This window comes from Terrisporobacter petrolearius (genome assembly GCF_020748185.1).
In the GTDB taxonomy this organism is placed as follows: Bacteria; Bacillota; Clostridia; order Peptostreptococcales; family Peptostreptococcaceae; genus Terrisporobacter; species Terrisporobacter petrolearius.
Genome location: NZ_JAHZMO010000007.1, coordinates 1 through 57671 on the forward strand (window position 1 = coordinate 1; position 57671 = coordinate 57671).

At 29.6% G+C, this 57671-nt stretch carries 50 protein-coding genes and 1 pseudogene (1 of these 51 running past the window's edge); 5 read left to right on the forward strand and 46 right to left on the reverse strand.

Annotated elements, in window-relative coordinates:
- Nucleotides 1-142, forward strand: a pseudogene (locus tag K0040_RS21970) (IS256 family transposase); the annotation flags it as partial.
- A 189-nt stretch (nucleotides 143-331) separates the two neighbouring features.
- Here K0040_RS21970 and K0040_RS05970 read toward each other — a convergent pair.
- The 16 genes from K0040_RS05970 to xylA all read right to left on the reverse strand — a co-directional run bounded on the left by K0040_RS05970 (nucleotide 332) and on the right by xylA (nucleotide 19762).
- A complete protein-coding gene (locus K0040_RS05970) occupies nucleotides 332-973 on the reverse strand; it encodes a cyclodeaminase/cyclohydrolase family protein (protein WP_228108017.1) in 642 nt (213 codons plus the stop codon).
- A gap of 46 nt (nucleotides 974-1019) precedes the next feature.
- Nucleotides 1020-2285 carry an imidazolonepropionase gene (gene hutI / locus K0040_RS05975; RefSeq protein ID WP_228108018.1) on the reverse strand — a complete coding sequence of 422 codons (1266 nt, stop codon included), beginning with the start codon at nucleotides 2283-2285 and terminating at the stop codon, nucleotides 1020-1022.
- 24 nt (nucleotides 2286-2309) lie between these two features.
- On the reverse strand, nucleotides 2310-3185 hold the full coding sequence (gene ftcD / locus K0040_RS05980; RefSeq protein WP_228108019.1) for a glutamate formimidoyltransferase: 876 nt from the start codon (nucleotides 3183-3185) through the stop codon (nucleotides 2310-2312).
- Nucleotides 3186-3336: 151 nt separating this feature from the next.
- The gene (hutU, locus tag K0040_RS05985) at nucleotides 3337-5379 is read right to left on the reverse strand and encodes a urocanate hydratase (RefSeq protein WP_228108020.1); all 2043 of its coding nucleotides are present in this window, start codon (nucleotides 5377-5379) and stop codon (nucleotides 3337-3339) included.
- Between the two features lie 64 nt (nucleotides 5380-5443).
- Entirely contained in the window at nucleotides 5444-7027 is a 1584-nt protein-coding gene (gene hutH / locus K0040_RS05990) for a histidine ammonia-lyase (RefSeq protein ID WP_228108021.1), read from the reverse strand.
- A gap of 298 nt (nucleotides 7028-7325) precedes the next feature.
- Nucleotides 7326-8336, reverse strand: a complete 1011-nt coding sequence (locus tag K0040_RS05995) for a LacI family DNA-binding transcriptional regulator (protein ID WP_228108022.1) — start codon at nucleotides 8334-8336, stop codon at nucleotides 7326-7328.
- 434 nt (nucleotides 8337-8770) lie between these two features.
- Nucleotides 8771-9523 (reverse strand): hypothetical protein, encoded by a 753-nt coding sequence (locus tag K0040_RS06000; protein ID WP_228108023.1) that lies wholly within the window; start codon nucleotides 9521-9523, stop codon nucleotides 8771-8773.
- A 13-nt stretch (nucleotides 9524-9536) separates the two neighbouring features.
- Nucleotides 9537-9857, reverse strand: coding sequence for a PadR family transcriptional regulator (locus tag K0040_RS06005; RefSeq protein ID WP_074914594.1), 321 nt, complete (start codon nucleotides 9855-9857; stop codon nucleotides 9537-9539).
- Nucleotides 9858-10034: 177 nt separating this feature from the next.
- Nucleotides 10035-10556, reverse strand: coding sequence for a hypothetical protein (locus K0040_RS06010; protein ID WP_228108024.1), 522 nt, complete (start codon nucleotides 10554-10556; stop codon nucleotides 10035-10037).
- Between the two features lie 505 nt (nucleotides 10557-11061).
- Nucleotides 11062-12375 carry a nickel pincer cofactor biosynthesis protein LarC gene (gene larC / locus K0040_RS06015; RefSeq protein WP_228108025.1) on the reverse strand — a complete coding sequence of 438 codons (1314 nt, stop codon included), beginning with the start codon at nucleotides 12373-12375 and terminating at the stop codon, nucleotides 11062-11064.
- Between the two features lie 67 nt (nucleotides 12376-12442).
- Nucleotides 12443-13570, reverse strand: a complete 1128-nt coding sequence (locus tag K0040_RS06020) for an aldo/keto reductase (RefSeq protein ID WP_228108026.1) — start codon at nucleotides 13568-13570, stop codon at nucleotides 12443-12445.
- A 137-nt stretch (nucleotides 13571-13707) separates the two neighbouring features.
- Nucleotides 13708-14094: a MerR family transcriptional regulator gene (locus K0040_RS06025; RefSeq protein ID WP_074914584.1), complete on the reverse strand. Its 387-nt coding sequence runs from the start codon at nucleotides 14092-14094 to the stop codon at nucleotides 13708-13710.
- Nucleotides 14095-14325: 231 nt separating this feature from the next.
- Nucleotides 14326-14877, reverse strand: a complete 552-nt coding sequence (locus tag K0040_RS06030) for a hypothetical protein (RefSeq protein WP_228108027.1) — start codon at nucleotides 14875-14877, stop codon at nucleotides 14326-14328.
- A 187-nt stretch (nucleotides 14878-15064) separates the two neighbouring features.
- A complete protein-coding gene (locus K0040_RS06035; RefSeq protein ID WP_228108028.1) occupies nucleotides 15065-16615 on the reverse strand; it encodes a nitrite/sulfite reductase in 1551 nt (516 codons plus the stop codon).
- Between the two features lie 195 nt (nucleotides 16616-16810).
- On the reverse strand, nucleotides 16811-18280 hold the full coding sequence (gene xylB, locus K0040_RS06040; protein WP_228108029.1) for a xylulokinase: 1470 nt from the start codon (nucleotides 18278-18280) through the stop codon (nucleotides 16811-16813).
- Between the two features lie 141 nt (nucleotides 18281-18421).
- A complete protein-coding gene (xylA, locus tag K0040_RS06045; protein ID WP_228108030.1) occupies nucleotides 18422-19762 on the reverse strand; it encodes a xylose isomerase in 1341 nt (446 codons plus the stop codon).
- A 183-nt stretch (nucleotides 19763-19945) separates the two neighbouring features.
- Between xylA and K0040_RS06050 the strand changes: the two genes are divergently transcribed.
- Nucleotides 19946-21103 (forward strand): ROK family transcriptional regulator, encoded by a 1158-nt coding sequence (locus tag K0040_RS06050; RefSeq protein WP_228108031.1) that lies wholly within the window; start codon nucleotides 19946-19948, stop codon nucleotides 21101-21103.
- A gap of 89 nt (nucleotides 21104-21192) precedes the next feature.
- Here the strand turns inward: K0040_RS06050 and mmsB are convergent, their stop codons facing one another.
- The 13 genes from mmsB to K0040_RS06115 form a co-directional block, all read right to left on the reverse strand.
- Nucleotides 21193-22377 carry a multiple monosaccharide ABC transporter permease gene (gene mmsB / locus K0040_RS06055; RefSeq protein ID WP_228108032.1) on the reverse strand — a complete coding sequence of 395 codons (1185 nt, stop codon included), beginning with the start codon at nucleotides 22375-22377 and terminating at the stop codon, nucleotides 21193-21195.
- Nucleotides 22378-22381: 4 nt separating this feature from the next.
- On the reverse strand, nucleotides 22382-23920 hold the full coding sequence (gene mmsA, locus K0040_RS06060) for a multiple monosaccharide ABC transporter ATP-binding protein (RefSeq protein WP_228108033.1): 1539 nt from the start codon (nucleotides 23918-23920) through the stop codon (nucleotides 22382-22384).
- A 140-nt stretch (nucleotides 23921-24060) separates the two neighbouring features.
- Complete coding sequence (gene chvE / locus K0040_RS06065) at nucleotides 24061-25152, reverse strand: multiple monosaccharide ABC transporter substrate-binding protein (RefSeq protein ID WP_265588817.1); 1092 nt, start codon at nucleotides 25150-25152, stop codon at nucleotides 24061-24063.
- A gap of 112 nt (nucleotides 25153-25264) precedes the next feature.
- Nucleotides 25265-26317, reverse strand: coding sequence for an aldose epimerase family protein (locus tag K0040_RS06070; protein ID WP_228108034.1), 1053 nt, complete (start codon nucleotides 26315-26317; stop codon nucleotides 25265-25267).
- Between the two features lie 285 nt (nucleotides 26318-26602).
- Nucleotides 26603-26947, reverse strand: a complete 345-nt coding sequence (locus tag K0040_RS06075) for an SGNH/GDSL hydrolase family protein (protein ID WP_228108035.1) — start codon at nucleotides 26945-26947, stop codon at nucleotides 26603-26605.
- A complete protein-coding gene (locus tag K0040_RS06080) occupies nucleotides 26948-27913 on the reverse strand; it encodes an SH3 domain-containing protein (protein WP_228108036.1) in 966 nt (321 codons plus the stop codon).
- Between the two features lie 132 nt (nucleotides 27914-28045).
- Nucleotides 28046-28990 carry an L-lactate dehydrogenase gene (locus tag K0040_RS06085; RefSeq protein ID WP_228108037.1) on the reverse strand — a complete coding sequence of 315 codons (945 nt, stop codon included), beginning with the start codon at nucleotides 28988-28990 and terminating at the stop codon, nucleotides 28046-28048.
- 224 nt (nucleotides 28991-29214) lie between these two features.
- Nucleotides 29215-30096, reverse strand: a complete 882-nt coding sequence (locus tag K0040_RS06090; protein WP_228108038.1) for a polysaccharide deacetylase family protein — start codon at nucleotides 30094-30096, stop codon at nucleotides 29215-29217.
- Between the two features lie 287 nt (nucleotides 30097-30383).
- On the reverse strand, nucleotides 30384-31235 hold the full coding sequence (rsiV, locus tag K0040_RS06095; RefSeq protein WP_228108039.1) for an anti-sigma-V factor RsiV: 852 nt from the start codon (nucleotides 31233-31235) through the stop codon (nucleotides 30384-30386).
- 5 nt (nucleotides 31236-31240) lie between these two features.
- Nucleotides 31241-31747 (reverse strand): RNA polymerase sigma factor SigV, encoded by a 507-nt coding sequence (gene sigV, locus K0040_RS06100; protein WP_228108040.1) that lies wholly within the window; start codon nucleotides 31745-31747, stop codon nucleotides 31241-31243.
- Between the two features lie 168 nt (nucleotides 31748-31915).
- On the reverse strand, nucleotides 31916-32284 hold the full coding sequence (locus tag K0040_RS06105) for an HIT family protein (RefSeq protein ID WP_228108041.1): 369 nt from the start codon (nucleotides 32282-32284) through the stop codon (nucleotides 31916-31918).
- A 54-nt stretch (nucleotides 32285-32338) separates the two neighbouring features.
- Entirely contained in the window at nucleotides 32339-33748 is a 1410-nt protein-coding gene (locus tag K0040_RS06110; RefSeq protein WP_228108042.1) for a protein kinase domain-containing protein, read from the reverse strand.
- 182 nt (nucleotides 33749-33930) lie between these two features.
- On the reverse strand, nucleotides 33931-34368 hold the full coding sequence (locus K0040_RS06115; RefSeq protein ID WP_228108043.1) for a PaaI family thioesterase: 438 nt from the start codon (nucleotides 34366-34368) through the stop codon (nucleotides 33931-33933).
- A 169-nt stretch (nucleotides 34369-34537) separates the two neighbouring features.
- Here K0040_RS06115 and K0040_RS06120 point away from each other — a divergent pair, with 169 nt between their 5' ends.
- Complete coding sequence (locus K0040_RS06120; protein WP_272491578.1) at nucleotides 34538-34816, forward strand: M28 family peptidase; 279 nt, start codon at nucleotides 34538-34540, stop codon at nucleotides 34814-34816.
- Nucleotides 34817-35248: 432 nt separating this feature from the next.
- Entirely contained in the window at nucleotides 35249-35647 is a 399-nt protein-coding gene (locus K0040_RS06125; protein WP_228108044.1) for a (deoxy)nucleoside triphosphate pyrophosphohydrolase, read from the forward strand.
- A gap of 316 nt (nucleotides 35648-35963) precedes the next feature.
- Here K0040_RS06125 and K0040_RS06130 read toward each other — a convergent pair whose 3' ends face one another.
- The 3 genes from K0040_RS06130 to K0040_RS06140 form a co-directional block, all read right to left on the reverse strand.
- Nucleotides 35964-36569 carry a GNAT family N-acetyltransferase gene (locus tag K0040_RS06130; RefSeq protein WP_228108045.1) on the reverse strand — a complete coding sequence of 202 codons (606 nt, stop codon included), beginning with the start codon at nucleotides 36567-36569 and terminating at the stop codon, nucleotides 35964-35966.
- Between the two features lie 206 nt (nucleotides 36570-36775).
- On the reverse strand, nucleotides 36776-37042 hold the full coding sequence (locus tag K0040_RS06135) for an LPD28 domain-containing protein (protein ID WP_228108046.1): 267 nt from the start codon (nucleotides 37040-37042) through the stop codon (nucleotides 36776-36778).
- A 27-nt stretch (nucleotides 37043-37069) separates the two neighbouring features.
- The gene (locus K0040_RS06140) at nucleotides 37070-39625 is read right to left on the reverse strand and encodes a DEAD/DEAH box helicase family protein (protein ID WP_228108047.1); all 2556 of its coding nucleotides are present in this window, start codon (nucleotides 39623-39625) and stop codon (nucleotides 37070-37072) included.
- 105 nt (nucleotides 39626-39730) lie between these two features.
- Here K0040_RS06140 and K0040_RS06145 point away from each other — a divergent pair, with 105 nt between their 5' ends.
- Entirely contained in the window at nucleotides 39731-40039 is a 309-nt protein-coding gene (locus K0040_RS06145) for a nucleoside triphosphate pyrophosphohydrolase (RefSeq protein ID WP_228108048.1), read from the forward strand.
- Between the two features lie 111 nt (nucleotides 40040-40150).
- Here the strand turns inward: K0040_RS06145 and K0040_RS06150 are convergent, their stop codons facing one another.
- From K0040_RS06150 to K0040_RS06210, 14 genes are all read right to left on the reverse strand, one after another.
- Nucleotides 40151-41488 carry an NgoFVII family restriction endonuclease gene (locus K0040_RS06150; RefSeq protein ID WP_228108049.1) on the reverse strand — a complete coding sequence of 446 codons (1338 nt, stop codon included), beginning with the start codon at nucleotides 41486-41488 and terminating at the stop codon, nucleotides 40151-40153.
- A gap of 115 nt (nucleotides 41489-41603) precedes the next feature.
- The gene (locus K0040_RS06155) at nucleotides 41604-42866 is read right to left on the reverse strand and encodes a DNA cytosine methyltransferase (protein WP_228108050.1); all 1263 of its coding nucleotides are present in this window, start codon (nucleotides 42864-42866) and stop codon (nucleotides 41604-41606) included.
- 361 nt (nucleotides 42867-43227) lie between these two features.
- Entirely contained in the window at nucleotides 43228-44040 is an 813-nt protein-coding gene (locus K0040_RS06160; protein WP_228108051.1) for a hypothetical protein, read from the reverse strand.
- 52 nt (nucleotides 44041-44092) lie between these two features.
- Entirely contained in the window at nucleotides 44093-46135 is a 2043-nt protein-coding gene (locus K0040_RS06165) for an AIPR family protein (protein ID WP_228108052.1), read from the reverse strand.
- Complete coding sequence (locus K0040_RS06170) at nucleotides 46132-47091, reverse strand: PD-(D/E)XK motif protein (RefSeq protein ID WP_228108053.1); 960 nt, start codon at nucleotides 47089-47091, stop codon at nucleotides 46132-46134. Before K0040_RS06170 ends, K0040_RS06165 begins: the two co-directional genes overlap by 4 nt.
- Nucleotides 47084-49783, reverse strand: a complete 2700-nt coding sequence (locus K0040_RS06175; protein ID WP_228108054.1) for a Z1 domain-containing protein — start codon at nucleotides 49781-49783, stop codon at nucleotides 47084-47086. The genes K0040_RS06170 and K0040_RS06175 overlap by 8 nt, the downstream gene beginning before the upstream one ends.
- On the reverse strand, nucleotides 49767-51191 hold the full coding sequence (locus K0040_RS06180) for an ATP-binding protein (RefSeq protein ID WP_228108055.1): 1425 nt from the start codon (nucleotides 51189-51191) through the stop codon (nucleotides 49767-49769). The genes K0040_RS06175 and K0040_RS06180 overlap by 17 nt, the downstream gene beginning before the upstream one ends.
- Nucleotides 51192-51458: 267 nt before the next feature.
- Nucleotides 51459-51692 carry a hypothetical protein gene (locus K0040_RS06185; protein ID WP_228108056.1) on the reverse strand — a complete coding sequence of 78 codons (234 nt, stop codon included), beginning with the start codon at nucleotides 51690-51692 and terminating at the stop codon, nucleotides 51459-51461.
- Between the two features lie 338 nt (nucleotides 51693-52030).
- On the reverse strand, nucleotides 52031-52897 hold the full coding sequence (locus K0040_RS06190; RefSeq protein WP_228108057.1) for a J domain-containing protein: 867 nt from the start codon (nucleotides 52895-52897) through the stop codon (nucleotides 52031-52033).
- Nucleotides 52898-53079: 182 nt separating this feature from the next.
- A complete protein-coding gene (locus tag K0040_RS20670; RefSeq protein ID WP_265588818.1) occupies nucleotides 53080-53205 on the reverse strand; it encodes a hypothetical protein in 126 nt (41 codons plus the stop codon).
- Nucleotides 53206-53493: 288 nt separating this feature from the next.
- On the reverse strand, nucleotides 53494-54861 hold the full coding sequence (locus K0040_RS06195) for a glycosyltransferase family 2 protein (RefSeq protein WP_228108058.1): 1368 nt from the start codon (nucleotides 54859-54861) through the stop codon (nucleotides 53494-53496).
- A 119-nt stretch (nucleotides 54862-54980) separates the two neighbouring features.
- Complete coding sequence (locus K0040_RS06200) at nucleotides 54981-55559, reverse strand: beta-class carbonic anhydrase (protein WP_228108059.1); 579 nt, start codon at nucleotides 55557-55559, stop codon at nucleotides 54981-54983.
- A gap of 209 nt (nucleotides 55560-55768) precedes the next feature.
- Nucleotides 55769-56071 carry a YjgN family protein gene (locus tag K0040_RS06205; protein WP_228108060.1) on the reverse strand — a complete coding sequence of 101 codons (303 nt, stop codon included), beginning with the start codon at nucleotides 56069-56071 and terminating at the stop codon, nucleotides 55769-55771.
- A gap of 169 nt (nucleotides 56072-56240) precedes the next feature.
- On the reverse strand, nucleotides 56241-57671 hold the 3' portion of the coding sequence (locus K0040_RS06210; RefSeq protein ID WP_228108061.1) for an aldehyde ferredoxin oxidoreductase N-terminal domain-containing protein. The gene runs 144 nt beyond the window's last position; only the last 1431 of its 1575 coding nucleotides appear in the window; its start codon lies beyond the right edge, outside the window; its stop codon occupies nucleotides 56241-56243.

A 57671-nucleotide genomic window follows, 5' to 3' on the forward strand; every position in this document is an offset into this window, starting at 1 on the left:
ACTACTTAAATTACTTTATCTTAGGATAACTGAACTTTATAAAAAGTGGAATAATCGTCCAATTTCAAATTGGGCTCTTGTCAGAAATCAATTAGATATGGATGAGAATTTAAAAGAAAGAGTTAAAAAATATCAGTATTAAAAAATCAGGTAGATTAATTTTATCTACCTGACTTATAAAATAAAAACTACTTACACACTTTTATTGACAAACCCAATTTATCAATAAATAGAAAAATCCAACAATATTTATATTGTTGGATTTTTTATTTATTCCATTAGATTATTAGTTACATCTTATATCCCTAAATTGAAGGATGGGTTTTATATATTATTCTATTGTACCGTGTATCTTATCTAGTATTTTATCTCTTATTTCTTTTCCTTGCTTTAACATTTCTGCACAACTATCAGCATATTTTTTGGCAAGTTCTTTATTTTCTAAGCCCATAAGGTTAACTTTGACATTTAATATGGCGCCCTCAAGCCCTGTACAAAGCATCAATGTTCCCACACCAATGTCAGTAATGGCATTTTGGTTTCCATTGTCTACTAAAAATTCTAACTCCTTCATTGCCTCTAGTGACAATGAAGCTGTCTTATATGGAACTTTTATAGAGTATAATGTTGCATCAGCCATAGCCTGTTGTCTTTCTGTTATTTGTTTAAAAGTATCCTTTGGCATTTTTAAAGCTTTCATAAACTCATTGAAAGACTGAGTATCTTCATCTATAAGTTTACTCATTTCTTCCCTTATTTTTCCCAATTTATTAAACTTAACTTCAAATTCTTCTTTCACTGCCTGATCTAAAGCTTCGTATTTCTTTTTCCCAAAGCTTAGGTGAGCCATCATTCTAGAAAGACCAATACCTATATCAGAAGCAAGAGCAGCCACTGAACCACCACCTGGTGCTGGCGAATTTGAATCTACTTCATTTGTAAAGTTTGTAACTGTCATATCTATTAATTTCATATACATCCCCCTGAAAAATTTCCATGCTCGTGCTTTTGGAAATGTTTTAATAAACTACATGCTTGTTTTTAACCACAAGTCTTCCTTCTTTATAAACCCTATCTATATGGTTTATTCCAAAGTGGTACATTAAATATTCCACATTTGGTGCATCAAATACAGCAATATCAGCTTTTTTACCTACTTCAATAGAACCTATTTCTGTTGCTCTATCTACACAGTGAGCTGCATTTATTGTTACTGCTGTTAATACTTCATTTGGCGTCATTTTTAAATTTAAGCATCCAAGTTGCATTACAAGTTGTAAGTTTTCACTTGGACAACTTCCTGGATTATAATCACTTGATAAGCTTATTGGAACATTTAAATCAATCATTTTTCTACCATTAGCAGAAGGTTTATTTAGATTAAATGATGTTCCTGGAAGAATATTTGCTATAACACCCTTCTCTGCCATGTCTTTTAGACCTTGCTCACTGGCAGCCATTAAATGATCTGCTGATATGCACCCAAGCTTAGCAGCAAGTTCTGCTCCACCTATAGGAACAATTTCATCAGCATGAATCTTTAATTTATAGCCCATTTCCTTTGCTTTGCTAAGTATGTAATCACTTTCTTGTACTGAAAATACTCCTTCTTCACAAAATACATCGCAAAATTCAGCTAAATCCAGTTCTTTAACTTTTGGCATAATTTCTTCCACCAATAATTTAATATATGCTTCACTGTTTGACTTATATTCCACTGGCACTGCATGTGCTCCTAAAAACGTATGTACTAAATCTACAGGGTGGTCTTTGTCTAATTTATGGGCCACTTGAAGTTGCTTAACTTCTGTTTCAAGTTCTAGACCATATCCACTCTTTTCTTCCACAGTAGTTACGCCAAACTCTAACATTCTATCTAAACTTTTTTTTGCTTTTTTATATAATTCATCAAAGGTAGCTTTCTTTGTAGAGTCTACTGTACTTAGAATTCCTCCACCCTCTTGTAAAATTTGAATATAAGGTATACCATTTAGTTTTTTTGAAAATTCATTTTCTCTAGAACCTCCATGAACTAAATGAGTGTGAGAGTCAACAAGACCAGGAGTCACAAGCATTCCACTTGCATCATCTATTATAGTATTTTCTCCTACTAAGGCTTTATAATCTTCACCAGTTCCCACTTTGAAAATTTTACCCTCAACTACTGCAATATAAGCATCTTCCAATATTGTTAGTTCATTCATTTCCTTTCCTGCTTTAGGCAAGAATGAACCTTCCATAGTAACTAATTTTCCTATATTTTTTATAATTAAATCCATTTTCATTTTAATCTACTCCATTTAACTTGATTATAGTACTTTGTCTAAAGAGAAGTTTTCCAGACCTAAATAATAGGCTGCTGTATCTATTAGAGCTTCCATTGGGCAAAGTCCTACTATTTCACTTCCTGTAACATTTACACCATATCTTCTAGCTTCCATTTTTACAGCTTCGAAAGCCCTATATATGGCAGTTTTACTATAATCAGTTAAGTTCATAGTAACTTGAGTTATATTTCTTTCAGGAACTTCTACTGGTCCTGCTTTTATATATCTGTATCCACCACTAGAGTGTCTTATAGTTTTTGCAATCTTACTTGCTATTTCTATATTTGGTGTATCTAGGTTTATATTATATGCTATAAGAGGTTTTCTAGCTCCTATTGCTATGGCACCAGCAGTTGGGTGTTTTTTTGCAGGTCCAAAGTCTGGCTCCCAAGCTGTATCTTTTAATTTTTCATCTAAACCTTCGTACTCTCCTTTTCTAACAACTGCTAAATTTTCTCTTTCAGGTTTTGTTGCAGAAGCTTCATAAAGAAATACTGGTATATTGTAAGATTGTCCTACCATTTCACCTAATTCTTTTGAAAGAGCAACTGCATCCTCCATAGTCATCCCTTTTATAGGAATAAATGGACAAACATCACAAGCTCCAAATCTAGAGTGTTGTCCCTTATGATTGTTCATATCTATAACTTCTGATGCCACACCGATTGCTTCAAAAACTGCTTTTTTTACAGCTTGTGGCTCACCTATTACAGTAACTACTACTCTATTATAGTCTTTGTCTGCTTCATAGTTTAATAGTTTAACCCCTGGAACACCTCTTAATGGGCTTACTATTTTTTCTATTTTTTCTAAGTCTACACCTTCACTAAAATTTGGTACGCATTGTACTATTGCCATATTTTTTTCCCCCTATTTACGATAATTATTTTAGTTAATATTTTGTATATTTATAAACAAAGTCTATACTTCTAGTAATAAACTGCACAGACTTTGTCTTATAAACCTAATTAATTTTAAGTAAGATTTATATCTTCAGTGGATAAAATTATTATTCAAATATTTTATCTCCAACTAAATCCTCGATCATTTCATCATCTGCTATAAATGGAAGTGTTAAATGGTCTTTTCCTTCACACATTTTATTGTATTCTATAACTGTAGTTATAGAGTTTTCATTTCTAGCCCAAGCACGTCTAGCAACACCACTCATAACATCCCAAGGCATAGAAGTTCTTAGTATATCATCAACTCTCTGAGATCCATCAAGAACCATACCAAAACCACCATTTATAGATTTTCCAATTCCTACTCCTCCACCATTGTGAAGAGCTACCAAACTCATTCCTCTAGCACAGTTTCCTGCAAAGCAGTGAGTAGCCATATCAGCCATTATATTACTTCCATCTTTTATGTTGGAAGTTTCTCTAAATGGAGAGTCTGTCCCTGATACATCATGATGATCTCTACCCATCATAACTGGTCCTATTTCTCCACGTCTTACCATATCGTTAAACTTAAGAGCTATATTTGTTCTACCCATAGCGTCTTGATATAATATTCTTGCTTGTGTTCCCACAACAAGATTGTTTTTAACTGCATCTCTTATCCATATCCAGTTATCTCTATCTTGGTATCTCCTTTGTGGATCTATACAACTCATAGCTGCTTCATCAGTTTTAACTAAATCTTCATGCTTACCACTTAAACAAACCCATCTAAATGGACCATATCCAAAATCAAATAATTGAGGACCTAAAATATCTTCAACATAAGATGGGAATATAAATCCGTCTTTTTCGTCTACACCATTTTTAGAAATCTCTTTGCATCCAGCATCATAAACTGCTTTCATAAAACTGTTACCATAATCAAAGAAGTAAACTCCTCTATCATGTAATATCTTAATTAGTTCAAAGTGTTTTCTTAATGTTTCATCTACTAAATGAGCAAATTTTTGCGGGTCATGGGCTAGTAATTCTGTTCTTTGTTCAAAAGTCATTCCAACAGGACAATAACCACCATCATAAACTGCATGACAAGAGGTTTGGTCTGACAATAAATCTATATGAATATTTTCATCTACTGCATATTCAAGCAAATCAACTATATTACCATGAAAAGCTATAGCGCAAGGTTCTTTTGCATCCATTTTTTCCTTAGCAAGTTTAAAAGCATCTTCTGGTGAATTACTTACTTCACTTACCCACCCTTGATCAAATCTAGTTTTTATTCTAGAAATATCAACTTCTGCAACTATTCCAACACCGCCTGCTATTTCTACAGCTTTACCTTGGGCACCACTCATTCCTCCAAGACCTGAAGTAACAAATAATCTTCCCTTCAAATCTTCATCTTGAGGTATACCAAGTTTTAGTCTTCCTGCATTTAATACAGTTGAGTAAGTTCCATGAACTATACCTTGTGGTCCTATATACATCCATCCACCAGCAGTCATTTGACCATAGTTTGCCACACCTATGGCAGTTGCTCTTTTCCAATCATCTAAATTATCGAACATACCTATCATAAGTGAGTTTGTAAGTATAACTCTAGGTGCATCTGGTTTAGATTTGAAAAGTCCCACAGGATGACCAGATTGTATAACTAAAGTTTGATCCTGCGTTAAAACTTCTAAGTATTTTTTTACAAGTTGATATTGCATCCAGTTTTGAAATACTTGACCTGTTTCTCCATAAGTTACAAGTTCATAAGGATAAAGTGCCACATCAAAGTCTAAGTTGTTATCTATCATAACTTGAAAAGCTTTTCCATCTGTACATTTTCCTTTATACTCATCTATTTGCTTTCCATAAATCCTTTCTTCTGGTCTAAATCTATAACCATAGATTCTTCCATAAGTCATTAATTCATCTAAAAACTCTGGCGCTAAATTTTCATGATACTCTTCTGGTATATATCTTAAAGCATTTTTTAAAGCTAATTTTATATCAGCATTGCTTAATTTTGCTTCTCTTCTTGGAGCTCTTCTTATTCCTTTTTCAAATGTGGGTATTTCTTTAGGTATGTCAGTTAATTTGATTGTCATAGCATTTTTTATCTCTTCATTATTAAAATTCAAAGTCTTTTCCATTTCGATTTCCCCTTTAAAAGTTTATTTTTAATCAGAATAAATATATAATTTATTTTTTATAAAACTATATATTTTCTGATAGCTGTCCCTTTGTTTCTATATCTTCAAATAATAATATTTCTTGTTCTAAAGCTTCTTCAACAGCTTCAACTAGCAAATTTTCTTTTATAAGGTCTTCACAAATATTTATATCTTTGTACATTATTCTATCTTTATCTATAAATGGAGTATGCTCTCTCACAATATTGTAAGCAGCCTCTGTACCTACTCCTAATTTTTTCTTACCTCTTAAGTCTATTGCTTGAACACTTGTTAATATTTCCATAGCAATAACTTTTCTCACATTATCCATAATATCTCTAGCTTTTCTAGCTGCTATTGTTCCCATAGAAACATGATCTTCTTGATTTGCAGAAGAAGGAATAGAGTCTACACTTGCTGGATGAGCTAAAACTTTATTTTCTGAAACAAGTGATGCGGCAGAATACTGAACTATCATAAATCCAGAGTTTAAACCACCATGATTAACTAAAAATGCTGGTAAACCATAACTTAAAGCTGGATTTACCATTTTTTCTAATCTTCTTTCTGCTATATTTGCCATTTCTGCCAAAGCAATTCCAAGGAAATCAAAGCTTAAAGCCATTGGTTGCCCATGAAAATTACCTCCAGAAATTATTTTTTGATCTTCTCCTGGGAATATTATTGGATTGTCTGTAACTGAGTTCATTTCTATTTCTAATTTATTTTTTACATATTCTAAGGCATCTTTGCTAGCTCCATGGATTTGTGGCGAACATCTTAGAGAATATGCATCTTGAGTTCTAAGTTGCCCTTGCTTAGTAACCATTTCGCTTCCTTCCACCATAGTTAACACATTTTTTGCAGTATTAAATTGTCCTTTGTGAGGTCTGACTAAATTAACTCTTTCATCCATGGCACAAGTTATACCATTTAATGCTTCCATTGTTAAGCATAAAGATATATCAGCAGTTTTCATTAAATTTAGTGCATCATGAATAGTTATTGCACCAACTGCAGTCATACATTGAGTTCCGTTTATTAATGCTAAACCTTCTTTTGCACCTAAGTATTCAAGAGGTTTTATTCCTGCTTTTTCCATAGCATCTTTGGATTCCATTCTTTTACCTTCATAAATTGCTTCACCAAGGCCTAACATAGTAAGTACCATATGAGACAGTGGAGCCAAATCTCCTGATGAGCCAAGTGACCCTTTTTCTGGAACTATTGGATGAACTCCTTTGTTTATCATAGAAGTTAATACTTCTAAGGTTTCACATCTTGCTCCCGAATATCCCTTAGATAATGCATTTGCTCTAAGTAGCATCATAGCTCTTACGATTTCTTCACTTAAGGGGTTTCCCACACCACACGAATGAGACATTATAAGATTAGTTTGTAATTGTCTGCACTCATCTTTTGATATTGCCACGTCAGAAAACTTACCAAATCCAGTAGTTATTCCATAAGATATTCGGCCTGCATCTACTATGTCGTCAACTATTTGTCTAGAAGTTTTCACTTTTTCTAGAGCCTCTCTACTTATTTCTACAGGAAAATTGTATCTAGCAACATTCACTAAATCATCTAATGTAAGACTATTACCATCGATTATTATTTTTTTCATATAAACCTCCCCAAAACCTGTAATTAAATTTTATTGTTTATACTACATACTAAAAATTGTTAAAAAATATTTATTCTAAATATTCTACATATTCCGAGGAGTATCCTTCCATATGTTACCATAATGTTTTTATTTAAAATATAAATTAAAATATATAGAAAAATATACTTCTCCCATTTAGCTAATCTCCTTCTAGAAATCCACATTTTATTTTGTCAAACATATGATTAAAGGTTGAAATTTACATATAAAAAGGATGTATCAAAAAAATACACCCTTGAGTTTTAATATTTAATTTTTATTTTTTTATAACAGATTCTCTTTCCATAATTTGGTATGGTAATTCTATTTTCTTTTCTTCTACAGATTCACCATTTATTATTTTAATTAAAGCTCTTATTGAAACTGCTCCCATATCGAATAATGGTTGATAAACTGTTGTCAATTTCGGTCTATATATTTTTGCAAGTTTTGTATCGTTAAATCCAGCTACAGAAATATCTTCCGGAACACTGTAACCTGAATCAAAGATTGCATTTATTGCTCCAACAGCTGCTTCATCACCTGTAACAAAAACTGCCGATGGTATTATTTTTTCATCTATAAGCTCTTTCATTGAGTTATATCCGCCCTCATAATCAGTATTTCCATATCTGATTAGTTCATCTCTAACTGATATATCGTTATCTTTTAGAGCAGCTTCATAACCTCTTCTTCTTTCAATTTCTAGTATAGTATCTTCCTTACTAGTCATGATTAATGCTATGTCTTTGTGATTATTTTCAATTAGATACTTAGTCATGTCGTAAGTAGCTTTTTCGTTACTTGTACTTACAGTGTAAATGTCATAATCTCTTGCTGTTTTACTTATGTATACTGCAGGAATACGACTTTCTTTCATAAAGTTTACATGCTCTTCATCTAATATCCAAGATAGCATAACTATACCTTCAACTTGCTTAGTTTTAAGTAGTCTTATACTATCTAGTTCTTGCTCTTTATCTGAATAAGTATTAACTAAAAGTATATCGTAGTCATACATCTTAGCAACCGCTTCTATTCCGTTCAATATTTCATTAACAAAAGAGTCTGATACTTCTGGAACTATGACTCCTATTAATTTACTTTTTTTAGTAACTAAACTCCTAGCAAGAGGATTAGGTACATAACCTGTTTCTTTAATTACTTCTAAAACCCTTTGTTTAACTTCGTCCGTTACTGGTTTCGAATCATTTATAACTCTTGAAACTGTTGATATGGATACACCAGCCAGTTTCGCAACATCTTTTATCGTTACGTTATTATTCATTTCGTGCCTCCTATTATTACTATCAGTACGATTTCTTTGTCTAATCTCTTCATTTTAACATAACTTGCGTATTTTATAAATACATATTATAATTTATTTCTATGCCAAAATGCTAAAAAGCTTTTTGTTATTATTATCAACTTATACTTATTATTTACATTTAATTTATTAATATTTAAAATCTCATTAATTAAAGAGAATAATAAGACAAGAAATTAATAATCTCAAATATATCTACCTTTATTTTTGTACAAGAATGTTAATAGTACTTGCAGCTGGATATCTAAACGGATACGCTACTGAATATAAATATTCTACTATATTTGTTACAATTTCTGCCATAGGTTCAGCACCTTTAGTTGAAAATATGGATATTTTTACAAATAAAAGAATCTTAAGCTATAAACAGCTTAAGATTTTTTATTTTTCAATGTCTAACCATTTGACTTTGTTATTCTTCTTGATTCAAATATACATAAAGCAATACATAGTAAGTATGGAATAATAGGAACTAAAAGATTCTTTCCAAAGCTAATATTTGTAAAACTTTCTATTATTGAAGGAATGTACATTAAAAACGGCATCATTAAATACCATGTATCTATTTTTTTTGATACAACAAAACATGCTATAAATAAAACACCAATCATTATACTTACTATTGATTTATTAATAACTATAGATTGTTCCATGTTTCTTCCTATTAGTCCTATAATAACAAAAGTTACTATATTCATGAAAAACAAAACAAATATTCCTATAGTAAATTTTTTATCCTTAAATGCAAATTTTCTAGCTAGAACCACTAATAAAATAGTCATAACTATATAGTCTAAAGGGGTTAATATTGCTTCCATAATTGACATAGTAACTATGCCATTTTTTATTCCACTTAAAAATATCCATGTTCCAAAACCTAAAATAAGCATTAAGACTGCTTCTATTAATTCTTTTTTACTAAAAGATAGTTCCTCAGCCACAGATTTTGCATATTCTTCAGGTGAATTACCGAAAATATCTTCTATGCTTTTCCCTTCTTGCTCTCCAAGCATTAAATGCTCTTCTGCTTCAGCGATAAACTCTTTAATCTCATTTTCACTTTTTCCTGTACTTATTAAATACATATTTAAATTTAATATGAATTCTTCCCCTTCTTTAGATATTGTGTAATTATAATTTTTGCTCATAAACTACTCCTCCTTACTTTCCTTCCAACAATTTATTTACACTAGTAGATATGCCTTGCCATATTACCATAAAATCATCTAACTGCTCCCTACCTTTATCTGTTAAAGAGTAGTACTTTCTCTTTGGACCACTTTCTGATGATTTAGTAGTTGTTGTAACTAACCCTTCTTTTTTCATTCTTATTAATAATGGATATATACTTCCTTCACTAACCATATTGAATCCATATAACTCTAATTTTTGGGTCATTTCATATCCATATACTTCTTCTTCTGATATAACAGCCAGCAAACATCCTTCTAAAATGCCCTTTAACATTTGTGTTGAATTCATTTTATACCTCCTATGTTGTAGTACAAGATAGTGAGGTAACTTGTATTACAACCTACTATAATTATAATATACTCCAATCTACCTTGTTTTGCAATATAGTTGTAATAATTTTATTATCTTTTTCTTAATACTAAAAAAAGTAGAAGATAATTATTTTATCTTCTACTTTACATTTCTCTAGTTTAATACAGTTTTATTATATTCTATTAAGTAGCTTTCTATTAAATCTTCTAATGCTTCTTTTGTGAAAATCTCTACTGGTTCAACATGTTCTCCATTTACTGCTAAGTTGATGTAAGATGAACACAATTCTGATACTGCATAGCCTAAAGCTTGTGTAAATCTCCTTGCAATAGAATTATTAATACCTATAGATATAATAGTAACGCCTCCAGGTATTAATCTTAATATTTTTCCAAGAAGCATTTTATAAATAAATTTTTCTCTGTTCAATAAAATATTTTCACTTAAAATCTGCTTTGCATCTAAATTATATTTATTAATTTCCCAAGTGTTTAATATTTTTAAGCACATTTCACTCTCTAAATCCATAAGTGTTGAGGAATCTGACATAGATATTGGAGTAGATGCCTTTTTAGCTGCTAATTGTCCGTAGGGTATCAATATATTTTCTTTTATATATTCTTTTTTTGAAGTGAAATCTAGTTCTTTATTTGTATACTTTATTTTAATTTCCACTATTATTTTCCTCCATCTATAGAAAATTAACTTAACTTGAGACAGCTACAATTTATATAGCCAACGAGGCAATTTCGTTGCTAATTCAGGCCACCACAAGGCTCAAATAAGTTCTTTAGACATATTATTCTATAAATGTTTATAAATACCTTTATTTGTATAAGTTGTTTTATATCACTTATTTTCTTCCTCACAAATCTCTTCTTTTGTTAAAATCTTTTTCCTAGATATGATCATATTGCACTCCTGGCAATAATAGCTTATACTTCCTCATCCGTCTAAAACTTCTAGTTTGCTTTTACAATGTGGGCAGTAATATTCTTTCATTATAAATATATCTCCTTATTTTTCATTTATCCTTTCATAACTTATTTTTCTCAATATTATTACTATAATACAAAAATTATTATACCCTATTATATATTAATCTAAATTTGTATTTTCATATATAAAAAAGACTCTGAAAACATCTTTTAATATGTTTCAAAGTCTTTTTTAACAAATATTAATTTAATTCATCGATACATTCTTTTACTATAACTTGGTATACATCTTGATAAGGCTTATTATGTTTTTTGCATAGTTCTATTACACTGTCATACTCTGGATAAATTCTTTTTCCTCTAGATAGGTTACAAATTTTTACTGCTACTTCTCCTAGTGAAGTTTGAACTTTTTTAATTTCTCTTTTTAAAATACTTCTTTCCATTCTTTGTTTTCTAATTCCAATAGTTGTAGTTTCTTCAAAGATAATATCTTCTAATTTAGGTACATCTTCTTCCTTACAAACAACATTTAATTGATAAGCAGGACGATTTTTTTTCATAAATACTGGCATATAATGAACATCTCTAGCTCCTGCTTTATATAAACGTTCCATTACATATCCTAAAGCTTCTCCTGAACAATCATCTATATTACTTTCTAATTTTACAATAAAGTCCTTATATTCACTTTCATCTTCTATAAGCATGGCTCTTAATATACTTGGTCTTTCGTATGTTCTTTTACCTGCTCCTAAACCTATTTTTTTAATAGAAAATTCTTTTGGAAGCTTATCTTCAGTTTTAATAGCTGCCACAATAGCTGCACCTGTAGGTGTTACTAATTCTGCTTCTATATTTGTAAGACGAAGTTTTAGATTATTATTTGCTACAATTTTAGAAACTGCTGGCACTGGAACTGGTATTACCCCATGTTGGCAACGAATAAACCCACATCCTTCGTATAGTACTGGTACAACTACTTCTTCTATTTCTAAATTATCTAAACACACTGCAACAGCTATTATATCTACTATAGAATCCACTGCCCCAACCTCATGAAAATGTACTTCATCTATGCTAACTCCATGAGCTGCTGCTTCTGCTTTTCCTAATATATTAAAAATCTTCACTGCAATTTGTTTTGCATTATTTGTAATATCAGCTTTTTCAATAATAGAAATTACATCTGATAATCCACGATGTTCATGATGGTGATCATTGTGTTCATGAGAATGTTCCTCTTCATGACTATGATGATGATCTTGTTCATGTTCATGGTGATGGTCATGGTCATGACTGTGGTCATTCTCACCATAAAGGTAGTTCATATCATGATCATGGTTTTCATGTTTATCATCTAATATTACGTTAAAGTCGCAAGCGTCTAATCCACTTTTTATTACTCTACTTATTTCTGTTTTAAAACCTTTAACTGGTAAACTTTTCAAAGCTTTATTTAAAACTTCTTCACTAGCCCCCAAATCCAATAAGGCTGCAACTGTCATATCTCCACTAATTCCACTGTAACATTCTAAATACAATTTATTACTCATTGTCTTCCCCCTAGTTTGTTAATCTATATTGCCATTTTATAATTTTTTTAGATTTTTTTCCACTTTTTTATTCATTAAATTTTAATTCATTGGCAATTTCTTTTAAATATGTTGTTATTGGAAGATGTTGTGGGCAAACATTTTCGCATTGTTTGCATTCTATACACTGTGATGCATCTCTATGTTTTTCCTTTAAGTTTTCATAGCACACCAGTGAAAAGTTAAGTTGTAATGATCCAAATCTTTTAAGATTATTATATATTGAAAAACATTCAGGTATTGCAACATTTTTAGGACAATTTTCTGTACAGTAATGACATGATGTACAAGGAATTGCTATACTTGACTTTATTATAGCACCTGCTTTTTCAATAATTTTTTTCTCCCTTTCACTCAATGGTTGAAATTCTTTCATATAACTTATATTATCTTGGAGTTGTTCTTTATTACTCATTCCACTTAATACAACCATTACATTATCAAGGGATGCTGCATATCTTATTGCCCAAGATGCTGTGGAAAGTTGACTATTCTCTTCCTTAAATAGTTTCTCTGCCTCTGGTGAAATATTAGCTAAAGAGCCTCCTTTAATTGGCTCCATAACAATTACAGGCTTATTGTGTTTTTTCGCCACTTCATAACATTTTCTTGATTGAACAATATCGTCTTCCCAATCTATATAGTTAATTTGTAATTGTACATATTCCATTTCTGGATGATTCCTAAGTATTTTATCAAGTACTTCAGCGCTATCATGAAAGGAAAAACCAATGTGTTTAATTTTTCCTTCTGATTTTTTTTCTTTAATAAATTCAAAAGCACCCATTTCTTCTGATAATAAATATGTTTGGTCTCCTATTCCATGTAACCAGTAGTAATCAAAATATTCTACTCCACATTTTATCAACTGCTCATTAAATATTTTAGAGATCTGAGACTTTTCATTTATCATAAACATTGGTAATTTATCTGTAATAGTATAAGCATTCCTTGGATATCTTTTTACTACTGCCTCCCTAAATGCTATTTCACTATTTCCATTATGATAAGGATATGCTGTATCAAAATAAGTAAATCCATTTTTCATATATTCATCTATCATAGAAGTAAATTTGACCATATCAATGCTTCCCTGGTCATCCTTATCAATAAGTGGCAAACGCATAAGACCAAATCCTAGTTTTTTAGTTTTCATTATACTACCTCCAATTGCTTATTTTTTATTATCCGTATTATAAATAGTATTCATTTAAGTTCTATACAATTCAAAATATGCCTTTAAAAATAAACATATGGAAAGAGCCTAGATACTTAGTAGCTAGGCTCTTTAAATTATTGATTTTTTTCTCTTAATTCTTTTTCACTCATTATTAAACCTTTTTCATATAAATCAATTTTGTAATCTAAACGTTCTAAGGTTTTGTTCATTTCTTCTATTTTTTCAGCTAAAGCTCTACGTTGGTCTATTAGTAATGCTTTTCTCTCATCAACAGTTGAATCCCCTTGCTGAAACATAGTAACATAATCTATTAAAACTTCTATTGGAAGTCCTGCTCCTCTCATACATTTTATAAACTCAACCCAGTTGCAATCTTCCTGAGTATAATCTCTTATACCACTTTTATTTCTATTTACTGTTGGTATTAGCCCCACTCTTTCGTAATATCTTAGTGTATCTGCTGATAATCCATATTTTTTACTTACTTCTGTAATTGTCATAAGCATGTTCCTTTCATATTCTTATAATTTACATATTTTATAATTTTTTTCATAACTTTAATTATTTATTTTATCACTTTATAAAATTTCACTATTTTAATTTTATGATAACCCTTGGAGTAGACTCCAAGTCAAGGTAAATTTATATAAAAATTAAAACCCGGCTAAATAGATTATTTATATTATCTACTTAGTCGGGCTTTTATAAAAAAAATATATGATAATGTATATCTACTTTTTACCAGATTCACCTATTAAAAATCCAATTGAACTACACATCAAATCTCTAATTTGAGATATAGTTTGCATATTTTCTAAATTATTAGTTAGCATTAAAATACTTAAAACAGATATACATATTATAGATATTCCCAGTGCTATAGTTATTTGAACTAGATTAATATCTTTATAACTGTAATATGGTTCTAATTCACATTGTGTATTTTCTTTTCCTAAATCTTCATCTAAATTATCTAGTTCTTGTTCTAGCTTGTTTAGTTCACCTTTTATCTCTTCAATTTTTATTTTTTTCTCTTTTTTATTAAACTTAATATTAGAGCTTAAGAGAAATCCAAATACGGAGGCTAAAGTTGATCGAAATGCTACTTCCAAGGAATTTTTAATTCCATTACCTCCATCACTGAAAAAGGCAATTAATACTACCACTAAAAATAATACTATTCCCACCATAATTAGTGATTTAAAGGATATATTTAGTTCATCCCAATCATGTTTAAATTCTTTAATCAGGAGATTTTTTCTATTGCAATTTTTATTTGCCACAATATATCACCTTATTTTTTAGTAGCCTATTTATATATACTACAAAATAATAGATAATGTGACTAAATTTGTCGTATATGTTTTTATTTATCCATCTTGTCGATTACCTTGACTTAGTAATCCTTTGAATTTCTAAGTCAAGGATTTTATGAAAAAAGAGTGTAAATTACTTTACACTCTCTTAGTACTATGCTAAATATTTATTTATTATTTTATCTAGATCTTCTCTATTATTTTTTATAAATTCTTCATATGTTGTTTTTGAATTATCTATTTCCAAAGCTAAATCATATAAAAACTTAGGAATATCTTCTCTTATTATATCTCCAACTTTTTTACCTAAAACTGCTCCATCTTTTCCATGTCTTCCATCCATATGAAGTTCAAATGCTTCTTTTGAGACATCATTAACTCTTTTTTTCTTACCAGCAAAACCAAGAGTTCCTATTTGGTGTGTTCCACATGAATTGTTACATCCAGAAATACGAATTGATGGTAATATATCTTTTTCTAAACCTTTTGATTTAAAATACTCTAATATTTCATTTAGTAAGTATTGACTATGACCAATACCCATTTGGCATGTTGGTACACCTATACATGCTGTACTTTGAGCTAATAGAGTTTCTCCTCCTAAGTTTTGAGTACCTTCTATTAATTCTTTTGCTTCAATTCCATTTAAGTTTCTTATATATATACCTTCACTCATTGATAATCTTATTTCAACGTCTTCTACATTTTCTATATTGTGGATTATGTATTTTAAAGTATCTAATTTTAAGATTCCTCCAATTGGATGGAAATAAACTGTATATAGTCCTTCTTGTTTTTGTTCTATTAATCTAGGATGAACTAAATTAGTTTTTATACCCTTTTTGTTGTATTCTTTTTTATTTACAATTAAATCTAGATTTTCTTTTTCCATAACTTGAGCTAAATGTTTTTTATAACACTCTATTAATGCTTCTTCACCCATTCTTGCTTGTATATATCTAGTACGAGCTTTATTTTTATTTGAGTAATCCCCTTGCTCAATAAATAAATTAGTAATAGCTTCTACATGATATAAAACATCTTCTGGTCTTATTAACTCTCCAAATTCAGCTGATTTAAGAGGATTTTTTCCAAGTCCACCTGTTAAATAAACTTTGAAAAATTCTTTGTCATCCTTTTTAGTAGCTATAAATCCTAAATCTGCTATTTGAGCATTACCTCTATCACTTTCACTACTTGAAAAAGATACTTTTAACTTTCTAGGTAATTTGTAAGTAGTTATTTTTTTCATAAAATGCTCGTTTACTGCTTTAGCATATTGGCTTACATCAAAAGCTTCTTCTTTATCAACTCCACTTAGGGGTGAAATAGAAACATTTCTTGGGAAGTTTCCTCCTCCACCTCTTGTATATATGTTGTTTTGAAGTGCTTCTTCCATTATATCGCAAACTTCGTCCATACTTAAGCCATGTAATTGAACAGCTTGACGTGTAGTAGTATGTACACTATCTAAGTTTCTTTCACTGGCAAATTTATAAATTAATTTTAGTTGCTCAACGTTTAATATTCCAGATGGTATTCTAAGTCTTATCATGAACTCTTCTCCACCACGATGTGCATATACACCCATTCCACCTGAAGTACCCTTAAATTCTAGGGCAGATATTTCTTTTCTTTCAAATCTGTGACCCATTGATCTAAAATCAGCTATTTCAGCTAATAACTCTTTGTTTAAATTATTCATTGCGTTCACTCCCTTTTATAGTCCAGTTTACTTCAATTAGTAAATTATACCATAGCATACCCCCTATTTTCACATTAAAAAGGATATTTATACATCGTAAGTTCTTATGACTATTATAGGTTTTACCTATCATTAATTTTGTGTGAAAACAAAAAAATAATGATGATAATTAAAAATTATCATCATCCTTATTTTTTATATTAATTCATCGTATAGATTTTTAACTGTTGGATAGATTTTTTTAAACTTATTATATCTATCTTCATATTTTTCCACTAATTCTTTTTCTGGTTCTATAGTCTCTGTTACTTTTACTAATTTATTAACTGCATCTTCAATACTTTCAAACTCATTACAAGCTACAGCTGCAAGTATGGCCCCACCTAACGCTGGACCTTCTTCACTTTCTATCATATCCACTTTTAAATTAAGTACGTTTGAAATAATCTTCTTCCATAATGGACTCTTTGCTCCACCACCACAGATTTTTGTTCTTTCTATATTTATACCTAGTGATTTTGCCACTTCTAATGAATCCCTAAGAGCAAAGGCAACACCTTCCAAAACTGCTTGAGTCATATCACTTCTAGAAGTATCCATACTCATTCCTATAAATGTTCCTCTAGCATTTGGATTATTGTGAGGAGATCTTTCACCCATTAAATATGGTAAGAAGTAAACATTGTTTTCTCCCAGTTTAGTAATATATTCTTGTTCTTTAGCATAATCTTTTGTATTTAAAACTTCTTCACTCCACCATTTATTACAAGAGGCTGCACTTAACATACATCCCATCAAATGATAATTGCCATCAGCATGATCAAAAGAATGTAGAGCATTATTTGAATCTACCCCAAAGTTTTTAGAAGATATAAATATAGTTCCTGATGTCCCAAGAGATATATTACATCTACCATCTCCCACAGTACCTGTACCTATGGCTGCTGCTGCATTGTCCCCAGCTCCTGCCACAATTTTTACTGTATTTGGTATTTCTAGCTCTTTAGCTATTTCATCAGTTACATTTCCCACAACTTCATAGCTTTCATAAACTTTTGCTAACTGCTCTTCTTTTATTCTACAAATGTCTATCATTTCTTTTGACCAACATCTATTTTTTACATCAAATATTAACATTCCTGAAGCATCTGACACATCTGTGCAATGAACACCACTTAATTTGTAAGCTATGTAATCCTTAGGTAACATTATCTTTTTAATTTTTGCAAAGTTTTGTGGTTCTTTATTTTTTACCCATAATATTTTAGGTGCAGTAAATCCTGTGAAAGATATGTTTGCTGTATATTTTGACAAAGTTTCTTTACCTATTACTTCATTTAAATAGTCACATTCTTCTTTTGTTCTTCCATCGTTCCAAAGAAGAGCTGGTCTTATTACATCATCATTTTCATCTAAAATAACAAGCCCATGCATTTGGCCACCAAAGCTGATTGCACCTACCTGGTTTTTATCTATATCTTTTATTAATTCTTTTAAGCCTGCTATAGTTTGTGCATACCAATCTTCTGGATTTTGTTCAGACCATCCTGGCCTTGGAAAATATAGCGGATATTCTTTTGATACAATATTGCATATTTTGCCACTACCATCCATTAAAAGTAATTTTACTGCTGAAGTTCCCAAATCTATACCTATATAATACATAAGCATCCCCCTGCACATTATTTTCTAAAGTTTTACATTCTAAATTTATATTACTTAATTTTCCCTAATTTCCTAATAAATAAAAAAGGTTGTAGTAAAGAAAGCAGAAGCCATATTTATTACAACCTTTAAAATACTTTACTATTTAGTTTCCATTATATATTGATTTAGTCTACTTTCCAATAATTCTTGTCTTCCTGAAACATTTGGAGTTACTCCATTTTCTAGAGCATAAGCTTCCAATTCTTTAAATCCAACTTTTCCATCTATTATATCTTTTCCTAAACCTTCTTTATAAGAAGCATATCTTCTTTCTTTGAAATCTTCAAACACTCTATCTTCTATTAGTCTAGCTGCAACTTTTAACCCTCTAGCAAAAGCATCCATACCTGCTATATAAGAATAGAATAAATCAGATTCTTCAAAAGAAGCTCTACGAACTTTAGAGTCAAAGTTTAATCCACCTTTGTCAAATCCTCCGTCTAATAATATTTCATACATAGCTAATGTAGTATCATATATGTTTGTTGGGAATTGGTCTGTATCCCATCCTAACATTAAGTCTCCTTGGTTAGCATCAACACTTCCTAATACTCCATTTATTCTACATTGATTTAATTCATGTTGGAATGTGTGACCTGCAAGTGTAGCATGGTTAGCTTCTATATTTAATTTAAAGTCATTTTGTAAGTTATATTTTCTTAAGAATGCTAAAACTGTTGCAGCATCAAAATCATATTGATGTTTAGTTGGCTCTTTTGGCTTTGGTTCTATTAATAATTGTCCTTCGAATCCTATTTCTTTCTTATAATCTACTGCCATTTGTAAAAGTCTTGCTAAGTTATCAAGTTCTAATCCAGTATCAGTGTTTAGAAGTGTTTCATATCCTTCTCTTCCACCCCAGAATACATAGTTAACTCCTCCTAATTCCTTTGTTACATCCATAGCTTTTTTGATTTGAGCTGCTGCATAAGCAAATACTGTTGCATTGCAAGAAGTTCCAGCTCCATGAACAAATTTATCATCGCCAAATGCGTTTGTAGTTCCCCATAAACATTTGATTCCTGTTCTTTTCATTTCTTCTTTTATTACTTCAACTATTTCATCAAGGTTAGCATTAGTTTCTGCTAAAGTTTTTCCTCTTGGAGCTACGTCCACATCGTGGAAGCAGAAGAATGGTATCTGCATTTTTTCCATAAATTCAAAGGATGCATGCACTCTTTCTTTTGCTTTTTCCATAGCATCTTCTCTTTGATCCCAAGGTCTGTGCATAGTTGCTCCACCAAATGGGTCATTTCCCATATATGTTAATGTATGCCAATAACTCATAGCAAATCTACAGTGTTCTTTCATTGTTTTACCCATCACCACTTCGTCTGGATTATAGTATTTGAAAGCTAAAGGATTTTTGCTTGTTGCCCCTTCATAATTTACTTTTTCAATTCCTTTGAAATATGTTTTTGTTTCCACTATTGTACTCATAATTAACATTCCTCCATTTGTTTATTGATTGAACTAATTAAATAATATTTTAAAATATAATACTTTTTTATGAGATATTTAAACCTTTTTTCCCCTTTACTTGCTATTTTCTAATTAATCCTATATATCTTCTTTATGTGCTAAAATAATATTAAACATTATATTTAGTAAAAGGAGATTAACATGCCTGCTGCAAGTCAAGAATTAATTAGAAATATTAATAACAATCTTATACTTGAATCTATTTTAAACTATGGTCCCATATCTCGTGCAGATCTTTCTAAGAAGCTGAATTTGACTAAAGCCACTATTTCTGCAATTGTACAAGATTTGATTGACCATTCTTTAGTAGTTGAAATTGGAAGTAAAGATACTCACGTAGGTCGTAAGCCTATACTTTTATGCTTCAATCAAAAATGTGCTTATGCTATTTCCATAGATTTAAACGCAGAGTATATTGCTGTGTACCTTTCAGATTTAAAAGGTGAGAAAATTTACTCTTCTCATTATAAAAATAATTTGGATTCTGAAACACTTTTAGAAAAACTTAAAGCCATAATAAAACATATTATAACTTTAGTTCCTGATTCAAAATACGGTGTTGTTGGAATCACTGTTGGTATTCATGGTATTACCTTTAATAATGAAATTATATTTACACCTTATTACAATTTGACTGGGCTAGATATAGCTTCTGATCTAAACAATACTTTTAATATTCCTGTGTATATAGAAAATGAAGCTAATCTATCTGTTATAGGTGAAAAAGCTTTCTTCAATGATTATTCCAATATAGTAAATATAAGTATACATACGGGAGTTGGTCTTGGTATAATTATAGATAATAAACTTTATACAGGTTATAATGGTTTTGCTGGTGAGTTTGGTCATTCTATTGTGGTCCCAAACGGAAAACCTTGTCCATGTGGTAATAATGGTTGCTTAGAGCAATATGTATCTGAAACATCTCTTCTTCGACATTACTCTCAACTAAAAGATTCAGAGATAAAAGATATTGATGTTCTAATTTCAGATTATTTATATGGAGACATAGAAGCTAATCAAGTTATTAAATCTTTTATTGATTATATGTCTATAGCTGTAAATAATATTTTAAATACTTTCAACCCTCATATTATTATCATAAACAGTGCCGTAACTACTTATCTTCCTAACATAATAGAAAAGATAAAAAATAGTATGAACAGCCGTATGTCTAAGTATATAAACATAGTTCCAACAACACTTCAAAATAATTCTATTTTATTAGGTGGCGTTTACATTATTAGTAAAAACTTCCTTAAAATTAATAACTTAGCTCTAAGTAGCAAATATGATTAACTTCATATTTGCTTTTTTATTTAAGCAACGTAGTTATCTGCCGCGGAGCAAAGATAACTCGTTGGCACTATGAGCATAGCCAATTTTGTCTACTTAGATTCTTTTCTTTTCTTAGATATAACATCAAATGCTACTGCTGCAAGTAAAACTAAACCTTTTACTGCTTTTTGCATATTTGCATCTATACCCATTATTGACATACCATTATTTAATACACCCATAAATATGGCACCTATTACTGCTCCTCCAACTGTTCCTGTTCCACCATAAGCTGATGCTCCACCTATAAAACAAGCTCCTATTGCATCTAATTCATAGTTCATACCTGCTGTAGGTGCAGAAGAGTTGAAACGAGCAACACACATTAAAGCCGCCACTGCACTTAAAAATGCCATATTTACATAAGATTTAAATAATACTTTATTTGTATCTATACCACTTAATTTTGCAGCTTTTTCATTTCCACCAACTGCATATAAGTATCTACCATTAACAGTTCTTGATGTATAATATGAGTAAATAAGTACTACTGCTGCTAATAATACTAGTATAGTTGGTATACCTTTATGATTTGCTAACTTGTATCCTGCAAATACTATTAATGCACAAATTACTACTAATTTAGTTAAAAGTTGTGCCATACTTCCTGTATTATAACCTTTTTTACTTCTATTTTTCCTACTTACAAGTTCAGTACATACTAAGACAACACAAACTACTATAGCTACTATCATACACATAATGTTGATCTGACCACCAAAAGGATCTGGTATATAACTATTAAATAAATTTAAATATTTTTCTGGGAATGGTGAAATAGTTAATCCACCTAATATCATTAAGGCTACACCTCTCCAAAGTAACATACCTGATAGTGTTACTATGAAAGCCGGTATTCTAACATATGCAATCCAAAATCCTTGCCATATACCTATCAATATACCTACTGCTAAACATATAGCAATGGCTAAATATACATTCATACCTTTAGTTACTATTAATGTTCCTGCCAATGCTCCAACTAAGGCTACTATAGAACCAACAGATAAGTCTATGTTACCACCTGTTAATATACACATTAACATCCCAACAGCAAGTATAACAACATAACCATTTTGAGATATTAAGTTTGTAACGTTTCTTGGTGCTAGAAGTGTTCCACCAGTTTTAAATTGGAAAAACAACGTAACTATAACCAAAGCTATCAGCATGGTATTTTTTTTCATAAAAACTTTCAGTTTGTCCATACTATTAAATTCTTTTGCTTTTTCCATAACTCTACGCTCCTTGACTTGATTTCAAAATACATGACATTATAATTTCTTGGTCTGCTTCTTCTTTGTTAAGCTCTCCCACAATTTTACCTTCATTCATAACATAAATACGGTCACTCATTCCTAGTATCTCTGGTAATTCAGACGAAATCATAATTACTGACTTTCCTGCTGCAGCTAATTTATTTATTATACAGTAAATTTCGTATTTTGCTCCTACATCTATACCACGAGTTGGTTCATCAAGTATTAGAATATCTGGCTCTGCAAACATCCACTTACTTAATAATACTTTTTGTTGATTTCCTCCACTAAGATTACCTACGTTTTGTTCTATAGAGGTGCACTTTGTTTTTAGCTTTTGTTTATATTCTTCAGCTACTTTAACCTCTTCATCTTTATTTATAACATTGTGATTACTAATTTTATCCATTCTTGCCATAGTTGTATTAACTCTAATAGGATTTGATAATATTAGTCCATTTCCCTTTCTATCTTCTGACACATATGCTAATTGGTTATAAATAGCATCTTTTACAGTATTTAATTTAACTTCTTTTCCATTAATAAAAATTTGTCCACTAATATTTGTGCCATAACTTTTTCCAAAAACACTCATTGCAAGTTCTGTTCTGCCAGCTCCCATAAGCCCTGATATTCCTACAACCTCACCTTTACGTACACTTATAGAAACATTATCTACTACTTTACGCCCCGAGAATTGTTCATGGTATACGTTCCAGTCTTTCACCTGAAAACAAACATCTCCAATTGGAATATTTTCTCTTACTGGGAATCTATTAGTTAAATCTCTACCGACCATTCCTTTAATTATTCTTTCTTCGCTAAAATCATCTGCTTTTTTATCCAAAGTTTCTATAGTGGATCCATCACGAATAATTGTTATTTTGTCGGCAACATAAGATATTTCATTCAATTTATGTGAGATTATTATGGAAGTCATTCCTTTTTTCTTAAATTCCAATAATAAATCTAGTAATTTTTGTGATTCTTGTTCATTTAATGATGCTGTCGGTTCATCTAATATAAGAAGTTTAACACTCTTTGATAAAGCTTTTGCTATTTCAACTAACTGTTGCTTTCCTACACCTATATCTTTTATTAAAGTTTGTGAAGATTCTTGAAGTCCTACAACTTCCAATAATCCTTCTGCATCGGAATAAGTTTTATTCCAATCTATTGCCATTTTTTTGCCTTGTTCATTCCCTAAAAATATGTTTTCTCCTATACTCATATAGGGTACTAACGCTAGTTCTTGATGTATAATTACTATACCTTTTTTCTCACTATCTTTTATTTCTTTAAAATTACAAACTTCACCTTTGTAAACTATATCTCCCGTATAACTACCATAAGGGTACACACCACTTAGTACATTCATTAGAGTAGATTTACCAGCTCCATTTTCTCCAACTAAAGCATGAATTTCTCCTTCCTCAACTTGAAGGTTTACATTATCTAAAGCTTTAACTCCAGGAAATTCCTTGGTAATATTCCTCATTTCTAATATTATTTCAGCCAATTACCTCTCCCCTTTAACTTAGAAGGGTAAATATAATCTCTTATATCTACCCTATTTTATTTGTCCTATAGTAATAAATTAAAAATTATCTGCTTTATGAATAATTTTTAATCCTAGCTTTATCTACAGCAAAGCCAATTCTATTTTAATTGATCTTCAGTGTAGTATCCTGAGTCTATTAATAACTCTTTATAGTTTTCTTTATCTGCGAATACTGGCTCACATAAGTAAGTTGGTACTACACCTTTTCCATTGTCATATGATTTTTCATCATTTACGTCTACTTTTTCACCTGACATTATTTGTCCAACCATTTTAACAACTTGAGTTGCTAATTTACGAGTATCTTTGAATACTGACATTGATTGAGTTCCCTTTAATATATTTTTAACAGAAGTTATATCACAGTCTTGTCCTGTTAATACAGGGAAGTTATCTTTTGTATATCCAGCAGCTTTTAAAGCATTTGTTATACCATTTGCAACAGAGTCATTAGAAGATAATACAACGTCTACTTTTTTATTTCCTGTGTAGTTAGCTGTTAATATGTTATCCATTCTCTTTTGAGCTTCTTCAGTTGACCAGTTTGGAGTAGCAACTTCTTCTAATTTTGTTTGTTTAGATTGAACAACTAATTTTCCCTCATCTATGTATTTTTGTAATACCTCCATAGCTCCACCAAAGAAGAAGCGGCAGTTGTTATCATCAGAAGAACCAGTGAATAATTCTAAGTTAAAAGGTCCTTTTTCTTTATCTAATTTTAAAGTATCAACTATATACTGACCTTGTATTTGGCCAACTTTGTGGTTATCAAAGGTAGCATAGTAAGATACTGCATCTGTATCCATTATTAAACGATCATATGCTATAACAGGTATTTCTTCATTTTTAGCTTCTTGTAAAACTGTACTTAAAGAACCACCATCTATAGATGCTATAACTAAAAGTTTGCATCCACCAGTTATCATATTTTCAATTTGTGAAACTTGAGTAGCTATATCATTATTTGCATACTGTAAATCTACCTCATATCCTGCTTCTTCTAATTCTTTTTTCATGTTTTCACCATCTTGGTTCCAACGTTGTAAATCTTTTGTAGGCATAGCGACACCTATTTTTCCACCTTCTTTTTTGTCTCCAGATCCTGAACCAGAACTAGAACATGCAGTTAGTGATAATACTAGCATCACACTCATTGATAATGCTAATATTTTCCCAAAAATTTTTTTCATCAGTGCTTTCCCCCTAAATTTTTTAATATTTTATAATAATAGGTTATTTAATTTGATTAATAACTAATTTAAAATATCTTTTCCTTATTAAAACAACCTATTTTATACTTATTTATTTGTTTATAAATTTATAAATAGTGGTACTTTTATACTTATCTCCTGCTTTCAAAATAGGAGATTTGAAATTTTCATTATTAATTGAATCTGGGAAATATTGAGTTTCTAAACAAATGCCGCATCTGTCTTCATATACTGTATTGTCTTTTCCTGTAGGCCCTCCAGAAATAAAGTTTCCTGCATAAAACTGTACCCCTTCACTATCTGAATATACTTCCATAGCAATATTTGTAGTTTCATCATAAAGTTCTGCTATTTTTTCTATTCCGTCTTCTTTCTTATCTATTACAAAGTTATGGTCATATCCACCACAAAATAGTAGTTGATTATAATTTTCATTAATGTGAGAATTTATTTTTTTAGGAATTGTGAAATCCATCGGTGTCCCTATTACTGATTTAATTTCACCTGTTGGTATGGCTTTACTATCTTTTACTGGTGTAAAGTATTTAGATTTTATCCATAGTTGTTGATTAGTTGCATCTTTGCTCTTATGTCCTGACAAATTGAAATAACTGTGATTAGTTAAATTCACAACAGTATCTTTATCACTTACTACTTCATAAGATAATTTCAATTCATTGTCTTCAGTTAAAGTATATCTAACCTTTACCACTAAGTTCCCCGGAAAACCTTGAGCTCTATCCGAGTTAAAATGAGTAAATTCAACATAATTTTCTTTTTCATTCATATAATAATTCCACACAACATTGTGAAATCCTTTACCGCCGCTATGTAAATTATTGTTATTATCATTTTGTTCTAAGTTATACTCTATATCATTTAAAATAAAGCATGCATTATTTATACGATTACAATTAGGTCCAATAGTCGAACCAAAAAATTTTGGATTTGAAATATAATTTTTTAAATCATCGTATCCAAGAACCATGTCTATTTTTTCATTGTTCTTGGAAATAGTAAGGCTTGTTAATGTAGCTCCATAATTAGTAACTACGGCTTCCATACTATTACTATTTTTCAATCGAAATGTGAAAACGCTATCCCCAACATTAGTTGAGCCAAATTGCATTTTTTCTATACTCATATCATTCTCCCTTAAAATAGTTATTTTATAGATCTTACTATAAAATATTACCCATTCTTATGATTTAGTTTATTGACTAAACTAAGTATTTATATTTATATTGTAAAAACATTCTGACAGTTTGTCAAATATTTACTTAATATATCACGAAAATTTTTTGATGAATTTTGTGAAAATAAGTGACTATCTTATTTGCATAGTATTAATTATTTTTTTAATTTCATCATAATGAAAAAAGATGCTTTAGTCATAATTTCTACGAAAGCATCTCTCTTAATTTCTTATTTAATTTTTCTCTGCGCTTTTTATAGCACTAAAAATATTATTGTAGAATTTTACTTCTTTAGAACTATCTATATGCAATCCATCAGAAGTACTAATAAGATATCCTTTACTATCAACAAAACCTTTTGTAGCATTTATCAGCTTAACATTTGATTTTGTTGAGCAAAAGTCTTTAAGTTGTTTATTATACTCATTAATAGCTTTGTTGTGACTTGTTGGGCTATTTTCTGTAAAGTTTTTACCCACAGGAAATACTTTTTGTACATATATAGTTTTGTCTGGATATTTTGCAACAAGTTGATTTATAAGGGCTTTTGTATCTACTATATTTGTGGAAACAGTCACTCAATTTACTCCTATTAATAAAGATACACTATCAGTACTATTTTTATCAGGCATTTCATCTACTTTGTCTAACCAATAGGATGGCCTACTTCCTCCTTGGGCATGAACATAAACCATTTCATTTCTACCTTTTATAGTTTTTTCCATTCTTGCAGTAAATGAATCTCCAACAAATAAAAAGTCATTTAAATTCTTTCTATTAGTTGAATTAGAATTACTTAACTTTACATAGTTACTACTAACATAAGCATCTGAATCTTTATATCTAATTTTGTACCATCCATTTGATTGTTTTTTTATTATTTGGACTCTAGATCCTTTATTTAAGCTTCCCAATTTAGTAGATGATGTAGAAGCACTTTTTCTCACATTTACAGATGTGGCGTTAATAGTTCCTCTACTAATAACTTTAATACTTGGGGTAAGTTTTATGTAACTTCCTTTTACATAAGCATAAGAGTTTTTATATTTTATTTTGTACCAATTTGTTGAAGTGGCTCTTACAATATTCACCTTTGTATCTTTTGGTAAATATCCTAAAACTTTTGAACTTGTTGAGCAACTTTCTCTTACTGTCAATTTTTTAGCATTATAAACTGTTCCTGTATTTAATACATTATCTACAGTTTTTGTATTACTAAGTTTTATAAAACTTTTACCCACATATGCATAAGAGTTTTTGTATTTGATTTTGTACCAGCCATTATTAGTTTTCTCTACTATTTCCACCTTATCACCAGTACGAAGGCTACCTAAGTATTTTCCACTAGCTGAATTTTTACTTCTTACACTAACTCCATCTATGGTTGCTTTTCCTCTATCAATTACTTTTACAGTAGATTTTTGTAGGGATACTTTTGTGTTGCTTATTTCTTTTGCATCAATTATTGTTCCACATAAAAAACTACTTATCATAGTCCCAGCTAAAAAAGTAACTATGTGCCTTTTGTATTTTTTATTTATCATTTTCATCCTCCGTCTCACTAATCTATAGGTATATATTACCTTTATTTCAAATAAATGCAACCTGTTTCATGAAAATTAAATTGCCCCAGTAAAAAACCTTCAATGAATGAATTTCAGTGAAGGCTTTTTTACCTATTTTATTTTAGACATATTTTCCTTTACTACACTACAAGAATGTTTGAACTGTTTTAACTCTTCTTCTGTTAAATTAAGTTCATATTTATCTTCCACTCCATTTTTTCCTATAACTACTGGAATACTTATGTATAATCCTTCTTCACCGTGCTGACCTTCTAGTAATGTTGATGCTGTTGTTACAAATTTTTCATCATGATAAATTCCTTTTATAAATCTAGCTGCTGTGGATGCTATGCCAAACTCTGTACACTTCTTACCTTCATAAGTAAACCATCCACCTTTTATTGTTTTGTATGTTATATCTTTTTTATCTAAACTTCCAAAAGTTTCTGGTCTTTCTTTTTCCAATTCACTTAGTGGTTTTCCACCAAAATTTACAGCTGACCAAGGAATCATCTGAGAGTCTCCATGCTCACCTAAAGAGTATCCTACAATAGACTTATGGTCTACTCCTGTACACTGAGCCATCACATTTCTAAATCTAGAGCTATCAAGACCTGTTCCTGTTCCAAAAACTTGATTGTGAGGAAGGCCTGTAACCTTTTGTATATGATAAGCTATTATATCACAAGGATTTGTAATATTTATTATTATGCCATTAAATCCAGCATTCATCACTTTATTAATATATGAATCAACCATATCTACACTTTGTTGAAGTTCATCTAATCTATCTCGAGACTCTGAAATTTTTCCCACACTATTTACTATTATGTCGCAGTCTGCTAAATCTTCATATTCCCCTGCAATTACATTTATTCTATGTGGTAGATATGTTGTAGCATCTAGTAAATCATGTTTTTCACTAATAGCTTTTTGTTTATTACTATCCACTAAGACAAGTTCATCTACTAGTCCTTGAGTTACTAGTGAAAAAGCCACATGAGCTCCAACATGACCAACACCAATTATACCAACTTTTCTTAATTTTATTTCCATTTGTATTATCCCCCTTTGTAGAATGTGAATTTTTACAATAACTAAAATATTTAAGTTAATAGTAGCACAATTGTATACAGTATGGTTTTTTCTTCCTACTCAAAGTTATAAATTTTTTATTTCTATTAATTCATACATACTTTGTTACGTAATTACTATATACAATAAAAAATCCTGTAGATCGATTTGTTTAAATCTATCTACAGGATCCTTCAAATACATTTTTATGATAAAGTTCTGAACTCGTATCCATTATCTTTGAAGTATTTTATTATATCTGGTAAAGCTTTAGCTGTTTCTTCTTTTCCATAAGTGTCATGCATTAATAAAACTACCATTTCTTTTCCTTTTGAAGTTTTAATAGCATAATCAAGTAGCTCTTGAGAATTTTTTCTTTTTCCTTCAGCATCTGCATTTAAAGATGACCAGTCAATAGATATCATATTATTTTCGTCCAAATATTTATCTAAAGGTTCCATACCCTTCCAAGACATATATCCCCCTGGGCATCTTATTACTCTTGTTGAGAAGTACTTACCTAATATATCTTGTAATAGCTTATCATTTTTATCAAAATCTTCTTTAAATGCTTCCATATCTAAAGTTCTACCTGGGTATAACTTTTTAACATCATGAGTATATGAATGGTTTCCTATAGCGTGACCTTCATCAAATTCTCTTTTTACAAGATCTTTGGCTTCTTGTCCACCATTTTCTATGTTTTGTCCAGTTAAGAAGAATGTTGCTTTTACATCTTCATTCTTTAAAGTATCTAATACTTTTGGTGTGTTAGTTTTAGATGTGCCATCATCAAAAGTTAAAAATACTATTTTTTTACCATCATTAGTATAATCATACTTACTTAATTTTTCTGATACTTTCTTTGCATCGTAAGAGTATTTTTCACCTTCATGACTAACTCCAACTACATATTTTTTCTTTTCTTCTTCTTCTTTTCTTTTTTCTTCTGCTATTCTTGCTTCTTCTGCTTTAATTTGTCTTTGATTATCCACATATGCCAATGTTCTATTTAATACTCCGAATACAGTTAATCCTGCTACTAAGACTACCAATGCCTTTTTTTTGTTTATTCTTCTATTCCTCATAACTCTCAACTCCTACCTCTATTAATCCCAAGCCATACTTTATCGCTTTTAGTGTTTTTACGTAACAATTTGTCGACATACTAAGTATATACCCCTTAGGTATTACTATTCAATAAGTTTTTTGTTACAAATTTGATATAAAAAATTTTATTTTTTTCTAAAACTTTTTAAAATGCCAGGTGTAGGAGTTATCCACAATTTATTAAGTTTTCTTAATAAATGTGTCCATAAAAAAAGGGCATTTCTGCCCTTTTAGGTTTTTGACTTTTGTAAATTTTCATATAAATCTATTTCATAAGTTTCTTAGTAACATCTTTAGGTATAGTAAATTCTACTAAACCAGATGATCCTGGGGCAACTTCGTATTTGTCAAAACATATAACTATTTCATTTTGATCATTTATATAAAAACCTTGATCTTTATTTATTTTTGTAAAGTAGTCTATTTCTCCATCAATCCAATATACATCTTCTGGATTCTTTTTAGTTCTTTCTCTCATTTGACTTATAATATTTTTACTTATAACATCTACATAGTCACTTCCTTTAAACATTCCTTCCAATGTCAAAACTGTTTGATTTTTCTTGTCTATATTATAAAATTTTCTAGTTGTGTTAGATGAACCTTGTGCGTAGTAATTATAAATTACTAATGATAAAACATCATCATTTTCATTTATTACTTCGTACCAAGATTCTCCATATTTTCTGCCTTCTACCCCTAGTTCTTCTAAATCTTTTACTTCATTTAAATACTCATCATATAATTTTTTGCCTTCAGCTTCGAATTCTTTGTTAAGCTTATATTCTAATTCCTTATCTTTTAATCCTTCTATCTTAGGTACATCAATAGACACATCATATCCATTTTTATTTATTCTATAATTCTTGAAATTTATAATTTTTATTACATTTCCTATTACAGGTATATTCTCTAGAGTATTTGCAAAGGCCGGACTTAAATTAACAGCTCCAATTATTACACATATTGATGCAGCCACAGTAGACCACATAGCAATCTTACCTCTTTTATTTTTATTTGTATTTAATGCATTATTTACTACATCATTCAGTTTGTCTGGTATTTCTATGTCATTATAGTTTTTCTTCAAAACTTCTATCTTTTTATCTTTTTTCAAAACTTTCACTCCTTCTCTTCAACGAGATCTATTTTCAATTTTGATAACCCTTTATAAAGTCTTGTTTTTATGGTGTTTTCATTTTCATTTAGTATCTCAGCTATATCTCCTATTTTCATATCTTCAAAATATCTTAGCACGATGACAAGCCTGTACTTTTCAGGTAATCTCTCCAAGGCCTCTTGTAAGTCTATATCTTCATATGTATCATACCCTATTGCATCTTCGTCTTGTATCTCATAACTTATTGCCATATATTTTTTATTTTTTCTAATATAATCTATTGCACAGTTCGATACTATTTGATAAATCCAAGGTTTAATGCTATCTATGTTTTTGAGAGTGTTTATATTAACCAATGATTTGCAGACAGCATCATGCACTATATCCAGTGCATCATCTTCATTTTTTACATATGTGTGAGCAAATCTATACAAAGATTCTTTGTTTTCAACTATATATTTCCTTACTTGTTTTTCTTTTTTTCTTTCTACTAAGCTTAGTAATTTCATTTCATTTGTTCACCTCTCATATATTAGACGTTTTATATAATTTAAAAAGTTTTGTAATATATATACTTTATTATAAATTTTTTTATATTACCATATTTATATTTTTTAAATATAAAAAAGGATTACTTCAATAATGAAGTGATCCTTTTTATTTTGTTCAATCTTTTATTATTTACTATATTTCATATATTTAGGTATAGCACCTCTTACTCCACCTGTTGGGTCTACCACATCTCCAGTAAATCTAGGCATTAAATGTATATGAACATGAAAAACTGTTTGACCACCAGCTTCATTTACATTGACTCCCACATTATATCCATCGGGACTATATTTTTCATCTAGCAATTCTTTGCCTTTATCTACTAAGTCAAAGATAGCTTCTCTTTCTTGCTTTGTTATATCAAAAAAATTTGCAACGTGGCGCTTTGGTATTACTAACATATGACCTGGTGTTGCTGGAAATTTATCGAAAATAGCATAAGCAAGGTCATTTTCCAGTACATAATCTTCTATTTCACAAAATATACAACTCAATTTAATTCCTCCTTACTTTTTCTATTTAATATTTCCAGTAAATATTTTATCAATTTATTCTACTCCACTATTTATTTCTGAGTCTGATTCATTACCGCCACTTTCCCCACCGTTACCTTCTTCTGGGTTAGGGTCAGGTTTTGGTTTTTCTTCTCCTCCAGTATTTGAGTTACCTTCTTCTGGTTTAGAAGATTCCCCATTATTTTCCTCAGATGGTGGTACTACTGTATTATTACCACTACCACTACTATTACCACCATTATTGTTTCCAGTATTATTATTATTATGATTATTGTTGTTCTTGCTACTGCTATTATGATTATTGTTGTAATTGTTATTTACATTGTTACTATTATTAGTATTTTCATCTGAATAATAATCATTTTGGTATGTATCTTCATCATTAGATTGAATGTCTGCTGCATCAGTTGCTACATCAACTTCTTCAACTTCTGTATTTTCTTCTGGCTCTACAGGTTCCTCTTTAACTGGCTCTTCTTTTACTACCTCTGTAGTTGGTTTAATTTTAACACTTTCTTTTTTGTTCTTGTTAAGTAATTCTATGCCTTTTACACCTGTTACTAAAAGTAGAAACACAGCTGCACAAGCACATACTCTCTTAATTAGTCTTCTTTTCTTTAATTTAGAATCATACTCTTGCACACTCTCTTCTTGTACATTTTCTTCTTCTACATCTGAATCAATTTCGTCTAATGTTTTTTCAACATCCATTGGTAGGCTTTCTAGATAAGAACTTACATCTAATATAAGCTCATTTAAGTTTTCATACATATAGTCTGCTTTATCTGTGGTTGCACTATATATAATACTAAATATTTCTTCATCTTTAATTTTTTTCTTTAACCTTCTTGAACTAAAATCAACATCCTTAGTTATTAACGTGTATAAAATAATACCTATAGAATAAATATCTTCTTCTTTTCCAGCATCAAAGTCATCTTCATCAATAAGTTCTCCTGACTCATCGTATTTTTGCTCTAAATATGATAGCACATCAACTTTTACAAGACCTTGTGAATCTATGAAAATGTTCTCTGTGTCTAGATTTTCATGACTTAATGATTTATGATGAAACTCCTTTAATCCTTCTGCTATTTGCTTTATTATATTTAGACTTTCTCTATAAGTCAGCTTGCTAAATACTACTTTATTCCATATGCTTCTACTTTTGAAATACTCTGTTTCTATATAGTAATAAATATAATTTCTTTCTACAAAACTAAATATGCCATTTATTCCTATTAGGTTTTCATGTTTTAAATCTTTTAACATATTTATTTTTTCTGTTATATCTTTTATGTATCTTTTATGATTGCTTTCTTTTCTTAGAACTTTTATACGTACTTTTTGCTGTGTTTCATTATTTATGGCCACATATACTTCAGCCAATTCGTCTTTTTCTACAAGCTGGATATCCGTATATTTACTCCTAAAATCTTCCATTCACTATTCCTCCATAATATATTCCTTTTCCCTAACAATAATTAAGTTAATTATACAGAATTTGTAAGTAATTATCTATATTTGTATCTGATTTTTTTATATTATTGTCACTTTTTGGAATAATAAAAGAGTGTATTATTTTTTAATACACTCTTTTCATTTCTAATTAATACTTATTTGTACTATAAATCTAATTTTTTTTCTATATTGTAATAAGAATTAGTAACTTTGGCAATTAGCCTTTCACTGTCATCCCATATATCCACCTCATAAACTAGAACCTTCTTGCCAAATTTAATCTCCTTGGCAATAGCTATTAGCTTTTTTGATTCTATGGCAGGGTTTAAATAAGTAATATTACTGGAAGTAGTTACCACGTAGTTACCTCTAGACCATGCTGCAGTTCCTCCCACCGTATCTGCCAAAGTAAAAATACATCCTCCATGAACAGAATTTCCAGGATTTAAGTGACTTTTATTTATATCAATTTCTCCTTTAGCATAACCTTTTGAGATTGCTGTTATTTTTATACCTATATCTTTTGCAAAACCAGTTAAGCTATTTCTGTGTTCCATCATTTTTTTGTAATTTACTTTATCTATAATATCTAGTTTTTCCAATTTATTTTGCCCCCTTAATTTGCTGTTTTCAATAAGTTTTATAAATATTTTACCACAATATTATAATATCTCTATTATGAAAAAATATAAATAGAAGCCTTATTTTATTAAGTGACTACATCACTCATTTTTTATAATAGATTAAGATTAAAATTTTTACTTTTCAACAATGTATAATAATACAAATGGAAACATAAACCCTACTTTAGGAGATTACAAATCAAATTCACAAAATATAATTGCAACTAGAAAACCTAAAAAAGTTAAAAACCCTGAAATAGTTTATGTTACAGCTCATTATGATAGTGTACCTTATGCTCCAGACCCTAACGATAATGCATCTGGCACATCTATGTTATTAGAATTGGCTAAAATATTAAAATCTTATCCTATAGATAAAGAAATAAGATTTATTGCTTGTGGCGCTGAATCTTGTGATATATTGTAAGAAAAGACACTCCTAATATAGAAAAAAGTGCTATAAGAAGCTCTAATCCAGTGGTGAAAAATATGATTTAAATAATTTAACTTATTTTTTGAAAAATACTTTACAATTTTAATAATATATCTTACTATTTAATTATGAATGATATTTATATTATGAAAATATAAAAAAGTCAGAAGGCTTACACCTTCTGACTTTCTATTTTTAACCCTTAGAAAAAAGTAGCTTTGTTTTATCATAAGAATTACAACTGACATAATATTCTACTTTCCCCAAGTATGAATTATGTTATTAAAAGATGGCATTGCCATCTTTTTTCGTTCAGTATATTAATCATTTCTGACAATTAGTTTTCCCATGATTTTCAAAACAATAAACTACAAAAATACTTTAAATTTGCATCATTTATGGTATCTTATTGTATGAGGTGATATTTTGAAAAAGACAATTAAAGTGGTTGCTGCCATAATAGAAAACGAAAATAATGAAATATTATGCGCTCTTAGATCTCCAGAAATGACTCTTCCCAACCAATGGGAGTTTCCTGGTGGAAAAGTTGAAAAAGGAGAATCTTTATTTGAAGCTATAGAAAGAGAAATAAAGGAAGAGTTAAGCTGTACAGTAGAAGCTGTTGATGAGTTTGACGAGAATACTCATGAATATGAAAAAGTTATAGTAAATCTTATAGGAATTAAGTGTAAATTAGTAAAAGGTACTCCTGTGGCTAGAGAACATTCTAAGCTGGTTTATCTTAAAAAAGAAAATCTAAATTCCTTAGTATGGGCTCCTGCTGATGTGCCTATTGTGGAAAATCTTATAAAGTCAAAGCATTAAAATAATTTAACTTACTTTCAATAAGACGCTTTACAATTATATTAAAGTGTACTACTATTTAATTATAAATAATAATTATATTATGAAAATATAAAAAAGTCAGAAGGCTTACACCTTCTGACTTTTTTGTTTTTTAACCCTTAGAAAAAGGTAGCTTTGTTTTATCATAAGAATTACAACTTACATAGTATTCTACTTTCCCCAAGTATGAATTATGTTATTAAAAGATGGCATTGCCATCTTTTTTGTTTTACATTTTTACATATTAGCTCTATTGACACCACCATATTATTTAATCTAGTATCTGGTGTTGGATTTACTCCTTATTATTAGGCTTTCTTATCATGCAATATTGTGTTAACTTTTCATATTGCTGCTTCTTTACTACTTCAAAACCAAAATGTTTGTATATATGAACATTCTGAGGATTTTGTGTTTCCAATGTGACCACTATATTTTCTTTGTCTGCCTCTTCAAAAACACTTGTTATTATTTTTTTAGCTAGTCCTTTATTTCTATGTTTTTCATCCACAACTATTAGGTCTATATGTATAAATTCACCTTTTACAAATTCATCTATCCATGCGGATGAATTGTTGTATATGGCTTTTCCAAATCTTATAAATTCCTTCATTGATATGTGCTTGGTCATTGATATAAGCTTTGTTGAGTATTTTATTAAGTTATATAGTTGGGTTGATTTTTTTATATTGTGCTTATTGTAGAATATGTATCCTATGGCCTGGGCATCTTTTGATGGTGATACTATGGTTCCTGTTGGGTACATATTTGTGTAGCAATAAAAAAATTCTTCCAGTGCTTTTAATCTTGTTTTGTCATTTGGCAGTATGTAAGTGTATAGTGTGTCATCATAAAATTCTTTTGCTAGTGTTTTTGATATCTGTCTTCTAGATATGCTCAAATCCTTTTCTGTATATAAAATAATTCCAACTCCTTATTGTGTTTTTAATTTCAATTGTATGGTAAAATACATTTTTTCTTGTTATTTGTATTGTAAAATATGATTTTAGGGTGGTATCTTTTTTGATACACCCTTGTATATTTTATTTTGAAGCATCTTATCAACCACTATATCATATGGGAACTTATTTGAAAATTATTATGATGTTATTTAAAACTGTAATTCTCTTCTATATAAATACAGTCGTTGATATGTATATCTTCTTTTGTTATAAAATCACCACAATGATTTGCCCACACGAATTTTTCTAATGTGCAAAACCATTGGTCTCCTTCGTCACTGTGTCTTATGGAGTATTTATTGTACCCTTCTGGTATTGTGGATTTGTCAACTCTTAGGCTAGTAAATAGTCCTTCTATTCCACATATGGTAATGGGTTCAAATGCTATTTCTTTAAAATTAACTGGTTGCATATTAAATTCTCCTCATTTATGCCCATATTATTTATTGTTAAATCTGTTTTTGTAATACTCTTTAGTTCTAAAGTCTATGGCATCTTTCACATTCTTCACAAACTCATCCTTACTTAAATATTCTCTCAGCCCCTCATTTAAGCAAATCTTATCTCCTTTTATAGTGAAGAATTCACTACTACTCTTACACAAGAAGTGGACTGGATTTTTCCTAGCAAGATATACATATTCCTTTTTCCCCCAAGTCTTAAACTTAGCAGTAGACTTATCTTTCAACATATCTACCTTGTTTGATCCCTTATTATAAAAGCTGTCAAAACTTCTGTACAAGTCATCATCATCTATTTCCAACTTCATTTCACCATTATTGTAAAATGCTAAAATAACAGGAATTTTATAAGTTTTGCTCATACTAGTATTTTCTATAAATCTAATAAATTCATGGGCAAAGGTATCTATTAAACAGCTTTTATCCTCATTGTTATCATTTAAAAACTTAGTATAATCCTTAAATATATTTATCTTTGATTTCTTCTTCATATTGTTGTATAAGTCATCATCCATATAAGTAAACATCTCTACTCTGGAAGGTATATGACCTAAGTCTTCTTTTATTTTAAAATACTCAGCTACAATAAAATCTTCCAACTTTTCATTGGCTTTGTTCATTTTTTCAAAAATATCAACTAATCTAAAATCAAAATCTATAAAACAATCTTCTGGATAATCCTCTTCATTTGGTATAAATCCAGTAGTTTTAGTTATCTTCTTACTTACTCCAGTAAGTAAATATGGTACTAAATTTGCTTTTTTATAATTTCCTATAAAGTCTAAAACATTTAGATATTTTTTGTTTTTATCTTTTCTAAGACCTCTACCTAGTTGCTGCAAAAATACCGTTGGTGATTCTGTAGGTCTTAGAAACATGACCATATCGATACTTTTAACATCCAAACCTTCGTTGAACATATCTACAGAGAAGATAACTTTTATTTCTTCATTTCTCAATTTACTAAGAGCTACGTTTCTCTCCTCGTTGTATTCGCCTTCACTGCCACTATAAACAGCACAAGCACTTATTCCCTGTTCATTAAAATATTTTGCCATAAATTCAGCATGAGTCTTACTTGTGCAAAATCCTAAGGCGCTGGAAGACTTGTATTTTTTATAATGATTTAAAATTAACTCTGCCCTTTTATTTATGCTTAAAGCGTTTTCTAATTGCTTTTCATTGTATTTTCCATTTTTAAACTCCACTTCATCATAATCTACACTTTCATCATAAATTCCATAATATCTGAAAGGCACTAGCCAGCCTTTATCTATGGCTGTTTTTAATGTGGCCTCATAAACAGTGTTGTAGTCACATACACTAAATACATCATTATTGTCTAGTCTGTCTGGTGTGGCTGTTAATCCTAGCATAAATTTAGGCGTGAAGTAGTTTATTATATTTTGGTAGTTCTTAGATACAGCATGATGAAACTCATCTACTACAATATAGTCGAAATAATTTCTAGAGAAATACTCATCATTTAGATAATTTTCTTTTCCCAAACTTTGTACAGATGCAAATACTATATCTTTGTCCCTATCTTTTGTGGAATTCATAAAAAATCCCATATTATATCCGTCTTCATTATAATTTGTTTTAGTTGTAGTTACCCCTTCTGCAACTTTAGTAACTACATCATATTTATTTTTAACTGTAGTTACCATGTCAAAATTCGAGGTAACCACATCTTCATTCTTACAAAATTTATCTATTCTAACATTTTTAAAACTTTCATAAGCTTGTTTTAGTATTTCTTCTCTATGAGCTATAAATAAAACTCTTTTAAACTCCCTACTATCAAAGGCTGCCAGATAAGTTTTTCCTATTCCTGTTGCAGCCACTACTAGTGCTTTGTCGTTGCCTTCTTCTCTAGTTTTCTTCAGTTCATAAAGTGCTTCTATTTGAGCTCCCCTTGGCTCAAACAAACTAGTAATGTTGCTGTCTTCATCATAGGAGTAGTTTATTTTCTCTTTCTTATCTTCTATTTGAGCAAATACCTTTGGTCTTTTCCAAGTTTTTGAGTATCTTTCTAATTCTTCATCATTTACTATTATAGATTCATTTAAAAATAGATCTTCAAACATCATCTTAAAATAGTTGTAATCCTCTTCACTGTTTTTCTTGTCTATCCTATAATTCCACTCAATGCCACTAGTTAGAGCTGATTTAGATAAATTAGATGATCCAATAAAAATTTCTCCATCTTCATTGTTTTCAAATATGTATGCCTTTGGGTGAAAACTCCTCTTCGTGTCATTGTAAAATCTTAAATCCACCTTATCCCCTAAAATATCTTTTAATAAATACAGTGCAGAAGGTTGAGTTATATTTAAATAGTTCCCTGCAAGAATTCTGATGGGAATATTTTTATCTTTAATTGCTTCCAAATCCTTTTGTATAAGTTTCACACCAGATTCCATAAGAAAGGATACTATTATATCTATGGAAGTGGCCGTGTGAAAGCTTTGTTGTATTCTTTTATATAAATGGTCGTCGTGACCTGTTACACAGTTGAAATTTAACCTCATTACTTGTCCCCTTTATTTTTTCTTATATGATATAGTTTATCATATTTTGACATTCTCTCTATGTGGTTTTATAATTTTACTTATGATTATATTTGGAGGTTTGATATGAAAATTTACGATAAATTAGTTAGAGATAGGATTCCTGAGATTATTGAAAATAGTGGTAATCACTGTGAGGTTGAGGTTGTAAGTGATGAGGTTGCTTTGGAGTATTTGTATAAGAAACTTCAGGAGGAAGTTGATGAGCTTTTAGAGGATAAGAATCTTGAGGAGATTGCTGATGTTGTTGAGGTTCTTTTTGCTATTGGTCGGAAGTATGGGTATAGCGAGGATGATATTTTGAATAGGATATCTGAGAAGAGGGTTAAGTCTGGTGGGTTTGAGGATAATATCGTTTTGAAGAAAACTTGGTAGATTATAATTTCTGTTCTTTGGAGACTGTAGGTAAATTTGTCTAAAACAAACTTACCTACAGTTTCCAAACTTCTTCTATTTTTAGCTAATTTTAATATAAAATTCTATATATTATTTATCTAATAATTCTAGTTCTTGAACTAACTCTGGTCTAAAATATGGGAGCTGTCTTCCATTAAGTCCTACATCATTCATTTTAGCTCTATTATCTAATTTAAATCTCTCATACGCTCCTGTTTCAGCAACAGTTATTTTAAAATGTTTATCATCTAGTTTAATTATTCTTAAACTATCAATACCTAGACTATCTAAATACTCCATAGTTACAACTTCTCTATTTTCAAGCCCCAATACATCTTTAAGTATCCATTCTCCAAGTGCCCCTTGCGGATTAGTTTGTAAACTTTTACCATTTTCTTGCTTTACTCTACCTCGTAGCACTCTTCCATCTGGCAAAATCAAATCAAAATCATTTAAATCCTTATCTTTAACATCATTATCATTTAAAGCATTAATTCCAAAGAATCTAGGAAAAATATGATGTACCCATATACTAATTCTAACTTCAATTTCATATTCTGGTCGTGGTGTATTACTTCCTTTATTCTTAGATTTTCCATGTCTTATATTCACGCCTGAACAATCTGAAACAAAAGGTCCTTCTTTTTTATCTTGGTAAAGTGGTAAAATTATTTCTTCATGAGACACCTCATAAGCATCTCCTTCGTCAGCAACTTTAAAGTTTTCATTAGATAAGTTTATCATCCTAATAAGCTCAAATGGATCATCAAACTGCTCTATAGGAATTTGTTCTATTATCTCTCCATTGGAGGCATCAAACTCTTCAAGTAAAACACTTTTACTTGTATAAAACTTATAATTGTGTAATTTATCTTTAAAAGTATAAGTTTTTCCATCACTTATAAGTTCAAGGCTCTCTATATCTATCAACTCATAAGGTGTTTCAATTATATTCATCACATCATTATCACGTGTCACATAATGATATACATCTCTGTCTGTTTTGTATAATCTTTTATCAAGCATTATACGTTCATTTCTTAATTCTGAAACCTTACGAATAACTTCATATGATTTCCCATTTTTTATAAGAGGTGCTAAAACCTCTGGTGCCAACTTATTAAATTCGGCCACCTTTTGATATGTTTTATCTTTAGTATGAATCCATGTTTTAAGGCCGATTCCTACTCTATAATTTTTCCATGCACCAAGTGCATCGAAAGCACTATCTTTTCTAGTTAAATCTTCTACGTCAAATACCCTAGCAAAAAGTTGCTCGTGATTTCTATAATATAAATATGGTTTACGTGCATTTGCTCCTTCTTGATTATCTTTAAATAAACCACTAAGTGCTCCAAATATTTTTAAAAACTCTATGTATTCTTTTTTTTCTTTTTCAGAAAACTTATTCCAAATAATATTGGCCATTATACTTCCCCCTATGTATTTATTATATATATTATCATAAACATTATATATTGACAGTTTATAACTACAATTAAAATAAAGGACAAAAGAATAAACTTTTGTCCCTAAACTATTACTATTTAGATTGTAGTGAATAAAACTTTTTAACTACATGTTTCTTTACTATTTTCAAATACTCTTCATCTGATATTATAGATAATTCATTATTTTCAACAAATTTATTAACTTCACTTTCTTCCTCAAAATAAGATTGAACAAAACTTTCACCTTCATATCTACTCTTCATATCTACATATATAAGTGCATGCTTATCTGATTCTGTAGCAACACATTCCTTATATTCAGCTTTCACCATATCTGTATCTATAGTTGCACATACTTCATCTTTTAATGTAGCTTTATCTAATGCATTTGCTATATTTTCAGCTATACGTTTTATAACAGGAACTACAACACTATTACCTGCTTGCTTATACAATTGACCATTTGAAATTTCTGGCAACTTAAAATCTTTTGGAAATCCTTGAACATTAAAAGTTTCCCTTGGAGTTAATTTTCTTATTCCATAATCAGATAAAATAAGAGGTACATTATGACCTCCAGTTCCCATATTAGCTGTTAAAGTAGGAACTACCCCACTTTTATTTTCTCTTACGTATTGTCTTCTCCATTGATACACTGAATTTTGAGATGTAATAGTCTCTTCAAGTTTATCGTAGAAATTTTGTATACCATCTTTGTAGTAATATCTATCTTCTACTTTTGCATTAAAATCTATTACAGTATCTAATCCATTAGTTAATTCTATCTCTTTAGGAAATTCAAAGTTATCAAAAGCAGTTTTATCAAGGAACCCAACTATATATATACGTTCTCTATTTTGAGGTATATTCCCATGATCTTTTCCATTCATAACTTTCCATTTTATAAAGTAATTATTTAAAGTTAAAGCTTCTCTAATTACTTTAAATGTATTTCCTTCTCCATGTGTAACCATATTTTTAACATTCTCTATAAATATAACTTTAGGATTGTGATGAGTTATAATTCTTAATAATTCAAAGAATAAATCTCCTCTCTCATCATCAAATCCCTTCCTATATCCTGCTATTGAAAAAGCTTGGCACGGAAATCCACCTACTATTATGTCCGTACTTGGTACTTCCTCAGCCTTAACTTCATGTATGTCTCTTCTATCTAATTTAACATTAGGAAAATTAATTGATATTGTTTCCTGTGCATTTTTATCAAATTCATTAATGTAAACAGAACTAAACTTGTTAGCTTGTTCAAATCCTAAGTCTATACCACCAACTCCACCAAAGAAACTTGCTACAGTATAATTTGTGGTATTTATAACTTCTTTATTGTAAGTCATAAATTGTATATCCTCCCTTATTGCTATGCGTTTTTATGCCTTTAATTAAAGTTTGTCCGAATATAAAATTCTATATCATTTTTTATTATACCACACTAAAACAAACATTGCTGCATTTTTAACAAAGTTATTTTTTTAACAACTATTCTATATTTAACTTTTCCAAATAACATGTTTTCCTTTATTAGAATGTTAATCCTTACATTTTTCTTTACTACATATATTATACAAATCAATTTTTTCCTCTTTTATTAACCATATTAAAAGTTTATTTACTATCTCACCCTAGTTATTTGTAAAGTTAGTAGGTTACTATACCTAATACATATAATAAAGAAGCTATCAAATTGATAGCTTCTTTTTATATCTCTATATTTAAATTTTTTATTAATGTAGTACTTATTTTAGATCCATCTATTTTATCATTGTCTATCCATAAAACTAGTTTATTTCTATTTTCCATAAAATATATATGCTCATCTGAAATTTTTCTTTCAAATATAGCAATCTTAGTTATATTATATTCTTTATATTTACCTAATGCAAATTCTTCATAATAGTCTAATTGACTGTATGCTTGTCTAACCTGTTTAATCTCATCACTATAGTTGTTATCTAAGCTCTTAGCTTCTATTATTACCGCATTTTTATCTTTTACAGCTAGACAATCTATATTGCCTTCCTTTATTTCAAAACCATGGCGTTCTAATATATTTGATAATTTCTTTACAATAATATTATGTCTTATATACCTGTCTTTAAGTTTATTTATATCTAACTTATTACAGTTTAACTTATAACTATTTTTAGTAAATGATCTATTAGCTATATTACTTGAATCCGTATCATTTAATGTTATCTTAGATCTATATATTTCTTGTTCTTCTTTTATATATTCTTGATTATCTTTTACAAATTTTATATATTTCTTTAAAGCTGAGCTATACATACTATGTCCTCTTTTATTTAACTCGTCTAACTGTTTTCCCTTTATATTATTCTTATCAAAGCACATATTTAGTAAGTCATCTACATCTTCTCTTGTTGTATATTTATATATATCTATTTGTAATGTATTAATTATTGTTGATATTCCAGTAATATAATTTTGTATACTCTTACGTTTTAATCCATTTTCTTTCATCCAATTTTCAAATCTTAGTTTCTGATCCACATCTATCCCCTTAAACTTATTTTTATAAATTAAATTTATATGTTTTTAATTATTATACTGTAACCTTTACCCCATCTTCTTCTGCTCTTAAATATAAATCATATAAAATTTTACTTTGCTTTTCAGATGGAACAGCTAATTTCCCTATACTCATTTTCTTTAATATATCTAGTTTAGTCATAGATAGGTTATAATCTTTCATATTATCTTTATAATAAGAATATAATTCTTTCCATATTTCAATATCTATTTCACATACTTTCATCTGTGTCTGAATACCATCATCTATCTTTTTTATTTTTTGTTCTTCTTTTTTATTATATTTTTCAGCTTCTTTATCTATTAAAAGTTTGGGATCTATTATAACTCCTAAGTTTAATTCTTTTATACTATCCCAACATAGCTTTTGTTTTGCCCATTGTGCTATATTTGCATATCCTGTTGGCGGATTTGTTATTTCCTTGTATATAGCTTCTATTATTACATTAATTGAATCAACGAGTTCAGTTGGTAATGATTGATTTTCCCATATTACATTAAAGTTTAAAAACTTATTTTTCTTTTCTATTATGTAAGACAAATATGATATTGAATATGCTACAGTTTGAGCTCTGAATCCACCATCGTACCAAGTTGCTTTTGACACAAGCTTTTCAACCTCTTTGAATAAGATAATTCTTGATACTGCATCTATAAAGTAACTTTCTGTTATACATAAGTTATCTTTTTCTAAATTATTAGTTATTTGATCAGCAAAATGAGAAAAACTATACTGAGCTCCTTTACAAACAATATGAGGATTTTGCAACCATGCATTTTCACTTTTTGATAAGAATGTCTTATCTATCAATTGTTTCTTAGGGTATTCCATCTGATACTGTTTCTTTTTTGCTTTAGTTAAATATGCTTGTTCATTTAAGTATTCTCCTCTTACTCTTTCATAGAACCAACGAGTCCTTTTCTGCGATCCATCACATACAGGCGCCCATATACGCTTCGAATAATCCTTCATTTCTTTATGGAATGGACTATTCGAAAAGAAGTCTGATTTATTTACTTTATTCTGAGTATTTGCATATTCTGAAACCTTAGATACAAAATCATTTTGTTTGTCCTTATCTTTAACAACTGATAACTTCATAGGTACAGATACATTCGATACATCTAATTTAGAATTTTTACTTGCTGCATAAATAGCTGATGTAGTTTGTCCACCATTAACTATCTGGAAATCATTAATTAAAACTATTTCACCTTCGCTATTCCTTTCTATAGAACTAGCTGTTGCTGTAATTCCATTATTATACGCAAAAAACATGTCTGATTTATATTCTATAGTATTTTTTATCCCTTTATTTACAGCGCCTTTAAACTGTAAAAAGGTTCTAACATTTTGTTCAAATAGCTTTTGACCATGCTCATCATAAATATCAACTAGATCTTGTCCACCTATAACTGTTAAATAAGCTTCATACTCGTCTGATTTTGTGGGAATCTCTAAACAAGGTAAATTTACATTGATTTTAAAACCACTGTTACTATATTGCGATAAATATATTTTATATATATAATCAATATCAACTATTCTATATTCTGCTTTAATATCATCTATAGATTCAGAACTTATATCCTCGAATCTACTAGATATTTTTCCATCTGTTAATATTATAAATCTTACTTTATCAATCTTATTGTCATACTTATATTTAAATATATTGTATGCCATAGAATGGGCCTCTGATGTTTCTTCTAAGTCTTCATATAACCCTGTTATACTTTTTTTATAAAAAGTTTTTATCCTGTTATACTTTTTATTAATATCACTTTTCGTTAATGTCTGTATCTCATCTTCTTGGAAGAAATTATGAACTAGTATAGATAATATTTTTCTCTCTTCATCATAATCATAGCCATAAGCTTCCATACCTGTTTTCCTATACTCTGCAAAAGTATAGTTGTTAGTTAGATCACCTATATTAACTAGCTCTTCACATATATTTTCAAAAAATGCCTGAGATTTCATTAGTCCCCTAGATTCTGCTTCTATAAAAATAGACTGCATAAAATCTTTATGAAATTCATTTAGCTCAATCATATAGCTCCTCCAGCCTCAAATATACTATCGAAGTCAACTTGGAATTCCTTACATTCAGAAAGATCAATCCCATATTTTACAGAAATAATCTTATTAGAAATATTATTTTTTTCTATTTTCGGAAATTTCGCTGATACTTCGTATATACTTTCTTTATTAATTAAAAATTTATATAATCTATTTTTATTTGACACACCTTCTATATAACCATATTCAAATAGCTTTATTTTAAATTGATCTAAAATCCAGTCATCACTTATTTGATTTTCTATACTTTCAATAATATCTAATATAGAAAGACCTCTCTCACTAATAGTTAACCCATATGTAGCTAAATATAAAGGATTTTTAGGACTTTGTAGTTGCTGTAGTGATGAAATATAAATAATTTCTCCCTTTGTTGTTTTATATGACTTAACTTCTATTGTGGCTGATTCTATTGAAAAGTCTTGCTTATCAAAATCAGGTCCAACCCATGATATTATTGCATCTTTTATTCCTATTTCACTAGCTACCTTATTTTTCAAGAATATAAGTTCTGAAAATAAACCCATTTGTCGTTCTAAAGTCAACCCACTATAGTTATTACTCTTAAGAAGCTGCTGCCATCTTCTTAATCTATTCTCTACAGCTTCTATTATCTCTTGGTTATTATCATATTTATTTGCTGTATTTATTAAATCCTGACAAAGAGTAAGGAATATTTCATATTCAGTATTATCATTTAATATTAAATATAGCCTACTATTATTAGCGTCTATACTCACTTTTTTTATACTTATTCCCTTAAGACTTATATCTATTTTATCATCCTGTAAAATTTTTGTACTATCTATAAAAAATCCATATTTACCTTCTATATCTCTTATCCAAAAAAAATCATAGTTTAGATTTTTATCAATACGCCTCTGGGAATTTATATTCATATTTATCCAAGGATTGAATGCTTTAGTCATCGTAATCCTCTCCTTTTAATAACTTTTCTATATAAACAGTATTAATTTTTAATGATACTGTTTTACCTGTACTTGTTATTCCTCCTGGAAAACTTATTCCAAACGCTGCAAGTTCTACAGTTTCTTCACTACCTTCTATATTTGCATCTAATATATGTAGCATTAATAGAGGTCTTTTTAACCTATTTCTCACAGCCTTACGATCTTTTCTTTCAATTCCTTTACATTCAACATCTGATAATGAAATGGATTCTGATGTTCCTGATGATACCTGTCTGTGTCCAACTTCATAGCATCTCCCATTATCTTTAACTTGTACTTTTCTTTTCTGTTTATATACTACTTTATCATTTATATAAATTTTAGCTTTTTCTTTTTCTTTAGTAGAATATAATGCTATATCCCATTTTTCATCTACTTCATCTATATATTTCTTTATGAAGTTTATCGGCATCCTTGACTTTATTCCAAATATATCATCGTTAGATGACTCATATATTTGGAATTTATCGATAAATTCTTTAACCATATTTTTATCTATATTTTTCCATAGATAAGAGTTTTTCAATTCACTTTCATTAGATCTTATGTCACTAGCAATTGATACTAATTCTTTTATAAGCTCTATATTATCTATATTTATATCTATATTAGATATTATTTTCTCTGTTTCTTTTAGGTGTCCATCTAGCTTCATGTTATAGCATATTTCTTTTGTATTTCGTTGTTTATTTCTTGCAGTAACCTGTAGTCCACTATCTGGATGTTGTTGAACTGCCAATCCAAAATCCTCTGGTGTTTTTTTGCGTTTTGCCATAATATCAAAAGTTTCAAATAGATCTTCTGTAGCTTCAATTATATATTTAAAATTATCCCTCATATTCTCTGTCATATATATCTTACATAAATCTTCATATCCAGGTCTATATCCAAACCAACGCCCCATTTGCATTAATGTGTCATAAAAAATAGTATTTCTTAAAAAGTAACTCACACTCAGACCTTCTATAGTATACCCTCTTGCTAAACTAGTTCCGCCTATAACTATTGCATTAGTTGGTTGGTCATCTCTATATTCTAATTCTACAGTTCTCTCTTGATGAACCTCTCTAATAACAACCGTATTAACTAACTCACTAATACTTTTTATTACATCTTTCCATTCAACTTTTATCTCTTTAGAGTTTGTTTCAAATTTATATTTTAAATCTTTATAGTGCTTATCAAAAGTATTCTTTATGTCTCTTATATTTTCACTCTGTTTTTCTGGATTACTAAGCAGTCCATATGCTAGTATATCTTTTCTTAAGTACGATAGATAATCTTCGACATGTGATCCTATATCTTGATGAACAGCAGTAAATCTACTTGCATGAATTAGCATACTATTATGTTTATTACCCTGGTTTCTTAAATTTCTTATTCCTATATTTATTAAAAATAATCTTATAGCATCCTTAAGTGTATCTGGTAATTTATTTAACTTCAGAGTTTTCTTATGATTAAGTTTAATATTGTACGGTTCAGGTATTGTAACTATATGCTTAAAGTCTGTATCTAAAAATATTTTCTTTGCTCCAAAATAGTTATCTGGGGCTTTTAATGCATATATAAAATCTTTAGGAAATAGATCTTTACCTCTTTCATCTTCTATCTTATGATCTATAAATATATTGGCATATGGTGTGGCTGTATATGCTACATACGCACTTTTTTCAAATAAACTTAATAATTCTCTAATTCTTTTATTTATAACTGTAGGATCTTCTTCTGGCTTTTTTGTATTTATAGATGCATAGTCTGACTCATCATCAATTAATAACATTGCATGTTTTGATACTCCATTGTTATATATTTTAGACAGCCATTCAACTACATTTTTTAATGTTGAAGTATTTTTCTTAATTACTAATACTATAGGACTTTTACTATTATCAAAGTTAGTTCCTTGTGCATTTTTATCTGCATCTCTTTTGTTAAAATCCCCTGTTTTAGTAGTCAAACTCCTTGGAATTTTACTTCTTTCAGTTCCTGAAAATTTACCTACACCAACAAGTTCTCCACTATCTATACCTATAAATGCTTCATTAAGTCTTTCTTGCGTTTGATCCCTTAGATTGTTTATCCCCCCTGCTATTACTACAATAAATTTATATCCTGCATCAGCTGCTTTACATATTAAAGCAGCGTAATTTCCAGTTTTGCCAGATTGTACATGACCTACAACCATCCCATGTCTAGAAAATTGTTCTCTCTTAGGATCTTCTAAATTATCCATTATTTTATCAGTATCTACATCTATAGCCTTTATAACATTTGGAGGAAGATCTTTTCTCATGTACTTTTTATATCTATTCCAATAGTAATCTTCCATTAACTTTTCTCTTTCAGTCCACCATCTACTATCTCTATTTTGTTGCTCTTTGCTTTGAATTAGTATTCCTGAGCTCATCGTGACGTTAAATTCTAATTCTAGCTCTCTTTTCATCATTTTCCAATCACTATCTTCTAACTTTGATATATTTTCAATAGAAAAAAACAACTCTAGTTGATACGGTTCAAGAGTATTAACTAGTATCTTAATATTACTAATTTCATTCTCAATTTTATCATGTTCCAATGAACCTTCAATTTTTTCTAATTTAGTTCTTATATGCTCTTTGATAACATCATAACTATTCATTTTTTGCATAAAATAATTCCCCTTTATTTTTAAACAATTCTGTTTTCAGTAATTCTTCTATATATGATTCATCTATACCAGACTCTCTTAACCTACATATTATTGTGATTAACTCTTCATCCTCTATATCAACTCCTTGATTAACCTTATGAGGATTTTCCTGCAATTGAGCTTGTATTGCATCTAAAGGCAAATATGATTGTATTCCTTTCAAATATACATCTAATACTTCCTTTTGCTTATTGTCTAGCTGTGATATTAGATTTTGTAAAATAGGATGTTCTTTATTTAATCCAAACCATATATTATTTCCATTTGGTACTAGATTCCAAAATCTAATTGTTGTCTTATCTATTATTTTTTTACCTCTACCTGTATATGGTCTTGACCCTTTCTCTGTAATTTGCTTAATTATTCTTTTCAAGTCACCTTTAATTTCATGACATGGATTAGCTGTAGATTTTTTTATATCTATTCCCCACAGTAAATCCTGATCATTAGATATATCCACCTTTATTCTTACTAACTTATGAGCATCTTTTATACGATGTAATCCCCACCAAGTTCCATAAATCAAAAGCCTATTTTCTCTATATAAATAAAATCCTTGAGATTTTGTATAACCTTCTTCTGTTGCATACCTTTCATACTCTTGTTGAGAAACTTTTGAATGATGTGGCAATATAAACGGTTGCACACTTATCGTTTTATCATACATTTTTATTTTTTCTATAGATAATTCCTGGGTTGCTGAATGATTAATATTAAAAGGGTTAAATGGTACTAGTTCACTATTATTTACAATGATCTTTAATTTTTTCCCTCTTAATGATCCTTCTAAATACCTATGAAATACTAGTGATAAGTGTTTTCTAAGTCTATCTATTATCTCCGAAAAACTATCTTGCTCATATCTATCAATATCTTCCCATATAACAAGAGTTCCATTTTCATAAGTGTTCAATTTATCTAATAATTTAATATCTTTAATTTCATCTAAACTAGGTTTTATTAATAACCATTGATTTTTATCTTCTAAGTAATTTAAATCCCACCTAGCTACTGCTAGTTGACCATATTTTTTAGATATCACAGTTAACTTTTTGCACTGTGAAAAGGATGCTGTTTTTAATCCAAGTCCAAATCTTCCTAAATCATTTTTTTCTCTTTCTTTACTTGGATCTTTACTTGCTAATCTCATAGCTTCCACTAACTCTTTATCAGACATTCCTATCCCATTATCCAACATACTAAACATTAAATTAGGTTTAGCCACTGTGTAAATCTCAATATTAGTTGCTTTTGCAGTTATACTATTGTCAACAATATCAGCGACTGCTATTTCAAAATTATAACCTATATCCCTTAATGATTTTATAAAATTACCTACATAAGGGTTAACTATTTCTTCTTCCACTATACTTCTCCTTAACTAAATTTATTTTATCTATTCAAATATATTATAAAATTCATCTTACTTCTCATTTTAAGTATAATATATTATAAAACAAGATAACTATTTATTTACTTAATTATACCTATCTTTATTGTTATATACTTTTTTATTTATTGAGATTATTAAGTATAATCGTATTGATACAAATAATTTTAAACTACTACACACTCCATAAACAACTCCTTCAGCTCATCCTTAACCTTATTAAACTCAAACAGCACCCTTCTACTATGTCTCATCCTTACCTAGATCAGGTCTGTCCTTAATCTTCGCCTTCAGCACCTTCGCCAAATCTCTATCATCAATAATATCCATCACATTAATTAGAAACTTATCATTTCTAAAAATCTCATACTTGATTATATAATTATAAACATAAAGATTCTCAACAATCAGATCATAATATCTATTTCTGTCCTCATCACAAGTTGTATTGTCCTTCACATACTGAGCACCCAACACACACTTGTAAATATAGTTCTCCCAGTCAAACTTCTTAACAACAATATTTTGGAAATCCTTCATATTTCATACATTAAATTTGCAATAAACAATATATCATAAATTCCACAGATTATTTGTCATTTGATGTCGATATTTTCAGGAAATATACTTCTTTTTTAACCACCAAATTTATCAATTTATTCACGTAAAAAAGGCCGTAACAAAAATGTAACGGCCTTAAAAATACCCATCTAAAAAAATATATAATATTATCTATACCAAAATCCATCAATATCCCCATATATAGCTTCACATCTATTCTAAACACTTTGCCAAACTAACACCTCAGTCTTAAACTATAATTGCCATAACTCCTTCAAATCATTAATTATCTGCATAGCTCTAACACTTTCATCACTATTATCATTTTTATCAGGATGAAAATTTCTAGCCAAAGTCTTATATATTTTTTTCAATATTTTCTTATCATCTTCACCGTAATGGGAGTTTTCCCTAGAACTGTATTCGTAGTTACTACCCTGTTTTTCTTGGTAGCTACTTTTGTTAGAATTGTCTTTGTAGTTACTATGATTTTTTCTTTGGTAACTACCTGTGAAGTAATCTTGCTCTTCATAGATCTGCTTTATTTTCTTTAGGTTTTCTGCATTTCTCAAATTTAGAAATACATCGTAGCAATAATCAAAATTGCCTACTCCGTATTTATCTTCAAACTCTGCCTTAGCTTGTCTATACCTTTGCAAAATTTCCTCCACCTCCACAGAACACTTATACTCCTCAGTATCCTTGTATTCCTGGTTTATTTTTTCTTGTAGAGGGTTTAATTTGCAACATACCAAGCTATAAATTTCCTCACTTGTCATGTTTAGTTCTTGGGATAGCTCATTTAATCTATCCTCCACAAAATCGTAGTACCCATAATCTACGAAATCGTAATACCCAATAGTGCAAATGCTATATTGCCTTTTTTTCACCTTGTTGTTTTCTCTGTAGCTGCTGTGCAACGTGACTTTGTATGCTGTTTTCACAGATCGTTGAAATTTTTCATCGGAATGAGTGTAGGAGTAAAATTCCTGGTTATTGATTTTACAAGCGTTCACTACTAATCCCTTGCTCTTCCCTTTGCTGAAAGTTTTTCTCTCACGCTCTTGAACAACACAATACAATTCATCACATCCTTTGGGTTTATTTTTGTTGGGCAACATATTCGGTGCTCCTCTAGTTGGAAAAACAACTAATCAGCCTTTTCCATGATTAACTGCGCTTTGGAATAATTATCCAAATTTAAATCATATTTTTAAGTTAATTATAATCTACTTTTCCAAAAAGTCTAGTAATATTTCATAGTTTTTTTAAATTAATCACATACTTACCTAGAAAATCTTTTTTAGCTAAAATCTTTATCTATTTCTTTATCTATTTCTTTATCTATTTCTTTATCTATCTCTTTATCTATCTCTATCTCTATCTCTAGCGTTTCATTTTTGTTACATAGCGTTACATGGTGTTTCAAAAATGTTACATAGCGTTACATGGTGTTTCATTAGCGTTACATAGTGTTTCAAAAATGTTACATAGCGTTACATAGTGTTTCAAAAATATAAATCGAGTTTTTCCCAGGGAATATCTCATGCATATTTTTTAAAACAAATGAAAAATTTACATTATTAATATAGTATTTTAAGTTTTTATGATTAATTAATATATTTTTTTCTACTATCTTTCTACATTTTTTATGTTTTTTAAACTTAAAAAGGCCATCACAAAATGTGACGACCTTAAAAATATTCTAAACTCTATCCTACTTCCACACTCTTTTTGCACCTATTAGCTCCTGAACATAACCATATAAAGAAACAGGTGACATTACTATTTGGTAGCAAAGTATAAATATAAAAAATCCTAGAGTGTTTTTTCTTACTTTAAGATTTAAGTTTTTAAATACAACGTGAGCTTGGTAATAATATAAAATATAAAAACTTACCAGTGTTAGAGGAAATACCAATAACATCATCGGTCCTACTATATAGTATTTTTGGAAGAATACTGCTAATATTACTCCTGGTATCCAGAAGAATGTATAGCTAAGATCCATATATGGTATAAACAAATCTATGCCTGTCAAAAATTTATAATATATAGAAGGTTGTTGCCATGGTTTTACTTCTCTCAACCCCTCTATCATACCCCTTGCCCAACGAGAACGTTGCTTTGCAAAGTGAGATAGTTTTGTAGGAACGTCTGTAAATGCCACTGCATGAGGTTCAAAATAAACCCTATAACCTTGCTTTAATATTTTCCAAGTTAACACAATATCTTCTCCAATTGCATCAGACCAGCCACCTACATTTTGCACTACAGATGTTTTGTATAATGAAAATGCCCCTTGGGCAACTAGTGTACCTTGGTACAAACCTTGCATCCTTTTAATAGATGCAATACTTAAAAAATAATCCCATTCTTGTATCTTTGCTAATAAATTTTCTCTACTATTTCTCACTAACATGGAACCTGCAACGGCGCAAACATCATCTGGTGCTGAGTTAGCTCTAGAAATCAAGTAATTTACTGCCTTATTATGAATAAGAGTATCTGCATCTAGTGTGATCACATACTTAGTTTTTACATATTTTAGTCCATGATTTAGGGCGTTGAACTTTCCTGGAGTATTTTCATGTAGGAGTAAAATATCCATGTTCATCTCTTTCTTTGCTCTTTCCACTTGGGCACATGTGTTATCATTGGAATTGTTGTTTATTACTATGGTATGAATTTTCCCCTTGTATTCTTGCTCTTTTATATATTTCAATGTGTTAAAAATACCCGCCTCTTCATTGTAGGCAGCCACCAAAATAGTTACCTCATCTTCAGGATAAGTTACTTTAAACTTAGGCTGTTTATCTAAAAGCAAGCTGGATACTAAAAATGCATTCATAAATCCTGGAATATAGGCTATTCCTGCTATAATAAATACTGCTAAAAAAACTGAGGACGTTACCTCAGATAAGTCCAAAATCCATTGTTTAGACACATAATAGGAGAAAATCACCCATAATATACTTATGACTAAACTTATAATGAATTTATATTTAATTGGTACATATAATCTTGTTTTAGTTGATTCTTCATGTTTTTCAACTATATTAGACAGCTTAATATCATTTTCCATAATCCGTCAAATTCCCCCCTTATGTCTAAATTAACTATACAATAATAGCATATAATTTTTAATATTCATAATGTAGCTTTTACCAGTAAGTAAAAAAGGCTCCTAAGAGCCTTTTTTGATTATTTATTGTTGTATCCATCTACTACCACATCTATTTTACCTGTCTCAGGAGAAATTACTAATCCATGTATAATAATGTCATTTGGTACTAGAGGATGATTTTTTATAAGACTAACACTATCTTCCATAGACTGTTCAACTGATTCAAACCCGTGCAGCCATCCCTTTACATTTATTCCTGCATTTGAAAGGGTGTCTATAGTTTCACTAGGTATACCTCTATCTAATACTTTATTTAATAAATCATCTGTATCTAAATTACACATACCACATCCATGGTGGCCTACTACCAATACTTCTTCCACATCAAATTCGTATATAGCTACTACTATACTTCTCATAATACTTCCAAATGGATGCATTATTGCTGCTCCAGCATTTTTCACTATTTTTGCATCTCCATTTCTAAGATTCATGGACTTTGGCAACAAATCTGTCAATCTAGTGTCCATACATGATAGTATTACAACTTTTTTATCAGGTCTACTGGATGTTTCATATTGTTTATATTCTTCGTCTTTCACAAATTTTTCATTGTATTTCAATATTTCATCTAACTTTCCACGGCTTGCTATCATAATATTATCCTCCTATGGAATACATCTTGCCTATACATTTTACTGTGAACTCTGGAGCTCTTTTTAAATGACAAGATTCACATTCATAATTATATAATTTCGTAATATTATATCTTATTTTTTGCTGTATTTCTACAATTAAATAAATAATACAATTTCCTTATAATTAAAAAGGGCATTACAACTGTAATACCCTTAAATCATTCATATTAATCTTCAAAAACAGTATTTTCTGTTTTCCATTGTAACATTTTTATATAAAGCCAGAATCCATATATTCCTAAAGTAATAATAGTCAGTATTAACCATTTTATGTAGTGTAAAAATAAACTTCCTCCGCTACCTATAAATCTAAGTCTTCTTCCTTCAATTACTGTATGTTTAGCTTCCCATCTATATTTTATACACATAGCCCAAGGTGTAGCTATTCCAAGTGTAAAGAATGTTATAGCCCATGCTAATATATTAACTCCTATAAGTCCTAGAAGTCCACCTTCAAATCTTGATCTCATATTGTCTCTCCTATCATTAGTTTTTTACTTGTAGCTAATATATTTTATCATAAGAACCAATTAAGTAAATAATTATTTTTAGCAGAAAAAAACATATTGATTATTTCTATCAATATGTTTTTTAAAGAGATACAATTTATAAATTTTATTAGGTAAAATTATTATTATGTTATCTAGCAAAATATCTGTACAACACTTTAGTAAATGGAGGTATATTTTTCTGTATCCTATTTGTTGAGTTTCCTCTTTCATACTCCATCTCTATTTTCATACAATTTCTTGCATAATTAATTAGTTCGACAGGGGTAATATCAATTCCTGTTCTATAGGTAAATAATTTCGCCATAAGTTCAAAAGCTTCCTCACTATTTACAGTTGCAAAGGATGAGAATATGCAAAACCCTAGATTTTCAAGGACGAATATTTGAGCATATAATAAGTCCATATCTGAAATATTATTTAATTCATCACTAAATTTATTTATAGATACCTTAAAATCCTCTTCATCGTCAATAGCTTTTCTGTCTAAGAAGGAAACTAAATTTTTCTTTTCTGAAAATAACTTGCTTATTCCATACGTACGAGAAGCTACTACTCGTCCTATAACTGTGCCCTTGTCAATTTCATCTAGAAGATGTAGTATTTCCTCTTTGCCCCAAGGTAGTCCTGTTGCTTCAAAATACATTTTGCTTGCAGTTACAAACTCTGTACCGACTATTCCTAATTCATAAGCTTTATTTCTTAATGTTTTTGTATATTCATAGTCATCTATTCCATAGGATGATTTTAGAGCTTCATGGACTTCACTCTCATCTGGTGAAGAATACACTTGGCCATCATTCATAGAGTGTCTATTTAAACATCCAATTACACACATAGGTGCACAACAAAAATTAACTTTTTTATTAGTTTTGCAAGTATTCTCTTTCTTAGTTTTTTTCTTATTTACTTCTCTTTCCTTCATACTAGCAAGTACTTTTTCTTTATCTTTTAGCAATCTTATTAATGTTACAGAACCATAGGCTGGTAATGCTCCACCACAAATTTCATTATTTATTATTAGCTTTGCAAAATCTTTGCCTGTACTTAGGAACTTTTCTTCCTCACTACATTCTCTATGAAGAGACCTTTTCCCTGTTACTACTATTCCACGAAGTCCTTTGCTTCCAAAAACATCCCCAAATCCACTTCTTGGACAATGGTACTCTGGCTCTCCATCTGGATAGGTGCACACAAAAGTACTAAGAGACATTTGCATATCAGCAGTTTTACCCACTGCAATAATTCCAGCATTTGCACCAAACTTTTCTTTTAACTTTTTCATCATAAAAGAAGTTTTTGTATTTTCTAACTCTGGCATATTTAGTATTTCTACACATTTATCACTTATATGTAAAATAGCATTTCTATCCTTCGACTCACCTTTTACTACCAATGCAGCTATAGATAAAGACCCCATCTTTTGTGGCAAATTCCCCGTAGTATTACTAAGTTGAATACCCTCATTTTTATCTTTTTTAGTCATTACCATCAACCTACATGAGCTTGCCACCTTACATCCTGTAAATAAGCCTGGAACAAAGGCTATAGCATTTTCCGG

Bases quoted from the DNA above. Each gene is read 5' to 3' on its own strand.
- K0040_RS05970 (WP_228108017.1), bottom strand. From the start codon at position 973: ATGAAATTAATAGATATGACAGTTACAAACTTTACAAATGAAGTAGAT.
- hutI (WP_228108018.1), bottom strand. From the start codon at position 2,285: ATGAAAATGGATTTAATTATAAAAAATATAGGAAAATTAGTTACTATG.
- ftcD (WP_228108019.1), bottom strand. From the start codon at position 3,185: ATGGCAATAGTACAATGCGTACCAAATTTTAGTGAAGGTGTAGACTTA.
- hutU (WP_228108020.1), bottom strand. From the start codon at position 5,379: ATGGAAAAGACTTTGAATTTTAATAATGAAGAGATAAAAAATGCTATG.
- hutH (WP_228108021.1), bottom strand. From the start codon at position 7,027: ATGAAAAAAATAATAATCGATGGTAATAGTCTTACATTAGATGATTTA.
- K0040_RS05995 (WP_228108022.1), bottom strand. From the start codon at position 8,336: ATGAATAATAACGTAACGATAAAAGATGTTGCGAAACTGGCTGGTGTA.
- K0040_RS06000 (WP_228108023.1), bottom strand. From the start codon at position 9,523: ATGAGCAAAAATTATAATTACACAATATCTAAAGAAGGGGAAGAATTC.
- K0040_RS06005 (WP_074914594.1), bottom strand. From the start codon at position 9,857: ATGAATTCAACACAAATGTTAAAGGGCATTTTAGAAGGATGTTTGCTG.
- larC (WP_228108025.1), bottom strand. From the start codon at position 12,375: ATGAGTAATAAATTGTATTTAGAATGTTACAGTGGAATTAGTGGAGAT.
- K0040_RS06020 (WP_228108026.1), bottom strand. From the start codon at position 13,570: ATGAAAACTAAAAAACTAGGATTTGGTCTTATGCGTTTGCCACTTATT.
- K0040_RS06025 (WP_074914584.1), bottom strand. From the start codon at position 14,094: ATGACAATTACAGAAGTAAGTAAAAAATATGGATTATCAGCAGATACA.
- K0040_RS06035 (WP_228108028.1), bottom strand. From the start codon at position 16,615: ATGAATAATTTAAACAAAGAGTTATTAGCTGAAATAGCTGATTTTAGA.
- xylB (WP_228108029.1), bottom strand. From the start codon at position 18,280: ATGTATTATATAGGTATAGATTTGGGAACTTCAGCAGTAAAATTACTT.
- xylA (WP_228108030.1), bottom strand. From the start codon at position 19,762: ATGAGTACAATAGTGGAAACAAAAACATATTTCAAAGGAATTGAAAAA.
- K0040_RS06050 (WP_228108031.1), top strand. From the start codon at position 19,946: ATGCCTGCTGCAAGTCAAGAATTAATTAGAAATATTAATAACAATCTT.
- mmsB (WP_228108032.1), bottom strand. From the start codon at position 22,377: ATGGAAAAAGCAAAAGAATTTAATAGTATGGACAAACTGAAAGTTTTT.
- chvE (WP_265588817.1), bottom strand. From the start codon at position 25,152: ATGAAAAAAATTTTTGGGAAAATATTAGCATTATCAATGAGTGTGATG.
- K0040_RS06070 (WP_228108034.1), bottom strand. From the start codon at position 26,317: ATGAGTATAGAAAAAATGCAATTTGGCTCAACTAATGTTGGGGATAGC.
- K0040_RS06080 (WP_228108036.1), bottom strand. From the start codon at position 27,913: ATGATAAATAAAAAATACAAAAGGCACATAGTTACTTTTTTAGCTGGG.
- K0040_RS06085 (WP_228108037.1), bottom strand. From the start codon at position 28,990: ATGGAAATAAAATTAAGAAAAGTTGGTATAATTGGTGTTGGTCATGTT.
- K0040_RS06090 (WP_228108038.1), bottom strand. From the start codon at position 30,096: ATGAGGAATAGAAGAATAAACAAAAAAAAGGCATTGGTAGTCTTAGTA.
- sigV (WP_228108040.1), bottom strand. From the start codon at position 31,747: ATGAAATTACTAAGCTTAGTAGAAAGAAAAAAAGAAAAACAAGTAAGG.
- K0040_RS06110 (WP_228108042.1), bottom strand. From the start codon at position 33,748: ATGGAAGATTTTAGGAGTAAATATACGGATATCCAGCTTGTAGAAAAA.
- K0040_RS06120 (WP_272491578.1), top strand. From the start codon at position 34,538: ATGTATAATAATACAAATGGAAACATAAACCCTACTTTAGGAGATTAC.
- K0040_RS06135 (WP_228108046.1), bottom strand. From the start codon at position 37,042: ATGCAACCAGTTAATTTTAAAGAAATAGCATTTGAACCCATTACCATA.
- K0040_RS06140 (WP_228108047.1), bottom strand. From the start codon at position 39,625: ATGAGGTTAAATTTCAACTGTGTAACAGGTCACGACGACCATTTATAT.
- K0040_RS06145 (WP_228108048.1), top strand. From the start codon at position 39,731: ATGAAAATTTACGATAAATTAGTTAGAGATAGGATTCCTGAGATTATT.
- K0040_RS06150 (WP_228108049.1), bottom strand. From the start codon at position 41,488: ATGGCCAATATTATTTGGAATAAGTTTTCTGAAAAAGAAAAAAAAGAA.
- K0040_RS06155 (WP_228108050.1), bottom strand. From the start codon at position 42,866: ATGACTTACAATAAAGAAGTTATAAATACCACAAATTATACTGTAGCA.
- K0040_RS06165 (WP_228108052.1), bottom strand. From the start codon at position 46,135: ATGATTGAGCTAAATGAATTTCATAAAGATTTTATGCAGTCTATTTTT.
- K0040_RS06170 (WP_228108053.1), bottom strand. From the start codon at position 47,091: ATGACTAAAGCATTCAATCCTTGGATAAATATGAATATAAATTCCCAG.
- K0040_RS06175 (WP_228108054.1), bottom strand. From the start codon at position 49,783: ATGCAAAAAATGAATAGTTATGATGTTATCAAAGAGCATATAAGAACT.
- K0040_RS06190 (WP_228108057.1), bottom strand. From the start codon at position 52,897: ATGTTGCCCAACAAAAATAAACCCAAAGGATGTGATGAATTGTATTGT.
- K0040_RS06195 (WP_228108058.1), bottom strand. From the start codon at position 54,861: ATGGAAAATGATATTAAGCTGTCTAATATAGTTGAAAAACATGAAGAA.
- K0040_RS06200 (WP_228108059.1), bottom strand. From the start codon at position 55,559: ATGATAGCAAGCCGTGGAAAGTTAGATGAAATATTGAAATACAATGAA.
- K0040_RS06205 (WP_228108060.1), bottom strand. From the start codon at position 56,071: ATGAGATCAAGATTTGAAGGTGGACTTCTAGGACTTATAGGAGTTAAT.